The sequence below is a fragment of the Methylobacterium goesingense genome (assembly GCF_022179225.1).
GTDB classification, from domain to species: Bacteria; Pseudomonadota; Alphaproteobacteria; order Rhizobiales; family Beijerinckiaceae; genus Methylobacterium; species Methylobacterium goesingense.
The window spans coordinates 1-54,172 of sequence record NZ_BPQL01000025.1 but is presented as its reverse complement, the minus strand read 5'-3'; the positions used below and the strand labels follow the sequence as shown (position 1 = coordinate 54,172).

The window sequence follows — 54,172 nt, the reverse complement described above, 5'->3', positions numbered from 1 at the left end:
TGACGTCCTTCGACGCCGACCCGTTGGTCAGCCGGTCGAGCCCCGGCGACATCCTGCTGCATCACCTCATTGCCGACCAGACCGCCCGGGGCCGGCGCGCCTTCGACCTCGGCGTCGGCGAGGCCCGCTACAAGGCCAGCATCTGCGACGAGACCATCGAGCTGGGGGAGACCACCATTCCGGTGACTCTGCGCGGCCACCTGTTCGCCCTGCGGGCGGTTGGGACCGCCCGGCTCAAGCGCCGGATCAAGCGTGATCCACGCCTGATGGCGCTGGCGCGGCGCCTGCGTCGCCGGGCCGTCGCACCGGCGGCCGAATAGCCGGGGCGCGTCCGCCGGATCAGGCCGCCGAGAGGCGCAGGGGCATCGCCTCCGCGTCGTCGAAATCCGGCCGCGCCGGGGCCCGCACGGCCGCCGCGCGGTCCTGGGCGACCAGGATCTGGCCGGCGCCGGAGGCTTCGGCGCGGAGGTAGAGGTCCACGAGGTCGGCATCCTCCGGGTCGCGGTCCGAGGCGATCACGACGCTGCCCATCTGCTGGCCCGTCGCCGCCAGGATCTCGCGGGCGAGTCGGGTCTGCGGCGTACCGAGGCGGCACACGACCCAGTCATAGGCCTGGGTCAGGGCGTCGAGGGTGATGGCCACGGCCTGCGGCTCCTCCGCCAGGATCGCGGCATCGAGGAAGCCGCGCTGGATCGCGTGCAGGCGCGAGCCCGGGATCGACTGAATCACGTCGAGGAAGGCGGCCTCCCCCGCCACGAGGTCCGTGAGGCCGTACGCATCCTCCGCGCAGGCCGGGCCGTTGAGGTCCAGCACCACGGCGCTGTCGCGGGCCGCGAGGGTTCCGCCGAGGCTCACCGCGAGGCCGGCGCCCTCGCCGCGCGGCGCGAGCGTTTCGATGACCAGCACCGTGCGTCCCGCGCCCATGGCGGGGGCTCGCCCGGAGCGCAGGCGCCCGATGAGCTGGTCGAGGTCATAGGGTTCGGCCGGCTGGCCGCCGCGCGCCGAGCTTCGGCGGGCGTTGGCCACGGCTTCGACGGCGGGCTTCGGCGGGACCGAGGCGCCGAACGGCGCCGGGTTCGCGGCCGGGCGCGGAGTCTCGGCGGCCGGCGCCTCGGCATGGCGCGCCAGGGCCAGGGAGGCCTCCGGGAAGGCGAAGGGGCCGGACACCGTCGGCTGCCCCTCGGAGAGCGCATCCGTCTCTTCTTGCGTGCGGCGGCGCCGGCCCGAACCGTCGGGATCCCGGAGGAGGTGGTGGCCGATGACCCCGCCGATCGAGAACAGCAGGCCCAGCACCGCCGCCAGGAGGACGATGGGCAGCTTCTTCGGGAAGGAGGGCGTCTCCGGCGTGATGGCGCGCGAGACCACCCGGGCATCGGCCGGGGTCGCGCTCTCGGCGTCGCGGGCCGAGGCCTCGCGGTAGCGCGAGAGGTAGGATTCGAGCTGCTCGCGCTGGGCCTTGGCCTCGCGCTCCAGGGCGCGCAGCTGGACCTCGCTGACATTGCCCTTGGAGACCACGTCGCGCTGGGCGTCGACCGCCGCGCTCAGGCTCTCGACCCGGGCCTCGGCGATGCGGGCGTCGTTCTCCAGGGTGCGGACCACCCGCTCGGCGGTCGCCTTGATCTGGGCGTCGAGGTCCGAGATCTGCGCGGTCAGTTCCTTGATGCGCGGATGGGCCGGCAGCAGGGTGCGGGATTCCAGCGCGAGCTGGTTGCGCAGGGTGATGCGCTGCTCGACCGTGCGGCGGATGATCTCGTTGTTGGCGACATCCGGGATCTCGAAGGCGCGGCCGTCCTTGATCATCTCCTTGATCAGCTTGGCCCGGCCGGCGAGATCCGCCTTGGCGGTGCGGGCCTGCGAGAGCTGGGTCGACAATTCGCCGAGCTGCTGGGCGCCCAGCGGCTGCCCGGCGGCGCCCCCGGTGGCGATCAGCCCGTTCCGGGCCCGGTAGGCCTCGACCTTGGCCTCGGCCTCGCCCACGCGGGTGCGCAGGGTCTCGATGTTGCCGCCGAGCCAGGTGGAGGCGTAGCGCGCGGTGTCGGTGCGGGCCGCGTCGAGGGAGGCGATGTAGAGTTCGGCGATGGTGTTGGCCGCCTGCGCCGCGAGGTGCGGGTCCTTCGAGCGGAACTCCACGGTGAGGATGCGCGACTTGCCCGCCGGGAAAACCGTCAGGCGGTCGAAATAGGTCTCCAGCATCCGCTCCTCGGGCGGACGCTCCATCGGGTTCTTGGCAAGCCCGATCATCATCAGAGCGCGCTGGAACGGGCCGAGACCGGCGACGCTCGGGTCGAACTCGGCGTTGCCGGCGAGCGACAGGCGGCGGATCGCCTCTCGCGCGAGGTCGCGGGACATCACCACCTGAACCTGGCTCGCCACCGCCTGCTCATCGATGGGCTGAACCTGCTCGCCGCGCTCCTGGGCGCTGCGGGTGAACGAGGTGTCGCGGCTCTCCAGCAGGATCTTCGCCTCGCCCGTGTAGCGCGGCGACACGACCTGCACGAAGGCGATGGCGCCGATGGTGACGAGGGCGGTGGGAATCACGATCCAGCGCCAGGAGCGCCGCAGCACGCCGGCGAGCTGCGACAGCCCGAGTCCCTCGTCCGTGGCGGAAGGGGCGTCGGCGATGGGCTGGAACGGCGAAGAGCGGGGCATGGCTCGATCTTTACGCAAGGCAAGGGCGGCGACCGCGAGGCGGCCGGCTCGTCCACGAATAGAGCGCGTTAAGATTGACCGGACGTTAAGACGAGGCCGCGCGAAACCATGGCCAGCGGGCCGTTAGTGTTCGTTAACCATATCGTCTTAGGAGGCTGTGGATACAGTCCTCACGGCGGCAGTGGTGATGAACCGGCGATCACTCCTCTTAGCACTCTCGTCGAGCCTGGCGCTCGGCGGCTGCCTGCGGCCCGACTTCCGGACCGACCAGCTCGACGCCACCGGCACCGGCTCGATCGGCGCGCGCTACACCCTCTCGGCCGGCGACCGCCTCCGGGTGATCGTCTTCGGCCAGGACAATCTCTCGAACATCTACGCTGTGGACGGGGCCGGCAACATCGCCATGCCCCTCATCGGCCTCGTGAAGGTCGGCGGCCAGCCCACCAGCCAGGCCGCGCGAAACATCGAGGCCAAGCTCTCCGCCGGTTTCGTGCGCGAGCCCCACGTCACCGTCGAGGTCGATGCCTACCGGCCGTTCTACATCCTGGGCGAGGTCACGACGTCGGGCCAGTATCCCTACGTCAACGGCATGGCCGTCGAGACCGCGGTGGCGATCGCGGCCGGGTTCGGTCCCCGCGCGGCCCGCGACTACGCGGTGCTGACCCGCGAGGGCAAGGACGGCCTCGTCTCCGGCATCGTGCCGATGACCTATCCGGTACGCCCGGGCGACACCATCGTGATCAAGGAACGGTTCTTCTAGGCTGAGTCATCGCGCGCCGCGCCTTCACGGCCGCGCCGGCATGATGTGCGTGCCCGAAGGCGCGTGATGCGTCGCGCGACCGGCGCCGTCTTCGGTGATCGACTTGACCAAGGACTTGGCATCGCTGCCGCGTCGTCTGCGTCCGATCTGCGATCCGCCGGCGGTCATTAGGGATCGCCTAACCGAGACGCGAACTATCGCGGCGTTCGTGGCCTCCCGCCGGAGGCCGGCGTACCCCGCTTAACGGTCCACCCACCTCTCCGGGCCAGTGTCCGGCAACGGCCGAGCGTTCCGACCGCCCGTCCAGCGTTGCGTGGAGAAGCCCGTCGTGTCTGCGTCCGCCCTCGAAGCCGCCGTGTCCGGTTCCGTCCTCCAGGCTGCGGGCGCCGCCTCCGGCGGCCTGCCGCCCCAGCGCATCCTGCACGTGTTCCGCGCGCCCGTGGGGGGGCTCTTCCGCCACGTCGTCGATCTGGCCCGCCTTCAGGCGGCGGCGGGCCACGCGGTGGGTCTGGTCTGCGATGCCAGCACCGGGGGCGAGCGCGCCGCCCAGGCGCTGGCCGACCTGGCGCCCTGCCTCGCTCTCGGCGTCACCCGGATGCCGATGCGGCGCAACCCGCATCCCTCTGATCTCATGGCCCTGCGCGCCATCGCCCGCCGCGCCGCGGAGGTCGGGGCCGACGTGCTCCACGGTCACGGCGCCAAGGGCGGCGTCTACGCCCGCCTCGCCCCGGTGCGCGGGTGCGCGCCGATCCGGGCCTATACGCCCCATGGCGGCAGCTACAATTACAAGCCCGGCACCCTGCGCCACCGCGTCTACATGGGCATCGAGCGCGGCCTCGCCCTGCGGACGGACGTGTTCCTGTTCGAGAGCGAGTACGTCGCCGGTCGCCACCGCGCCTATGCGGGCGATCCCCGCCGGATCACCCGCATCGTCCATAACGGGATCGGCGAGGCGGAATTCGACCCCATCGTTCCCGCCGAGGACCGCTACGACCTGCTCTATATCGGAGAGCTGCGCGATGCGAAGGGCGTACCCTTCCTCCTCGACGCCCTCCTGCGCCTGCGGGCCGAGGGACGCGCCCTGCGGCTGCTCATGGTCGGGTCGGGCCCAGACGCCAACGTCCTCGCCGAGCGCGTGGTGGCGATGGGGCTCGGCGACGCGGTGGCCTTCGAGCCGCCCCAGTCGATCCGGGCGGTGCTCGCCCGCGGGCGGGTGATGGTGGTGCCCTCGCTGGCCGAATCCCTCCCCTACGTGGTGCTGGAGGCCGCCGCCGCCCGCCATCCCCTGGTGGCCACCAACGTGGGCGGCATCCCCGAGATCTTCGGGCCGGCCGCCGGGCAGCTTGTGCCGCCCCGCGACGGGCAGGCCCTGGCGGCGGCCATCGCACGGGTCCTCGACGAGGAGCCGGAAGCCTGCCGCCTGCGCTTCGAGGGGCTCGCCGCCTCGGTCAAGGCGCGCTTCTCGATGACCCGGATGGGGTCCGACGTGCTGTCCGGCTACGCCTCTGCCCTGCGGGCCAGGGCCGGGGCCGCCCGCCCGGCGATCGCCCCCACGGCCCCGTAATCCTTTTCGTAACCTCAACCTCGCGCGCCCAGAAGAATTCGGAAGCCTGCCATGAGCGCCTTCGATGTCCGTGATCTCCTGGAGGCGGCCGGCCGCTCCGGCGGCCACCGTCCCGGTTCCAGCCATCCCGGCGGCCAGGGTGCCGCCGCCCTGCCGGCGATGCCCCCCGCGGAGGCACTGGCGCCCCCGAGCCCGCCGGCCTTCCTGTCGCCGGTGGTGCTGGCGGGCTGCGTCCGCGTTGTCGAGTTCGTCCTGATCGCGGCGCTCGGCGTCGGCGTCCACGCGGTGCAACTCACCGGGATCGTGCCCCTGTCGCCCCGCTACCTCACGGCCACCCTCGGCATCGCGGCGCTGGCGGTGCTGTTGCTCCAGGCCGCCGGGGCCTACCGGATGACCGCCTTCCGCGCGCTCACCAGCGGGGCCCTCCGGCTGCTCGGCGCCTGGTGCCTGGCCTTCCTGCTGGTGGCCGCCGTGATGGTCTTCGCCAAGGTCGCGGATCACTACTCGCGCATCTGGCTGGCGACCTTCTTCGCCGGTGGCCTCGCCGCCCTCGTGGCCGAGCGCTTTGCGCTCGTCGCCCTGGTGGGCGCGCAGATGCAGCGCGGCCATTTCGACCGGCGGACGGCCATCGTCGGCGGCGGCGCGGTCGCGGAGGACCTCATCCGGGCCCTCGACGCGCAAGCGGAATCCGGCGTCCGCATCGTCGGCGTGTTCGACGATCGCGGCGACATGCGCTCCGACACGGTGGTGGCCGGCTACCCGAAGCTCGGCAGCGTGAACGACCTCGTGGCCTATGCGCGGACAACGCGGCTCGACCTCATCATCTTCACGATCCCGATCACCGCCGAGGACCGCATCCTGCAGATGCTGGCCAAGCTCTGGGTGTTGCCGATCGACATTCGCCTCTCGGCCCAGGCCTCGAAGCTGCGGCTGCGCCCCCGCGCCTATTCCTACCTGGGCAGCGTGCCCGTCCTCGACGTGTTCGACAAGCCGATGGCCGACTGGGACATCGTGGCCAAGAGCCTGTTCGACCGCGTGGTCGGCCTGGCGATGCTCGTGACGCTGGCCCCCGTCATGCTCGGGGTGGCGCTCGCCGTGCGCCTCACCTCCCCCGGCCCGGTCTTGTTCCGGCAGAAGCGCTACGGCTTCAACAACGAGCTGATCGAGGTCTACAAGTTCCGCTCGATGTACGTGAACCAGAGCGACGCGGGCGCCGCCAAGCTGGTGACGCGCGACGACCCCCGCGTGACGCCGGTGGGCCGCTTCATCCGCCGCACCTCCCTCGACGAGCTGCCGCAGCTCTTCAATGTCATCAAGGGCGAGCTCTCCCTCGTCGGCCCCCGGCCCCACGCCCTCCAGGCCAAGGCCGCCAACACCCTCTACGATCAGGTGGTCGACGGCTACTTCGCGCGGCACAAGGTCAAGCCCGGCATCACCGGCTGGGCCCAAGTGAACGGCTGGCGCGGGGAGACCGACACCAGCGACAAGATCCAGAAGCGCGTCGAGCACGACCTGCACTACATCGAGAACTGGTCGATCCTGCTCGACATCAAGATCATGCTCGCGACCCCGGTCTCCCTGTTCCGCACCAAGAACGCCTATTGAGAGCGCGCTGGCCGGGTGCAGGCCCCGCCGCCGTGGTCCGAAGGCGATCGGTCCCGACGAAGAGGGCCGCGCTCCGTGAGGAGCGCGGCCCTGATGGTTTTTGCGCGATTATGGCGTTACGCCGCCCGCGCCGGGCGGGTGCCCGGTCCGGCGCAAGCGCCCTACGGCAGGGCGCCGGCCTTCTTCTTGGCCTCGGTCATTGTGTCCTCGCAGCCCTTCATGTCGCCGGCCTTGTCCTGGGCGCGGGCCTTCTTGATCAGGTCGCGGGCTTCCGCGACGCCGCCGGCGCTCGCCGTGGTCGAGGGATCGGTCGGCTTGCCCTTCGGCGCGTGGTCGAGGGCCTTCTCGGAGTGCGAGGAGGTCGGCCCGCCGGGCGGCTCCTTGCCCGTCACCTGCTCGGCGCCGGCACTGTCGAGGCGGCGCTCGATGGTGGCGATCTGCTCGGAGCAGGATGAGGCGAGGGCCGGCCCGGCGGCGCCGAGAAGGACGAGGGCGGCCGGCAGGACGAGGGTGATCCGCATGGATGGAACGCTCCGTTCGGGGGGCCGCCCCCGATGGACGGCCTTACTTCAGCAGGGTCGCCAGGGAAGCGCCGGCCGGCGACGAGAGTTCCTTCGCGTCGATGGTCCCCTCGGCATCCGGGTCTGCGGCCTTAAAGCGCGCCGCCACCACGGCGAGGTATTCCTTCTTGTCGAGGGTGCCGTCGCTGTCCGGATCGGCGGCCTTGAGCTCTGCGGCGGTGAGGAGGCCGTTCAGCTCCCGGGCGTCGAGGGTGCCGTCCTTGTCCGGGTCCAGCATGTCGAACTTCTTCGCGGCGGCCGCCTGCGCCTCGGCCAGATCGATGGTGCCGTCCTTGTCAGGATCGAAGGCGGAGACGTCGGCCGCGAGGGCGGGGGCGGCGAAGCCCAGCAGGGCGGCGAAAATCGCGACGGCGGACAGGCGAGACGACATACTGAAGCACTCCGAAGATCAGCGAGAAGAACCCTGAGGTTCTTCGAGATAGAGCCGTGACATAGGCGAATCTGCCCGAGTCACGGCGAGTCGAGTCGACGACTCGACTTGCGACTCATTAGAAGAATCGGGAGAATCCGGCAACCCCCGTCGGGATTGTTCGGACTCTATGCCGGGTAATAGCCGCAAGATCACTGTTTCGTGAGGTCTGTGCGCTCCAGCCGGCTATATGCCCGGTCCACCAACGAAGAACGGCGCGGATCCGGGGATCCGCGCCGTTCAGGTCTGTTCGGGTGACTGCGTTCAGTACTTGCGGATGATCGGCTCGGCCATCGGCACCGGGTCCGCTCCGAAGGAGTAGCGCAGGCCGCCGTAGATCGAGAGCGGCTGGGCCAGCGTCGTGGTGCGCACGTCGCTCACGGGGTAGCGGTTGGCCACGAGGCCCGGCTCGAAGAACGTGCCGAAGGTCGTGTAGCGGTTGTTGGTCAGGTTGGTGACGAGGCCGAAGACCTGGAGCTTGGGCGTGATCTGGTAGCTCGTGTTGAGGCCGAGCACGTAATAGGCCGGCAGCTTGCGGTTCAGGTTCGACTCGTCGCCCCGGTAGTAGGACGAGGAGAAGGCCTGCAGGTTCATTCCGACCCGCCAGCCCGGCAGGACCATGTACTCGAAGCCGACCTTGAACTGGTGATCGGGGATCAGCGGGACCTTCTTGCCGGGCGTCACCAGGATCTCGCCGGGATTGCCGTCGGCGTCGGGCACCGAGAAGGGGTTGTTCGGGGAGGACAGGGTGCCGGTGAAGCGGAAGGTCGCGTCGATCAGGGCGTAGTTGGCGTAGACCGAGAGGTCGCCGCGGGTGAACTCGCCGCCGACCTCGATGCCCTGGCGCCGGGTCGCCGGCACATTGACGAAGTAGCCGCGGGCCGCGTTGCCGGGGGTCGCGAGCTGCAGGATGTCGTTGGCCAGATCGTTGCGGAAGGCCGCGACCTTATAGGTGAGGAGGCCGCCGTCATAGAAATTCGGGAGCGCGCCGCGGATGCCGACTTCGTAGTTCTGGGCGGTCACCTGCTTCAAGGGCGGGTCGGCGACCAGGGAGTTCGGCAGCAGGCAGGGGCGCTCGGGGTTGGCGCAGGCCAGTTCGAGCGGCGTCGGGGCGCGGTTCGACTCGGAGTAGCTGCCGTAGAGCGAGAGGCCCGGGGTGAACCGGTAGGTCAGGCCCGCCAGCGGGTTGATCTTGGTGAAGTAATGCGTCCCGGTCACGTCCGGCGAGAAGCCGGTCTGGTCCTGCGTCGAGACGCGGGCGAAGTTCAGCCGGGCCCCCGCCGTCAGCGAGAGCTGGTCGGTGAGGTCGATCGTGTCCGTGGTGTAGAGGCCCATGTAGAGGTTCGAGCCGAGCACCGCGCTCGGCGCGATGCCGAGCGCCCCGTCCGTGCGCAGCTGCGTGGTGCCGAGGCCTGGGATGAAGCCGTAATTCGGGTTGTTCGGATCGATGGTGACCGAGAGGTCCGGGTTGATCACCCCAAGGGTGCTCGACGACTTGTAGCTGTAATCCGCGACATCGATGCTGCCGCCGACGACGAAGCTGTTGTTGAACCCGAAGACGCGGTCGCGGTTGGCCGCCTGCAGCGAGCCGCCGTAGCCGGTCGCCTCGGTCTTCGTCGTGTCGAGGGTGCCGTAGGGCACGCCGGCGGTGCGGGGAATCAGCTGGCCGTTGGCGCCGCGGAGGCGCAGCTGGTCGAAGTTGACGTTGGGGAAGCCGTCGTCATCGAAGCGCAGCACGTCGGGCGTCGAGCATTGCCGGCCGCAGCGCTCGAACTCGGCGTCGTTGCCGTCGATGTACTGCTGGCTGAAGCGGCGGAAATAGGCGTTTCCGGCGAGATCCCAGGTCGGCGAGATGTCGACCCGCCCCGTCACCTGCAGGGTGCCGAGCTGGGTGGTGGTGGTCTGCGGGTAGGTGAAGATCGCCCGTGGGTCGAGGTGGGTGAAGTCGACCGGGGTTGCGGCGGCGGCGCCGAAGAAGGTCCGGGCGAAGTTGCCGATGATGTGGAATTCGGAATCGAGGGTGCGGTAGCCGAGGTCGGTGTAGACGCGCCCGATCGTGGTCGGCGACTGGTAGCGCCAGCCGCGGTCGTTGAGCCCGTCGCCGTTGAAGTAGAAGCTCCAGGGGCCGATGACCTTGCCGTATTCGAGGCCCCCCCCGATGCGTCCGTCCGACCCGCCGAGGAGCGTCACGTCGGTGCCCTGCCAGGTGAAGCCGTTCTTCATCTGGATGTTGATCGCGCCGCCGAGCGCGTTGAGGCCGAAGACCGGGTTGCTGGTGACCACGTCGATCCGCTGGATGGCGGAGGGCGGGATCAGGTCGAGGTTGACGGTGTCGCCGAAGGCCTCGTTGATGCGCACGCCGTTCTGGTAGACCGCCAGACCCTGCGGCACGCCGGTGACCGGCGAGGCCTGGAAACCGCGATAGTTGATGTCGACGCGGTTGTTGTTGCCCTGGGAATCCGAGAGGTTGAGTCCCGGCGTCTTGCGCGCCAGCGTGGCCACGGCGTTGAACGTGCCGCGGTCGACGTCGAGGTCGGCAGCCGTTACCGTCTCGACGGTGCTGGGGATCTTGTAGAGGGGCTGGGCGCCGCCGCGCAGGCGCGGCTCGGACACCACCGGCAACTGCCCGGCCGGCGCCTGCGCGGCGGAGATGCCGGAGAGGGAATCGCCGACCGCGCCCACGGGCGTCGTCGCCACGACGCTGAGTTCGTCGAGCCGCACCGACGCCTGTCCGCCCGCGCCCTGCGCCCAGGCCGTGCCGGGCACCAGCGCCACCGATAGGAGCAGGCTGCCCCGCAGCGTCCGCTTCGTCATCCCCAGCCCCTCGATCGAATTCGTGTCCATGCCCCTTGCCGAGGCTTCGAACACACTTCTGAGAGGATCGTGCGGGAAGGACAATCGGCGCCTGGAGCCGATTCAGCCTTTTTGCGGCCTCAAATCCCGCTTGGCCGCGCTGCGTGGCTCTCCGGACACATTTCTTCGTCTGTTTTCAAAGATTTAGGGAAGGTTCAGCAAGCCGCCCGGGATAAAGTGGCAATTCGTCGGGCGGCCTCCGGAATCAGAGGCGGGCCTGGATGCGCCGGGCGATCTCGCCGAGGCGCTGCTCCAGCAGGGTCGGGACCTCGCAGACATAGCTTAGGGACTGGCTGCGCTCCTGGAAGATGCGCCGGTCCCAGGTGAACTTGGTCTCCAGCTCCGAGGCGTCCTTGGGGATGTCGCGGGCATCCTGGACACTCGGCGAATCCTTGGTGGCGCTGATCTGGTCGGCCTCCTCGCGGATGCGCTCGGCCATGCGGCGCTGGCCCTGGGCGTAGCGGCCGATGCCGGCGACGACCTTGTTACGCTCGCCGTTGATGACCTCAAACACGCCGGCGAAGACCCGGGTGAGGCGCTTGTCCTTGTCCGCGCCCGCCTTGGCGGCGAACTCTTCCAGCAGGGGATCGACCTCCGTCAGGGGCGTCCGGCGCGAGGCGATCTTCTGGGCGAGCGCCGCGGCCTCGAAATCGTCGCCCCAGGGGCCGGCGGCCTCGAGGTCCGGCCCGGTCCAGACCGTGCCGGGGCTGAGCGTCGAGACCTTGCGCTGGACGCAGGGCCAGTCCGGATCGGATTTTGGCTGGGCCAGGACCGGGCCGGCGCCGAAAGTCAGAACAGCGAGGCCCGCGAGGGCCCGGAGCGTCAGCGTGCGAGAGGTCATCAGGAATTGTCTCCGGCCGGGCCGCCGCGCCGGGCCATGATGCCACGGCCGGGATCGTAGGCCACGACGGCGAGGGTGAAGAAGGCGAGTGTGGTGCCCACGACCACCGCGCAGGCGATCGGCTCGAACTGCCCGTAGAGGGCGAAGCGCACGAGCTGCACCGCGTGGGAGAAGGGGTTGGCCTGGCAGATCCAGTACAGGGTCTCGGAGGATTCGCGGATGCGCCAGAGCGGGTAGAGCGCCGAGGACGCGAAGAACATCGGGAAGATCACGAAGTTCATCACGCTGGCGAAATTCTCGAGCTGCTTGACCATGGAGGAGAGCAGCAGGCCGATGGCGCCGAGCATCAGCCCAGAGGCGATGAAGGCCGGCAGCGCCGCCACGTAGCCGATGGCCGGGATGTCGAGCTCCCAGAACCACGCGATGGCCAGGAACGCGTAGGCCTGCACCACCGAGACGGTGACGCCGGCGATGAGCTTGGCCAGCAGCAGCAGCCAGCGGGGATAGGGGCTCGTCAGCAGCACCTTCATGGAGCCGACCTCGCGGTCGTAGACCATCGAGAGCGAGGACTGCATGCCGTTGAAGAGCTGGATCATCACCGCGAGGCCCGGCACCACGTAGACCTCGTAGAGCACGTAGGTCTGGTAGGGCGGCTCGATCGAGACGCCGAGCGTGTTGCGGAAGCCCGCCGCGAAGATGAACAGCCAGACGAGAGGCCGGACCAGGGCCGAGAAGAAGCGCTCCTTCTGGTTGAAGAAGCGCAGCAACTCGCGCCGCACGATGCCGCCGAGGCAGATCAGGTAGCCGACCGCGTCGAGGCGCCCGAGATGGGGCACCGGCGCCTCCGCCGGGACGGCGACCGTGTGCGGGGTCGTGCTCGGGCTCAGGGGCATGGCGACGGGCTCCGTGGGCGTGCTCATGCGGCCTGCCGTGCGGGTTCGGCCACGAGGCGGCGGAAGGCCGCCTCCAGCGTCTCGTCGCCCTGCGCGATGGAGCCGGCGGTGCCGCGGGCGACGATGCGGCCCCGGTGCAGCACGACCGCGTCGTCGGAGGCGTCGATCTCCTCGAAGATGTGGGTGGCCCAGAGCACCGACAATCCCTCCTCCCGCACCAGGGCGCGGACGATGGCGACGATGTCGGCGCGCGATTCGAGATCGAGGCCGACGGTGGGCTCGTCGAGGAGCAGGAGCCGGGGCTCGTGCACCAGGGAGCGGGCGATCTCGATGCGCCGGGACTGCCCGCCCGAGAGGGTGCGGACCTTGTCGTCACGCCGGTCGGCGAGGCCGACGCGGTCGAGGAGCGCGGCGATCCGCGCCTTGGCGGCCTTGCGGGGAATGCCGTGCAGGCTGGCGTGGTAGAGGAGGTTCTGCGCGACGGTGAGATCGGTATCGAGGGTGCGGGCCTGGAACACCACGCCGAGGCGGGCGAGCGCCCGGCTCGGCTCCCGGTCGAGGGCATGGCCGAGGATCGAGACCCGGCCGTCCTGGTTCGAATAGAGGCGGGTGATCACCGAGAACAGGGTCGTCTTGCCGGCTCCGTTCGGCCCGAGGAGCGCGGTGAAGCGCCCGCGCGCCACGCTCAAAGAAACGTCGGACAGAGCCGCGCGCGAGCCGAAGCGGTGGCTGACCTGGGCGACCTCGAGGGCTGGACTCGTCGTTGCGGGAGTCATGGCTTCAACGCCCGCTTGGCGTCGCCGACGGCGTCCAGGCACTCGTCGAACTCGCCCTCCCCCATCTCGCGCTCGGCCACCCGCAGAGCCTTCTTCAGCTTGGGCTGGATCGCTTCCGGGGCGGGCTTGGCGAGTTCGGCCCGGATCATCGCGATGCCTTCCACGCAGGCGGCCTTGTCGTCCGCGCGGGCGGCGGCGCTCCCGAGGGCGAGGAGGACGCAAAGGGCGAGAATCGTGGGAGCGCGCATCGACGGAATTCCTACTTCACGATGAACTTACTTCACGATGAACTTGCCGGTCATGCCCTTGGCTTCCAGGCCGCGGGCCGACCAGGGATACTCGCCGGGCTTGATCGCCACGAACTCGATGGCGATCTCGCCCGGGTCGTCGAATTCCAGATGGTCCGGCGGTCCGCTACCGTGAATCTCCAGGTGCTGGATCACGATCTGGTTGAACCAGATGTTGCGGAAGAACTCGGTGGCGTAGAACTTGTACTCCTGCCGGCCCTTGGCGACGATGCGCAGGCGGTAGGCCTTGCCGGATTCGAGCTCGATCTCCCGGTTCTCGACGACGAAGTCGTTGCCCTCCTCGTTGCCGAGCACGAGGTCCGGCAGATTCTGGCGCTTCTTCGTCAGGTCGAGGGCCTGGGCCGGAATCGCAGATCCGGTGGCCAGGATCGCCGCCAGGGCGAGGGCGGTGCGCCGCATCGTCCGCTTCATTCGTCGTTCTCCCGTTTGCCGCCTCGGGCGGTGCCGCCTCGGGGCGGCCGTCATTGTCAATCACGGGCCCTCCTCCCCCTTGCGGGGAGGAGTTGGAGGTGGGGGTGGCTCCGCCGGGCTCCGAAGCCACGAGGGTCACCCAACCACCCCCACCCCTGGCCCCTCCCCGCAAGGGGGAGGGGAAGCTCTCTAGTTCGGTGACACCGCAACCCCCCAGGGCAGCAGCCCGACGGGGATGCTCTTGACCACCTTCTCGGCCGCCACGTCCACGACCGAGATGTCGTTCGAGGAGCCGTTGGTGGAGAACAGCAGCTTCTGGTCCGGGGTGAAGGCGAGCTGCCAGACACGCTGGCCCACGGGGAGGTACTTCTCCACCGCGTGGGTCTTGGCGTCGATCACCGCGATGCGGTTGGCCGGTCCGAGGGCCACGAAGGCCTTGCTGCCGTCCTTGGTGATGCGGATGCCCACGGGCTGGATCGCCTCGTCGTTCACGCCCGGGATCTTGAAGGTGATCTTCTTGACGACCCGGCGGGCGGCGACGTCGATGACGCTGATGGTGCCGCCGACCTCGGCCGAGATCCAGAGGAACTTCCCGTCCGCCGTGAACTCGGCAAAGCGCGGGCGGGCATCGACCAGCACGTTGTCGATGACCTGGAAGGTCGTGGTGTCGATGAAGTGGGCCATGTTGGTGGTCTCGGACGTGTTCACCAGGATCTTGCCGTCCGGCGACAGGCCCATGCCTTCGGGCTCGACGCCCACCGGCACTTCGGCCATGACCTTGTTCTTCTCGACGTCGATGACGGTGACCTGGCTGTCGTCCTCGTTGGCGACGTAGAGCAGGTTGCCCTGGGGGCCGAGGATGAACTGCTCCGGATCGGGGCCGGAGCGGAGCGAGCGCACGACCTTGCCGGTGGCGGTATCGAGCACATCGATGCGGTCGTCGTCGCTGGCGCAGACGAACAATTCCTTGCCGTCCTTGCTGGTGGTGACGCCGCGTGGGCGCCGGCCGACCTTCCAGGTGCCGGTCACGGCCATCGTCTCGGTGTCGATGACGCTGACCGAGTTGCCCTTCTCGTTGGTGACGTAGACCGTGTAGGCCTGGGCCGGGCCGGCCAGTGACATGCCGGCCAATGACGTGCCTGCCAGCAGCGCCAGGCCCAGGATCGTTCCGGACGCGTTTGCCCTGAAGCCGCGGCTCATGGGGTTCCTCCTCGGGGCCATCGCTGTGTCGTGCGCGATTGATTGGGCGTTACTATAGTGCAGCCCCCTCCCACGGGGAGCACGAGACTGCAAGCGGGTGGGGACCGTGTTGCCGCAGGCGGCCCGGGCGATCCGGGCCTCGCGCGAACGTGACGGGATCGACGAACGGTCTCGGTCCGGGACGGTCTCAGTCCGGGAATTTGCAGGTGGTCTCCGGCAGGTCGATGCCGAGGGTGTCCAGCGGCGTGCGCTGGTGCGTGAAGCCCTGCTCGGGGGCCACCGAGACCATGGCTTTGGGCTGCACCACGATGATGGGCTGGCGCAGTTGGTGGTCCCAGGGCCGGTAGCTCAGGGAGACGCCCTTGTAGGCCGGCAGGCTGAAGGCCGGGTCCGCGAAGTAGGGGGCGAGTACCGCCGGGTCGGCGGTTTTCTTCTGGGTCGCCGCCTCGCCCACCGAGCGCACGGCCGCCCAGGCCTGGTAGTCGAGGGGCCGCATCAGCCGGCCCGACTGCCGCCGGAAACGGTTCTGCGCCTGGGCCGCGCCCCAGGTCTCCAGCATCGGGTGCCAGGTGGTGGCGATCAGCCCCTGCGTGCCGGCCACGGGACGCGGGTCGACGGTGCGGAACGGAACGTAGTCGCCCCAGTCGCCGGCCTCGTCGGCCACCACCGCGATGTCGTAATCGAGCCCTCGGGTGAAGACCATCGCCTCAGAGCGGGTGGGCGTGTCGCCCCGCGCCTTGGCGAGCGGCCCGAAGGTCCAGGGTTTCTCGGCGTTGATCTTCAGGTTGAACTTCTTGGCCGAGGTCTTGAAGGCGTCGGCGTAGAGCCGGTCGTTCTCCCGGGGGCCGACGATGAGGAACATCTTGCGCCAGCGCATCAGGGTGAAGAACTGCGCCAGGGCGTCGGTCTGCATCGCCCGGCTCGGCAGGACGTGGAAGACGTTCGCCCGGCAATCGGCGCCGCGCAGGCGGTCGTCGGGGGCGGCGATGTTGAAGATCGTGACGCCCTGCCCCTTCAGCGCGTCCGCGATGGCAAGCAGTTCGGCCGCCGGCAGCGCCACCACGAGGTAGCGGATACCCCGCCCCGCGAGGTCCCGCGCCGCCGCGACGCCATCCTTGTCCCCGTCGAGGGCGACCTCGTCGAGCACGTAGGTCTGCTTGGTGAAGCGGCCGGTGTTGTTGTTGTCCTTGACCGCCATCCGGGCGCCGGCGACGCCCTCGTCCTCCGGCACCGCCTCTGCGTCGTAGGACGAGGGCGCGGGCTCGGGCCGGTAGATCAGGCCGATATGCGTCTCGCTCGGAGGGATCGACGGCGCGACCGCGGGGGATGCCGGCTCCTGCGCCGAGGCCGGGGCGAGGCCGCACAGCCCGAGGCTGAGGGCGAGCGGGGCGAGGAGGAGGCGTGCGGGGCTGGGCATGTGGGGGTGAGGCTAACAACATTGCGCCGCCGCGCTCAATCGCGGATTGCTAAGCGATTCCTAAGGGCGCCGCGCGCAGACCTTGCGTTCAACACTCGGACGACGCGGCGGCATTTGCGCACCGGCCCGTTTCCGGGCAGATCTCGCGGAACTGATGAAGCCGTCGGGATCGTGCGGGCATCCGGCGCGTTCCCGTGGTCCCTCTTGGTCCCGCCCCCAGCGGAGAACTTCGCCCATGGCCCCGTCTCCGGTCCGCTCAGCGCTCGGGCTCGTCGCCCTCCTCGTCGCCGGCACCCTCGCGGGCCCCGCCCGGGCCGCGCCGGAGAAGGCCGCGATCTTCGGGGTCGAGCTCTTCGATCCCGGCGTGGTCGGCGGCCGCAAGGCCCGGCCGGACGAGGTCCGGCGCCTCGGCCTCGTCACGGACGAGCTGCGCAAGGCGCTGGCCGACAGCGTCGAGCCCGTGGACGTCGCCCCCCAGGCGGCCGAGATCGCCAAGCAGGCGCCCCTCTACAAGTGCGACGGCTGCGCCGCCGCCATCGCCAAGACCCTGGGGGCCGACCTCGCGGTGAGCGGCTACGTCGAGAAGGGCTCGAACCAGATCTTCAACCTCACCGTCACCATCGCGGAGGCTGCCACTGGTAAGGTCATCCGGGGCGGGCGCGTGGTGATCCGGGCCGACACCGACGACACCTGGGCGCACGCCATGCGCTGGGTGGTAAAGAACCGCCTCCTCACCGAGCCGTTGCCGAACCGGTCCTGACCGGCCGGCGTTTCTCCGGGCGGGGGTTTCCCTTATCCCCGCCCATGCGCTAGGCCCGCGTTCAGGCCGACCGCCTCCGCCTCAGGCCGAATTTGCCCCGGCCGCGCCATCACGGGCGCGGCGCTTCCCGACCCGGGCGTCGTCGATGGTCTCCCCCGAGGCCCCGAGCAACCGAAACCCGCGCTGATGTCCCTGCCCCGCGTGTCCCCACCCGTCGATCTCCGGTCCTTCGCCGTCGATTCCACGGTCCCCCGGCTTCTCGTGAGCGTGCGGGACGCGGACGAGGCGGCCCTCGCCGCCCGCGCGGGCGCCGACCTCGTCGATGCCAAGGATCCCGATCGCGGCGCGCTGGGCGCCCTCCCCGCCGGGACTGTCCGCGCCATCGTGGCGCTCGTGGATGCGCGGACCCTAACGAGCGCCGTGGCGGGCGAGCCGGACCGGGCGGCCCTGGTTCCCGCCATCACCGCCATGGCGGCGACCGGCGTCGACCTTGTGAAGGTGGCGGTGCGCGGCGATTGGTCCGAGGATGACCTCGCCCGGGCCGCGGCCGCCGCCTCCGGCCGCTTGATCGCGGTGCTGTTCGCGGAGGACGGCGCGGCAGCCGGCCACGTGCCGCGCCTGCGCCGGGCCGGCTTCCTCGGCGCCATGATCGACACCGCCGGCAAGGACGGGCGCCGCCTCGGCGACCACCTGTCCCGGCCGGTGCTGGCTGCCTTCACCCGCGCCTGCCGCGACCACGGCCTGGTCTCGGGCCTCGCCGGCTCCCTGGCGCTCGCCGACATCGCCGAACTCGCGCCCCTCGGCCCACACTTTCTCGGCTTCCGTGGTGGCCTCTGCGCGGCCGGCGACCGTCGCCAGGGCCTCGATTCCGCCCGGGTCGCCGAGGCCGTGCGCCTGATCCGGGCCTCGGCCCGGCGGGACGCCGCATGATGCACCATCCGGTCGCCGCAACCGTGGTGAAGCTCGGCGGCAGCCTCGTCGCCGATGCGCCCCGGCTGCGGGCCTGCCTCGCGCGCCTCGCCGGGGGCGCCGAGGGCCCCTGCGTCCTCGTTCCCGGCGGCGGACCCCTCGCCGAGGCGGTGCGGACGGCCCAGGCCGCCCTCGGCTTCTCCGACGCCCTCGCCCACCGCCTCGCCCTCGACGCCATGGGCCGGATGGCCGCGATTCTGTCGGACCTCGAGCCCCGGCTCGTCCCGGCCCGTGATCCGGGGGCCATCGCGGCGCTGCTCGCAGCCGGGCAGGTCCCGGTCTGGGACCCCGTCGCCCTGAGGGACGGCCACCCCGACATCCCCGAGACCTGGGACGTCACCTCGGACAGCCTCGCCCTCTGGCTCGCCGCCGCGATCGGCGCGCCGCGTTGCTGCCTGGTGAAGTCCGCCGACCGGCCGGCGGGGACGGACTGGGCGGATCTCGCCCGGAGCGGCCTCGTCGACGCGGCCTTCCCGGCCTTCGCGGCGCGCTATGCCGGCCACATCGAGATCCTCGGTCCCGGCGCCGCTTATCCGCCCGGCCTCGATTCCGCGCGGGCCGCCGCATGAGCGCGCCCGAGCATCTGGTCTTCATCACGGGCCGCATGGCCAAGGCGCGCCTGGAGAAGGTCGCCGCCACCCTGCCGCCGGAGCGCTACGTTTGGAGCATCGCGGATGCCGGCGTGAAGGTCGCCGCCCTGATGACGGAGGAGATCATCCGGCGCCGGGTGACGATTCCGCAAGGCGCCACCCGCATCGTCCTGCCCGGGCGGTGTCGCGCCAACCCGGAGGCCCTGGCTGCGCATTTCGGCCTGCCGGTGGAGCGCGGTCCCGACGAGATCGTCGACCTGCCGTCCTATCTCGGCCTCGCCGGCCGCACGGTCGATCTCTCGCGCCACGACCTGCGCATCTTCTCCGAGATCGTCGACGCCTCGAAGATGACGCCCGACCAGATCCTGGCCAAGGGCCTCGACCTCGCCCGGCGCGGCGCGGACGTGATCGACCTCGGCGGCCTGCCGGACACCGATTTCCCACATCTCGAGGACTGCGTGCGCCTCCTGAAGGCCGCCGGGCTCAAGGTCAGCGTCGATTCCTTCTCCCTCGACGAACTGACCCGCGGCGCCCGGGCGGGGGCCGATTTTTTGCTGAGCCTCAACGAGCAGACCCTCGATCTGGCCTTCGAGACCGATGCCGTGCCGGTGCTGGTGCCGGTGCGCCCCGACGACCTGCCCTCCCTCGACCGCGCCATCGAGCGGATGGAAAAGGCGGGTCGGCCCTACATGGCCGATCCGATCCTCGAGCCGATCCATTTCGGCTTCGTGGAATCGATCACCCGCTACCACGAGACGCGCAAGCGCTGGCCCGGCATCGAGATGATGATGGGCACCGGCAACCTCACCGAGCTCACCGAGGCCGACAGCCTCGGCGTCACCGCCCTGCTGGTGGGCATGTGCTCGGAACTCGCCATCCGCAACGTGCTGATCGTCCAGGTCTCGAACCACACCCGCCGGACGGTGGAGGAGCACGACGCCGCCCGCCGGGTGATGTTCGCGGCCCGCGCCGATTCCGCCCTGCCCAAGGGCTATGGCCGCGCCCTGCTGGCCCTCCACGACAAGCGGCCCTATGTGCAGACCCCGGACGAGATCGCGGCCCAGGCGGCCGAGGTGAAGGACCCGAACTACCGCATCGCGGTGGCCGAGGACGGTATCCACCTCTTCAACCGCGACCTCCACGCGATCGGCACAGACGCGATGGCCTTCTTTTCCGACCTCCAGAGGACCGGCAACGTGGCGAGCGATGGTGCCCATGCCTTCTATCTCGGCGGCGAGTTGACCAAGGCCGAGACCGCCTGGCGCCTCGGCAAGCGCTACGTGCAGGACGAGGCTCTGGTCTGGGGCGCGGCCGCCGATGACGAGGCGGAGGACACCACCGCCTTCAAGAAGGCAGGGCACACGAAGCATTCCGGCCCCGCCGCCGCCGAGATCGCGGCCCGCGACGCGATACCGCCCGAGGCCGGCGCGGCCCCGCCCAAGACGACGGGACCGGGCGAGACCCGTGCGGCCGATGCGATTTCGGAGATCCCCGCCGAGGGGGGCGGCCGCATCGTCTGCGGCAAGTTCGTCCCCGACGAACCCGCCCCGGCGGACCGGTCCGCCTCCGCAGGGAAGGCCTGATCCCGTGCCGCTGATCCTCGAGACCGTCGTTACCACCACCGCCCGCGACGGGGCGCTGCACCTCGTGCCGTTCGGACTGATCCAGGACGGTGCGGACTGGATCCTGGCGCCGTTCCGGCCCTCCCCCACCATCCTCAACCTCGCCGACAACCCGGTCTTCGCCGCCTCCAGCCCCAGCGACGTGCGGGTGATCGCCGGCGCCGTCACCGGGCGGCGCGACTGGGCGACCCTGCCCTGCGAGCGGATCGCCGGGCGACGCCTCGCCGAGAGCTTCGGCCATGCCGAGTTCGAGGTCGCGGCGATCGAGGACGATCCCGTCCGGCCCCGCTACCGGGGACGGATGGTCCACGCGGCGGCGCACATCCCTTTCATCGGCTACAACCGGGCGCAGGCGGCGGTGCTAGAGGCGGCGATCCTCTCCACCCGCCTGCACATGCTGGAGCCCGACAAGATCCTGACCGAGATGCGCTATCACGCCATCGCGATCGCCAAGACCGCCGGGCCCGCCGAGCGCGAGGCCTGGGACTGGATCGAGGACAAGGTCGCCGCGGCCCTCGGCCGCGACGACCGCATCCTCGAAGCTTCCCCCCCAGCACCGTAGAATGTGCATTCCCGAGGAGACGAAGACCCGATGAAGTTTCTTACCCTGACGACCGTGGCGGCCTTCGCCTTGGTCTCGTTCGGCGCTCAGGCGCATGGCCCGACCCGCAAGAAGGTCGAGGAGACCGTCGAGATCAACGCGGCCCCGGACAAGGTCTGGGCCGTGATCGGCAACTTCCAGGACATGAGCTGGCTGCCCCCGGTGGAGAAGACCGACGGCAAGGGCGGCAACGAGGTCAAGGCCACCCGCACGCTGACGCTCAAGGGCGGCGCCACGGTGGACGAGGAGCTGTACAAGTACTCCGCCGAGAAGATGAGCTACTCGTACCGGATCACCAAGGTCGACGTGAAGACCCTGCCGGTGAACGACTACTCTTCCACGATCAAGGTCGAGGATGCCGGCGGCGGCAAGTCCAAGGTCGCCTGGGACGGCGCCTTCTACCGCGGCTACATGAACAACGATCCGCCGCCCGAGCTGAACGACGAGGCCTCGCAGAAGGCCGTGCGCGGCCTCTACCGCACGGGCCTCGACGCCCTGAAGGCCAAGATCGAGAAGAGCGGTTCTTGATCGCTCGCCACCTGAGAACGGGGACGGGCCGGCGTTTCGCCGGCCCTCTCCTCCTGGGGCTGACGCTGCTCTGCGTCCCGGTGTCGGCCCAAGCCGACGAAGCCCTCGTCACCGCGCAGGGCGCCAACACCCTGGCGATCGTCGACCTCGAGGCCGGCACGGTGGCCGCGCAGGTGCCGATCGATGGCGCGCCCGCCGGCATCGCCCTTTCGCCTGACCGCCTGACCGCCTTCGTCACCCGCCCCGAGGGGCCGGGCCTCGCCGTGGTCGACCTCGCCACCCGTACGGTCACCGGTACCCTGGCGCTGCCCGGTGGGCCGCTGGGCATCGCGGTCAACCCGAAATCCGGCGCGGTCTACGTGGCCGACTGGTACGGCAGCCGCATCTTCGTGGTCTCGCCCGATGGCGCGCGCCTCGACACCGAGATCCAGGTCGGCGCCTCGCCCTCCGGCATCGCCGTGACCCCCGACGGCGCCACCCTGCTGGTGGCCAACCGGGAAGGCGACTCGGTCTCGGTGGTGGACGTGGCGAGCGCGACCGAGACGCAGAAGATACCGGTCGGCCGGCATCCGTTCGGCATCACCCTGGATGCCGAGGGCACCCGCGCCTACACCGCTAACGTGACCTCGAACGACGTTTCGGTGATCGACGTGCCCGGCCGGCACGAGATCGGCCGGGTGACCACGGGGGAGCGCCCCTACGTGGTGGCTCTGGCCGGCCCGCGCGGCTTCGTCACAGACCAGTACTCGGGCACCGTGACGGTGTTCAACCTGAAGACCCTCACCAACGTCGCGGCGATCGAGGTCGGCGACCACCCGGAGGGCATCGCCGCCTCCCGCGACGGCCGCACCCTCACGGTGGCGAACTGGGGCTCGAACACCTTGAGCGTGATCGACGCGACCACGCTCAAGGTGACGAACGAGATCAAGGTTCCGGACGGCCCCCGGGCCTTCGGGGATTTCCTGCGGTAGGACGCAGGCCTCAAGCCGCCGCGGGCGGCTCCGGAGCGTCGGGCTCCTCCGGCGAGTTCAGGATATCCTCCAACTCGTCCACCAGCATGTCGATCTGGTCCTGCGTTGCCAGCACCCGTAGGGTCTGGCCGGACTCGGTGGCGATTGCCAGCTCGATGCCGCCGCCGGAGCGGGTGGCGAGGATGCGGGCGAGTTTCTGCGGCGAGCTCATGCGCGGGGCCTCTCTGTAAGATTTCAGGATGGATCTGCGGCCAAGAGCGCCACCGCGACGGCGGGGCCGCAGGTGGAGGCCCAGTCGGCCCCGTCCTCGGCGATGTGGCCCGCGAGGAGGTCCGTGAGGGCGAGGGCTGGCCGGCCGAGGCGGGCGGCCAGGCGCTCGGCCAGGAAGCGGCCGGCGCCGCACACCACCACGGGCGCGTCCTCCGGCAGGGGCCGGCGCGAGAGCACCAGGGCCGCCGCATCGTGCAGCAGCCGGAGCTGGCGCTCGGCGAAATGCGCCGCCAGGGCGTGCCACTCGGCGGCGCTGCCCTCGTCGCGGTCGCGGCCGATGATGCGGGCGAGGCGGGTCTCGCTCTCGGGGATCGACTTGCCCTTGAGGTCGACGCTGTGCTGCTGGTCCGCGCCCTCCGGCAGATCGCCGAGGATGCGGTGGATGTCGGCCGCCGTGGCGAAGGTCTCGGCCATCAGCCCCGTGCGCCGGCCCCGGAACGGGGCGTGGTCGGCGAGCGCCACGAGGTGCGAGCGCACCACGCCCGTATAGACGAGCTCCCCGGTCTCCAGGCGCTCGGCGTCGCTGTAGCCGGCCGCCACCGGTGCGCCGGTCGCGATGGGGATGAGGTCGGCCGTGGTGGAGCCGATATCGACGAGGAGCCCGTCGGCGACGTGGCGGCCGATCAGGGCGGCGGTGGCGTGCCAGTTCGCCGAGGCGATGTCGGCGGCGTGCGCCGCAGCCGCTTCGGGCGCGAGGAGGCCGGAACGGCCGCCATAGATCCGCACCCGGCCGGCGAGATTCGCCGTGGCCCAGGCGGAGATCTGCCGCACGCCGTCGGTGCGGCCGGCAAAGCAGTCGGTGAGTTCCCCCGTCATGGTGACGACGTGGTCGGCCGTCCCGCGTGCCCAGTCGGGCAGCTGCGCCAGGGTCTCGTCCAGCGCGGGAAGCCCACGCCAGAGGCGGCACGGCGCCTGGACCACGGCGGCCACGCGGCCGTCGCGGACCAGGGCCGCCTTGACATGGACCCCGCCGAGATCCCAGCCGATCACCGGCGTGTCAGGGGATGCGGCAGGGTATCCAGAGTCAGGAGATCCAGATGGCGCTGTCACGGGCGGGCCTGAACGTGGGAGGAAGCTGAATGGCGGACGAATTCGAGATCATCCCGGTGATCGACCTGCGCCACGGAGCCGTGGTGCGGGCCCGGGCCGGGGACCGCGCCTCCTATGCCCCGATCGTCACGCCCTTGGCAAAGGGATCGGCACCGGCGGACGTGGCCCGTGGGCTCCTCAGCGCCGTACCGGCCCGGATTCTCTACGTGGCCGACCTCGACGCGATCATCGACGGCGCCGCGCCCGACCGGGCGAGCCTTGACGCCATCGCGGAGGCCTGCCCCGGCACCACCCTCTGGGTCGATGCGGGATTCGCCGACGCGGCCGGGGTCGAGGCCTTCCTCGAGGCCGGGCTCGGGCGGCCTGTGATCGGCAGCGAGAGTCAGGTGGATGCCGGCCTGGTGCGCGCCCTAGGGGACCGGGCGGTGTTCTCCCTCGACACGCGGGACGGCGAGCGGCTCGGACCCGCCGCGTTGCACGAGACGCCGGCCCACTGGCCGCGCGACGTCATCGTGATGACGCTGGGGCGGATCGGCGTCGGGGCCGGGCCGGACCTCGATCGCCTGGCGGCAGTGGCGTCCTCAAGCCCGGCGACGCGCCTCTATGCGGCGGGCGGAGTGCGGGGACCGGCGGACATCGCAGACCTGCGGCGCCTGGGCGTGGCTGGCGCCCTCGTGGCCTCGGCCATCCATGACGGGGCCCTGGACGGCTGAGGGGATGCGCAAAAAAGAGGGGCGGCCCGAAGGCCGCCCCGTATCGAGTTCATCGTCCGAGGAAGATGGAAGCCAGTCGCTGGAGCAGGCCCCGCGGTGCGGGCGGAGGCGCGCTCTGCCCAGGACTGTCCCCGATCTAAGCGTTCGACGCGAAGGGGTGCGAGGCGGAGTTGCGCTGCTCGGTGACGACGGCGGCGGTGGGCTCGCCCTTGACGGCGCGCTCGATGGAGAGCTTCACGGCGTCGTAGTTGTACTTCTGGATCTTGGCGTCGTCGGCCGCTTCCCAGTGGATGAACACGCCGACCAGGATGAACAGGTCGTCGGCCTCGTCGGCGGGGATCGTGCCCTCAGCCACGCAATCCTGCACGGCCTTGGCGACACCGTGCTGGGCAGGGCCGAACATCTGGACGGCCTGACGGGCGTCGTTGATGGTGACCTTGTTGAACATCAGGGTGTTCGGCTTGCAGGGCAGGTTCGGCGCGATGACCGCGAGCAGGCTGGTGAAGCCGTGCTTGTTGTTCACGAGGCCGTTGCAGAAAGCGGCTTCGGCCGGCGAACCGCGCGGTCCGATGATGAGATCGATGTGGGCGACCTCGTTGCCATCGCCGACGAGGGCTTCGCCGACCAGAACCTTGTTGATCTTCGCCATGTGGGGTTTCTCCCAGAGTCTTGAAAAGACGTGACCGCCCCGAGCTTCAGGCGCGGCCGGCAGCTATCCTTGTTCACGGCGTCCAGTCCATCGAGGGACCGGACCGGTTAGCCCGGATCGCGGCGCGGACCCTACTCTGGGGCCTTGCCGGGAACAACCCTGCGCGGAGCGTACGGCCTGGCAATTTATTCATTGCCGGCCGGAACCTTCGTTTGAGTCCGCGGAACCAGGGCCGAAGGGGCGTTTCAGGCCCCGGCCTCGAGCAGGCGCGCGAGGAACAGGGTGGCCACCGTGAAGTCCGCGCTGGTGCCGGGGTTGAGTCGGGCCGCCTTCCAGGCCCGGTCTCGGTCTAGCAGGACGTCCACGGGCGCGGCGGCGAGGTCGAGGGCGAGCAGCGCCTCCGCCTCGGTGCGCAGGGCCTCCGCCCGCTCGGCGCCGTGCTTGCGGGCCACGTGGCTGTCCGGCACCCGGGCGAGATAGGCGAGGTAGAGGGCGGTGGTGCACCAGGGCGGCGCCAGGCCCCGTGCCCGGGCTGCCGCCAGGGCCGGCAGGCCGATAGCGAACAGGTCGGCGAATCCGGTGACGTAGGCCCGCGCGATGGCATCGCGCGGGGCGGCCTCCGCCATGGCGGCCCGGAGCGACACGGGGGCCGCCGGATCGGTGACGTCGTGGCGCTCGGCCCGGCCGAGGCCGCCCGGATTGGCCCGGCGGATCGCCGCGAAGACGTCCCGCGCATCGGCGGCATCGAAGCCGTCGAGCACCGCCGCGAGGGCGGGGCGCAGGGGCGGGCCCGCCTCGGCCGCCCGGGCGAGGGGGGCGCAGAGGAGCAGGATGCCCAGATTCGTGTTCTGGCCGACCCGCTCCATCGTCGCCTCGACCGCCCGGAGCACCCGCCGGCCGACCGGCGCCCCGGACTCTGCGAGGGGGGGGGCGGAGATCTCCGCGCTCGCCACGAAATCCGCCACCGCCATGCGGTGGCCGTCGGCGAAGGCGTGGACGTTGCCGGGCTTCAGGGCGTCGAGCTCATCGAGGCAGCTCGCCCGGTAGGCGGCGGCGATGGCCTCGGACGCGCTCATCCGAGCGCAGCGACGAGACGGGGCGGACGGGCCGACCGCACCGCGTTGAGGAAGCCGCGGGCGACGGCGAGCGCGATGTCGACCTCGGTGACCTGCTGCAGCCCGGACCAGGCCGGCATCGAGTTCACCTCGAGTACGAGGTAGCCCCCCTGCCCGTCCTCGACGAGGTCGATGCCGGAATAATCGACGCCGACCGCGGCGGCTGCCCGCTCGGCGAGTTCCGCGGCGGCGGGCGGCATCGCCCAGGCCAGGGGGCGGCCCCCGCGATGGACGTTGGTGATCCAGCCGTCACCCTCGCGGATCATGCCCGCGATGGCGCGGCCCTCGCAGACGAAGACCCGGTAGTCGCGCCAGAGGCCGTCGCTGCGGGCGATGTAGCGCTGGAGATAATAGACCCGGGACACCGCCTCCTCGTCGGGCAGGTCTTCAGGGCGCTCGATCAGCTGGAGGCCCTCGCCTTGCGAGCCGAAGAGCGGCTTCAGTACCAGGGGACGCCCGGGCCGGGCCTCCCGCGCCACGATCTCGGCGGCGGCCTCGCGCTTCGAGAGCACGTAGGTCTCCGGGGTCGGCAGGCCGGCGCGGTCGATGAGCAGGCTCGTCATCGCCTTGTCGACGGAGCGCTCGATGGCGCCGGGGGAATTCCACACCGTGGTGCCGGCGGAGACCAGGGCGTGCAGCACGCCGAGGCGCATGGTGGTCGCCTCGAAGGTGCCGCCCGCGATGGTGCGCAGGAGCACCCCGTCCGGCAGGGTCGCGAAGCCGGGCACCCGCAGGGGCTCGGGGCCCCCCGTCACCACCGCGACGTCGGCCATCGAGAACAGCAGCGGCTCGGCGCCGAGCTGTTCGAGGGCGGCCTTCAGGCGTGCCTTGTGCCAGTTGCCGTTGTCGGCCGCGAGCCCGATCCGCATGGTCTTCAGCAAACCTCGACGTGAAGTCCTTCTCCCCTCCGTGGGAGAAGGTGGCCCGCGAGCCAAGTCGGATGAGGGGAGCACCGTATCCGGAGAGGTCGTTCCCTCTCCCGCCTGCTCCGCAGGCACCCTCCCCCACCTCGAGTCGGGCCTACCCGACTTGAGCACTCGAAGGCAGACCACGGGCAAGCCTGAGGTCTGTTGGGGGAGGGGTCGAGCGCTATTCTTACCGGAACGACGCTTCCACCAGCTCCGGCATCAGTTTGCCACCGCGAAAACTCTTGCCGGTGGTGACGGAGGTGACGATGACCTCGGCCGGGCTGAAGAGGGCGCCGTCGATCTTGTAGAAGTCGCCGTTCACCCGGGAGAAGATGTCGGCGAAGGGTGCGCCGTGGTCGGCAGAGTTCGATGAGGGCACCTGCTCGGCGAGCTGCTGCGCGTCGGCGTCGTCGGCCTCGACGAAGAGCTGCACACGCCCGCCGTAGATGATGGCGTCGTTGGTGCGGCCCATGGCCTGGATGAAGTCCGGGTGCTGCGGCGAGAGCGGGGCGGAGCCGATGCCGTCGACGATTCTGTGGAGGTCGAAGCCGACGGTATGGGCCTTGTGCAAGGCGACCTCGAGGACGCGGGCGACGACCTGGGTGGAGCCGGCGAGGCTCTGGGTCGGGGCGTAGATGAAGGTCAGCTGCTCGGGCGCCAGGCCCGTGGCCTCGGCCACCTTGGCGATGACGGAGGCCGGCGGGCCGCCGGCCGCCTCCAGCACCAGGGCGGTCTGGGTCGCGGAATCCCTGTAGCCGAGCTCGCCGTAGAGGTCCTCCACCACCGCGACGGCGCGGCCGGGGCCGGAGCCGAGGGCGAAGAAGCCGGAATCCCCGGTCTCGTCGGCCAGCGACCAGCCGGCATACTGGCTGCCGAGGCAGGCGATGACCGGATCGGCGGCATGCACGATCACCGAGTAGGGCCAGGACGCGATCGGGCCGGAGGGCGCGATCGAGACGGTGCCGAGACCGCCGAGGCAGATCTCGGCGATGCGGCGTCCGGCCTCGATGGAGCCGCGCACGTTGGCGCCGGCATCAACCATGCGGGCGCCGTTCTCGGTGGTCACGGACAGGCGCAGGGCCGCGGCATCGGCGACCAGCCGCTCCACCAGGGGCGCGGTCAGGGCGTTGACGCTCGGGAACGGGAATTTCGCGCCGCTCGGGCTGGTGGTCATGGGTGTCCCTCCGTCAGGGCGAGCAGGGTCCGCAGTTCGGCGGCCCGGCTTCGCAACATCGCTCTCGTGGCGGCCGAGTCCGGCCCTGTGGCGAACAGGGTGCACAGCGGCGCGTGGCGCGCCACCGTGGTGCCGGGTCTTGGGCGGTCGCGCACGAAATCCGGCCAGGAGATCGGCGGCATCGGCGCGTAGCCGCTGGCCGCGTAGCAGATTTCAGCGGCCGCCGCATCCACCGGTGCGGGTTCCGGATCGGGCAGGCGGCCCAGGCTCGCGGCGATATGCTGGGTGATGAGGGGCGTCGGGCGCCGGTCGAGGACGTCGAGGGTGGCGCCCGGGCGCGGGTTGATCTCGGTGAGCCACCAATCCGGCCCGTTCACGAGGCAGTCCGCGCTGGCGAGCCCGGTCAGGCCCGTGGCCGCCGCGATGCGCCCGACCCCGGTCGCGATCGCCTCCGACAGCCCTGGTGCGAGGACCGGCGGCTCGTGGCGGGCCCGTTCCAGGGCGCCGGCATAGCGGAAGGGCCGCATGGGGGACGGGGCGCTCCATTGCTCGGTGACGCCCACGACCCGGATCGCGGCGCCGTCGGATAGAAACGACAGCGACACGGCCCGGCCCGGCACCCGGGCCTGGAAATAGGCTCCCTTCGGCGCAGGGCCGCCGGGCGCGGCGCGGATATGCGCGCCGCCCGACCCCCCGGCCTGCTTCAGGAGCCAGGCGGCCCGATCGGATACGGGCTCGCGGGTGACGGCGGGGTGCGGCACGCCATGCTGCCGGCAGAGGGACGCGAAGGCGAAGGGGTCCTTGAGCCGCGCCACGCAATCCGGGCCGGCACCGAGGACGCGGTAGCGCTCCGCGATGGCCCGCATCAGGTCGGGGGCGGCCTCGAAGCCGCTGCCGAGGACGAGGCCGATCGGCGGCGCGGCGCACAGGCCCGCGAGGGCGTCGAGATGGCGCAGGATCGCCTCGCCCCCGAGCAGTCCGGCGCCGAACCGGCCCTCCGCCTGGCGATAACCTTCCGCCAGGGTGCGGGTGTCGGCATCCCCGAAGAGGTCGAGCACGAGGGGCACCAAGCCCGCCCGGCGCGCGCCTTGCGCCAGGGCGCGCCCGGACTGGGCGGCGATGAGGAGGGTTGCGGCTGTTCCGGTCGATGTGCGCGCCGCGATCGCTCGTCGAGCGTCCGGGGAGGAGCCCGGCGTCAGCCCGCCACCTCGACCGCCAGCGTGTAGGCATCGCGAAAATCGAGGCAGAGCGGCTCGTCGGCGTCCAGCATGCGACGGAACAGGCGGGATTCCGTCTGGTACTTCACGTTGCCCACCGCCAGCGCGCCGATGCCGATGCCCCGGCCGGTGGGCAGGGGCACGTCGACGGCGTTGACGTCGATGCCCGCGATGCCGGCGGGCGGCACGGCGTTGACGTCGGAGGCCACGAGGAGCTTCGGGGCGCTCTCCAGATCCTCCGCCGTGAGGATCGGGATCCCGGCGGGGCCGGCCGACAGGATGACGTCGGCCTCGGCAATTGCGGCGCGGCGGGCGGCGGGGGTAGTGCCGTCCACCGCCTCGACCTCCACGCCGAAGCGCCAGCGCATGGTGTTGGCGATCTTGCTCACCCGCTCCTCGCCGTCATGGCCCACGATCACCGCCTTGGCGCCGTTCAGCGCGCCGATCACGGCGGCCACGTAGGCAACCACGCCGGCGCCCCCGAAGATGACGATGCGCTTGCCCGCGAGGCCGGTGTCGAACTTGGTGCGCAGCGCGCGCGTCACCTCGGCGACCATGGCCGCCCCCGTGGTGAAGGAGCCGGCCGGATCGGCGAAGATGTGGTTGGCGAAGGGCGGCACCAGGGCCTTCTTGGCCCGGTCCATCATGTCGAGGGCGTCCTCGGCGTTCTTGCCGCCGATGAAGATCCCGGTGCGCACGCCGTCCTGTGGGCTGCGCGAGAAGATCGAATCCTGGACGAGCGTCGTCACGTCGGCGAGCGTCGCGTTCGCGTAGGTGGCGATGGTCTCGAAGCCCGCATCCACGGCCATGTTCACGTCGAACGGGCTCATGTGCTTCAGGGGCGTGATCATGTGCAGGATCGAGCGGGCCATCGTCGGTCTCCCTTCATGCTGTGACGCGGCCCGATCGTGCGCCGAGGCGTCGAATTGTCAAAACCGATCCGAAGGCGGCGGTTCGAGGATCGTTCCCTACAGGTCCGCGTCTTAAAGCGCCGTGACCGAGGCGCCGGTGTTGCGGCCCCGCGCGATGAGGAACCTGAGCGGGCCGGGCCGTTCCAGGCTCGCGACGAGGGCGCGGGCTTGCGCCTCCGAGGGCACCAGGGCGAAGCCGGTCGGCCCCCAGGAACTCTGGCCGTAGCCGGCAATGCCCTGCGCGGCGACGGCGGCGAGGGCCTCGGCCACGGCGGGGCTGGCGAAGCGTCCGCCCTGGTGGGGGGCGAAGTGGTCGCCGATCAGTTGCTGGATGCGGGTGATGCCGGCGCCGAACCCCTCCGGCTCGGCGGTGACCACGGCGGGCAGCACCTGCATCAGCACGATACGGCAGATCTCGGCCGCTTGCGGCTCCGGAAAGCGCGGCAGATCGCGGAAGGCCGCGACCTCGCGGGTGCCGTGGACGCCGGTCATGCCGGTGTCGAGGATCAGCACCACACGCCAATCCTCCGGGTAGGCCAGACGGGCGATCACCGGCGGCGGGTTGCCCTCGGGATCGCGTCCGCCATCGACGATCAGGCCACCCTGCGTGAAGGCCGCCAGCCCGACGCCCGAGCGATTGCCCCGGTCGAGGGCGTTGGCGAAGTCCTCCGGCGCGAAGGGCCGCCCGGCGAGACCCGCCAGGGCCGCCGCCACGCTCAGCGCCAGCTGCGTGCCTGAGCCGAAGCCCGCATGGGCCGGAATCTCCGATTCGATGGTGAGGGCGGCGTGGCCCGCGATGCCGAGATGCCCGGCGGCGGCGAGCGCATAGGCGGCGGCGCGGCGCGCCTCGGGCCCGGTCACGTCGAGGCGCTCGGCCGGCCGGGCGGTCAGGGTCACGGCGGGCGCGTCGAGGGCGAGGCCGATGCTGCCGAAGCGTCGGCCGAGGCCGCCATGCAGGTCGAGGAAGCCGAAATGCAGGCGGGCGGGCGCGTGGACGCGGAGGCCGGCGGGGGCGGCGGTCTCGCCCGGACCCCCCGGGATCCGCAGCACGTCGATCCCTTCCATCGTGACAGGTCCTCGTTCGACGCGCTCGTTCCACGCGGCCTCGCGCCGCCGGCTTGTCCCACGGAGCGCGGACCACCCGCAAGCGCGGCCTTCAAATCTCGCGTCCCGGCATCGCGCCCTGATTCGTCCGGTGCGACTCAAGGGGGTTGCCTGCCACGCGGCGGCGATGCAAACGTGCCGCCCCAACGATATGGACTGGCTCAGTCCCGCCGCGCGCGACGCCGAACACGGTGCGCGCCGGGCCCTCGATTTTCCAAGGTGCAACGTATGGCGGCCTGGGTGAAGGGTGGTGCGACGGATGCGGATGCGGCGGTGGAGGCCGCCGCCACGCTCCTCGCCTCAGCGCGCAATGCCGTTCTGGCGGGCCTTTGCGCCGAGTTAAGCGCGGTGCGCGCGGCCTACCACCTCGCCGACGCCCTCGGCGCCTCCGTCGATCCCGTGGCCGGCCCGAGCCTCTATGCCGAGCTCGGCCCCTTGAGCCGCACCGGCGCGATGACGACGACGCCGGCCGAGGCGATCGGCCGGGCCGACGCGGTCCTCATCGTCGGCAACGTCCCCTGGGACCGTCCCATCGTCGGCGACATCGCCGGCTCGCAGGCGACCCGTGGCCGCGCCGCCGGTTCGGAGCGGGTGATCCTGTCGCTGGGCGGCCCCCGCAACGGCGCCACCCGGCACGTGGCCTACCCGGTGGAGGCCGGCGGCCTCGCCGTGTCGATCGCGCACCTGCGCGCCTTCCTGAAGGGCAACCTGGCCGGGGAAGCTGCCTATGCCGACCTCGCCAAGCGACTGAGTTCCGCGCAGTACGGTGTCGTCCTCTACGACCCGGCCGAGATCGGCGAACTCGGTGTCGAGATGTTGACGGGACTTATCAAGGACCTCAACGAGGCCACGCGCTTCTTCGGCCTGAGCCTCGCGGACCCGTTCCAGGGCCGCGCGCTCCTCCAGCTCGCCGCCTGGACCACCGGTCAGGCGCCTCGCGTCGGCTTCGGCCGCCACGTGCCCGAGCACGATCCCTGGCGCTTCGACAGCGCTCGCCAGATCGCCGCCGGCGAGGCCGACGCCGCCCTCTGGCTCGCCTCCCTCCCCGCCCCCCGGCCCGACTGGCTCGGAACCCTGCCGAGCGTCGCCATCGTGGGCGTCGGCAGCCCGGATGCCAGTGGCGATGTCGCCGACGTGGTCTTCGCGGTCGGCGTACCCGGCGAGAGTGCCGGCGGGAGCCTGTGGGACGAGCGCCGCGCCGCCATCGCCTATGCGCCGGCCTCCGGCCAGACGGCCGAGCTGAGTGCGGCCGGCATCCTCACCGCCATCCAAGAACGCCTCACGCTGAAGAAGGCCGCCGCATGCTGATCCGGATTCACGGAGGCCGGGTCGTCGACCCGACGGCCGGCCGCGACGCGGTCGGCGAGGTCTGGATCGAGGACGGCCGGGTGGTCGGTGCCTCCGACCGGGCGCCCGACCGCACAATCGACGCCACCGGCTGCGTGGTCATGGCCGGCGGCGTCGAGGTGCATTCGCACATCGCCGGCGGCAACGTGGTGATGAGCCGCCTGCTCCTGCCCGACCTCTACGTCAGCGAGGCCGCACCCGAGGGCCATCCCTTCGCCCATGCGGGCGGCTCGGCCGCCTGGATCGGCGCGAACTACGCGCGGATGGGCTACACGCTCGCCGTCGAACCCGCGATGCCGCCCGCCAACGCGCTCGCGACCCAGCTCGAACTCGCCGACATCCCGCTCCTCGACCGCGGGGCGCTCACGGTGATGGGCAACGACGATCATCTGCTTCAGCTCCTGCGGGCGCGCGAGGGCAAGGCGGCGGTGCGCGACCTCGTCGCCCTCTCGGTGGCGACCTCGCGGGGGCTCGGCGTCAAGTGCATCAACGCGGGCGGCGCCTCGGCCTTCAAGGACGGGATGCTGAAGCTCAGCCTCGACGACGAGATCCCGGTCTACGGCCTTTCCACCCGCAAGATCATGGGCGCGCTCCTCGACGCGGTGGAGGAGATCGGCGTGCCGCATCCGCTGCATGTCCACTGCAACAACCTCGGCATTCCGGGTGCCGACGAGTCCTTCGTGGCGACCCTCGAGGCGGCGGAGGGGCGGCGCATCCACTTCGCCCATGCCCAGTTCTATGGCTACGGCGTCGCCGACCCGGAGAACCCGCTCACCGGCGGCTTCCGCTCGGCGGCGGAGCGGATCACGGAAGCCATGGAGGCGCACCCCAACGCCACCTACGATGTCGGCCAGGTCGCCTTCGGCCAGACCGTGACGATTTCGCTCGACATCCTGCGCCAGTTCGCCGGCCGCAAGGGCGCCAACCCGAAGAAGTGGATCGTCAACGCGGGCGACGCGGAGGGCGGCGGCGTGGTGCCGTTCCTCTACAAGCCGCGCGGTCCGGTCAGCTCCCTGCAATGGGCCATCGGCCTCGAGCTCATGCTGCTCTCGAAGGAGCCGGAGCGCACGATCCTGACGACGGACCACCCGAACGGCGGCCCGTTCACGGATTACCCGCACATCATCCACCTGCTGATGGACAAGGAGAAGCGCGACCGCGAGATCGCCGGCCTCCACAAGGTCATCGCCGAGCGCTCCGGCCTCTGCGCCATCGAGCGCGAATACAGCTTCTCGGAAATCGCCCAGCTCACCCGTTCGGGCCCGGCCAAGCTCCTCGGCCTCGCCGATCGCGGCCACCTGCGCGAGGGGGCCCGGGCCGACGTCGCGATCTATCGCGACGACCCGAACCGCACCGCCATGTTCGCCCGCGCCAAGCTGGTGCTCAAGGACGGCGAGACCATCGTGGAGGACGGCGAGGTCGTGGCCTGGCGCTCCGGCCGAACTCTGGAGCTCGCCGTCGAATCCGACAAGGCGATGGTGGCCCGCTCCGAGACCTACCTGCAGGACCGCTTCGGCGCCGGCCTCAAGAGCTTCGCGGTACCCGACGAGGCCTTCCCGAAGCCGGACGTGTTCGCGGAGGTCGCATGTCGTTCGTGAGGATGCCGGGCGTGAGAAAGATGCGTCGCGTGGGGACGGGTGACTGAGATGACGGACCTCACCCTCAACGGCATCCCGGTGATCGACACGTTCGCGGAGGCGTTCGACGTCGCCGGGACCGCGATCGTCATCACCAACGACACGGCGAAATGGGCGATGATCGCCGCCGTCACCATGACGGGCTTCGCCACGTCGGTGATCGGCTGCGGCGCCGAGGCCGGGATCGATTGCGAACTCTCCCCCGACGAGACGCCCGATGGGCGCCCCGGCGTGCGCGTGCTGCTGTTCGGCTTCGAGCCGAACGGCCTCAAGGACCAGCTCCTCAAGCGCGTCGGCCAGTGCATCCTCACCTGCCCGGGCACGGCGTGTTACGCCGGCGTGGACGGGCCCACGAAAATCAAGCTCGGCGGGGCCATCCGCTACTTCGGCGATGGCTTTGCCGTGGCAAAGCGCCTGACCGACCCGGTGACCGGCAAGGCCCGACGCTACTGGCGCATCCCCGTCATGGACGGCGAGTTCCTGTGCGAGGACTTCGTCCGCGCGGTCGACGGGGCGGTCGGCGGCGGCAACCTGCTCTTCCTCGGGCGCAAGCACGCCGACACCCTCAAGGTCGCCGAGATCGCGGTCGAGGCCGCCCGCGCGGTACCGGGCGCGATCCTGCCCTTCCCCGGCGGCATCGTCCGCTCCGGCTCGAAGGTGGGCGCCCGCACCAAGGGCATGATGGCCTCCACCAACGACGCCTATTGCCCGACCCTGAAGGGCCGGGCCGGCACCGAACTCTCGGCCGAGGTCGGCGTCGTGCTGGAAATCGTCATCGACGCGCTCACCTCCGACGCGGTGGCTCAATCCATGCGTGCGGCTCTGCACGCGGCCACCGAAGCCGGCGCGGCGCACGGCCTCGTCGCGGTCACGGCCGGCAATTACGGCGGCAATCTCGGCCGCCACCATTATCACCTGAAGAACCTGCTCTCGAAGGAGCCGGGCAGCAGCGAGGCCGGAGCCGCATGAGCACCCTGACCCTGCGCCAGGAGCCGCCGGAGCGGCTCGACCTCCTGCACGTCAATCCGCTCTCGCTCCGCGGTCTCAGCGAGGCCGAGGCGGCCCGGCTCCCCGTCGGCACCAGCCGGCACGGTCTCACCCTGGGCGACTGCTTCACCCTCGCCCTCGACGGCTCGGAGGACCTCGTGATCGAGGGCGGCTCGTCGCGCCTCGACCGGGTCGGCGCCTCGCTCAGCGGCGGCCGCATTCGCGTCGTCGGCGATGTCGGCCAGCGCCTCGGGGCGGGCATGCAGTCGGGCTCCGTCGTCGTGACGGGCTCCGCCGGTCCCTTCGCGGGCTCGGGCGCCACCGGCGGCACGATCACGGTCGAGGGCGATGCCGGGGATCATGCCGGCGGCGCGGTCTATGCGGCCAAGGCCGGGCTCGACGGTGCCACCCTGGTGATCCACGGATCGGCCGGCGACTATCTCGGCGACCGCATGCGTCGCGGCCTCATCCTGGTGGGTCGGGCCGGCGCCCATGCGGGCGCGCGGATGATCGCCGGCACCATCGCGGCGACGTCCCTCGGCGACCATCCGGGCTACGGCATGCGCCGCGGCACCATCCTGACCGGTGCGGTCGGGGCTCTGGCTCCGAGCTTCGTCGAGACCGGCACGCATGATCTCGTGTTCCTGCGCTTGCTCGCCCGCTCGCTGCGGCCCCTGAGCCCGACGCACGCCGACCTCGCGGCCGGAGCGCTCAAGCGCTACTCGGGCGACCTCGCGACCCTGGGCAAGGGCGAATTGTGGGTTGCGGCGGCCTGAAAGCTGCACGGAATCGGGAATATCCCGATTCCCCGATGACCGCGCCCGCGACGACGTCGACCCGTCGTGCGGGCAGGCCGCTAGCCGGCCGCACTTGCACAATCCTCCCGATCGGACGACCATCTCCGCCTGCGGGGCGGCAATATCGTGCCGGATGTCCCGTATATCCCCGCGCGAACCCGGCGTCCCCGAATGCTCATCCTGCTCTCGATCTGTCTCCTGTCGCAGCCTTCGCAATGCCGCGAGGACAAGATCGACCTGTCGTTCGAGGCCCGCAGCCCCGCCATCTGCCTGCGCAACTCCCAGAGCGCGATCGCCAAGTGGCAGGAAGAGCACCCGGAATGGCACGTCACCAAGTGGCGCTGTGCTGTTCGGGGCAGCCAGCCGCGCGACCTGTGAGACCGATGGGCTCGTCGCACCGGCACTGCTTCTCGCGACGTCTCTTTTCTTCGACCTCTCTTGCAAGGCAGGTTGCGTCCCGCCTACTGATCCTGCCCGCGCTACGGTGACGGCAGGATCACCGTAGCGCGGGCAGAGTCGGGAAGAGATTCAGGCAGGCCCGGTCCGTGATGCAGTCCCGGCGAAGGCCTGCGCGTCACCTCGGGATCAACCGGCACAACCATGCGCTCGCTGAAGGTCCGGTTCGCGCTGCTCCTCGGTGGCACCGCTCTGCTCGTCATCCTGGCGGCGTTGGGGGTGCTCGCCTCGATCGGCGCCGCCGAGCGCACCATCGACCGGACGCTGGCCGCGCAGGGGCGCCTCGAACTCCTGGTCGAACTGTCCGGGCGTATGACGCAGTACGGCCTCGCCGCCCTGGAGGCGGTGAGCAACCCGGACGCGCAGCCTGAGGGGCTCGCTGTGGCGCGCGCCAACGTCGACCGCGCCCTGGGGGCGGTGGACGAGGCTCTGGGGCGTTCCATCGCGGTCAGCAACGATCCCCTCGACCGGACGCAGTACGCCGCCCGCACCCGGCCCCTCGCGCAGCTGCGCTCCGCCCGCGCGGTGCTCGACCGGCAGGTCTCGCAGGTGCTGCGCCAGTCCGACGACGAATCGCGCAAGGCGGCGATCCGTGGGGCCCTCAACGGCTTTGGTGCGATGACGGGCCAGCCCCTCTCCTTCCTGATCGAGGTCGAGCGCCGCTCGATGATCGCGGGCTCCGACGCGGCGCGAGACCTGTCCGGCACCTTGCGCATCGCCTCCCTGGCGGCCGTGGCCTTCGCGCTCGCCGTCGTACTGCTGCTCTACCGGATGGTGACCCGTCCGGTGCTGGCGCGCATAGAGACCGTGCGCCGCGCCGCCGGAGCCGTCGGCCGGGGCGAGCTCGACACCCGCCTCTCGGTCGCGACGCGGGACGAGCTCGGCCTGCTGGTGGCGAACTTCAACCGCATGGCCGCCCGCCTCGCCCGCCGCGAGGGCCGGCTCGCGGCGGACCGCGCCGCCCTGGAGGACACCGTGGCGGCCCGGACCCTGGACCTGCGGGCCGCCAACACCCGGCTCGAGGCGGTGGACCGCTCGCGCCGACGCTTCTTCGCCGATGTCAGCCACGAGCTGCGCACGCCGCTCACCGTGATCCTGGGCGAGTGCGACATTGCCGCCCGCTCGGCCGGCCGGCGAGCCGATTCCGGACCCGGCGTCGATTTCGGGCCCGTCTTCGCCACCATCCGCAAGCGCGCCCTGCGCCTGCAGCGCCGGGTGGAGGATCTGCTGCGCGTTGCCCGCTCCGAATCCGGCCAGATCGAACTCGACCGGCGTCCCGTCAACGCGTTGCCGATCCTGGCCGACGCCGTGGACGGCATGGCCTCGGAGGCCGCGCGCCGGCGCGTGGCGCTCGGTCTGGCGCCCGCCACCGACGACCCGATGCTCCTCGCCGACCGGGAATGGCTGCGGCAGATGATCGAGAGCCTGATCGACAACGCCCTGCGGCACGCAACCGGCCTCACCGGCGTAAGCGTGGTCCTGGCGCGGCCGGACGCGGACCGGGTGGAGATCACCGTCACCGATGACGGGCCGGGCTTCCCCGGTTCGGGCGAGGACCTGTTCGAGCGCTTCCGCCGCGAGAGCCCCTCCGGCGAGGCCGGGTTCGGCATCGGCCTCGCCCTGGCGCGCTGGGTGGTGGAGCGCCATGATGGGGTGATCCGCCTGCGGAGCGGACCCGGCGGCCGGGGCGCCCAGGTCGCCCTCGAATTGCCGGTGCTGGGCTCACCCGAGGCCGCGCCGAAACCCGTGATACGGCAGGACGATCCGGACGGGGTCGCCAAGGAGAGTGTGGCATGACGCGTGTACTGATCGTCGAGGATGACAGCGACATCCGCGCCATGCTCGCCCGCGGCCTGGAGGCGGAAGGCTTCTCGGTCGGCGTCGCCGGATGCGTCGACGACGCCCTGGCTGCCGCCCAGGCCGATGCGCCGGAAGCCGTCGTGCTCGACATCACCCTGCCGGACGGCTCGGGCCACGACGTCTGCCGTTCCTTACGCGAGGGCGGCTACCCGGGGCCGATTCTCTTCCTCTCGGCTCGCGACGAGGTCCGCGACCGCGCCGAGGGATTGGCGCTGGGGGCCGATGACTACATCGTGAAGCCCTTCGTCTTCGACGAATTGCTGGCCCGCCTGCAGACACACCTCCTGCGCCGGAAGGCGGCGGACGCGCCCCGCACCATCGTCACGGCGGGCAAGCTCGTGCTGGACCTGAACATCCGTCAGGTCGGCTTCCTGGATGCGACGGCGCGCCTCACCCCCCGCGAAGCGGAGCTCCTCGCCCTCCTGATGGACAACGCCAACCAGCCGGTGACGCGGGGCGACATCTTCGACAAGCTCTGGGCGGGCCAGGGCGGACTCTCGCTGAATGTCGTCGATGTCTACGTGGGTTACCTGCGGACCAAGCTCTCGGATTTCGTCCGCCTCGGCGGTCCGGTGATCGTCACGGTGCGCGGACGGGGCTTCATGCTCGACCTCAAGGGCCAGGATTTCCGGCACTGAGGCAGGGTCAGAGCGGGCGGATTCGGCACCCTGCGTTAACGCCGACCCGCGTTTCGCGGGGTCATACGGGAGGAACCGGCAATTTAGCGCTTGAACTGCCGAGCCAAATTGTCGATATCACTCCGGCGACAGAAACCACTGCGCCGTCAGTGTCTTACGATCTTCTTATGTGGGATCGGGATGCTGCTGACGTTGAGAAGAAACTTTCAGGAGAAACACCATGACCTGGGCTGCCCCCGTCGTTTCCGAGATCTGTGTCGGCATGGAAGTCACCAGCTACGAGTCCGCTGAGATCGACACCTTCAACTGAGTTTTCGTCGAGCCCGGGGTCCTAAGGCAGCGTCGGTTCCACCATGCATGTCCTGATCCTTGGTTCGGCCGCGGGCGGCGGCCTTCCCCAGTGGAATTGCCGCTGCCCCATCTGTTCCCTCGCCCGCACGGACGAGACCCGCGTCAGGCCGCGGACCCAGTCGAGCATCGCCGTCTCTCCTGATGGGGAACGTTGGCTCCTGGTGAACGCCTCTCCCGATATTCGTCAGCAGCTGTTCGACAATCCGGCGATGCACCCGCGCGCGGGCTTGCGCCACTCGCCGATCCACGCCGTTCTGCTCACCAACGGTGACGTCGATCACGTCGCCGGGCTGCTGACGCTGCGCGAGGGCCAGCCCTTCACCCTCTACGGGACCAGCGGCATCCTCGACTCGGTCAACGCCAATCGGGTGTTCGACGTGATGGCCGCAGGCGTGGTTGCCCGCGAGCCGATCGCCCTCGACCGTGCGTTCGAGCCGGTGCCCGGTTTGCGCGTGACCCTGTTCTCCGTCCCCGGCAAAGTGCCGCTCTGGCTCGAGGACGAAACCCTGGAACTCGGCGCCGAAACCGAGACGACGGTGGGCGCCATGATCGAGGCGAATGGCCGGCGCGTCGCCTACATTCCCGGGTGTGCACGCGTCACCGACGGCCTCAAGGACCGGATCGCCGGGGTCGACGCCCTGCTGTTCGACGGGACCGTACTCCTCGACGATGACATGATCCGCGCCGGCGTCGGCACCAAGACCGGCTGGCGCATGGGGCACGTGCCGATGACCGGCGAGGGCGGCTCGGTCGCGGCGCTCGCCGACGTGGCGATCGGCCGGCGCGTCTTCGTCCACATCAACAACACCAACCCGGTGCTGGTGGAGGGATCGGACGAGCGCCTGCAGATCGAGGCCGCGGGCTGGACCGTGGCCCATGACGGATTGACGCTGTCCCTTTCGTGACGCGTCGATCTGGCAGTTTAGTGCCGGCGACATACATTGTGTCCGATGAAATTGCGTGCGCCCACTCGCAGCCTTCACGGCGTGCGGCGCGATTGATAAGAAAAGTTCCGAAAACCGCTCCCCGCTGACCCGCGAGCCACGCCATGACCGCGCCCTTCCCGACCCCGAAGACCGACGAGGCCCAGCGCCTGCTCTCGCCCGAAGAGTTGGAGGCCGCCCTTCGTGACATCGGCGCGCGCCGCTACCACAACCTGCATCCGTTCCACCGCCTGCTGCACGACGGCAAGCTGAACAAGGATCAGGTTCGGGCCTGGGCGCTCAACCGCTATTATTACCAGGCGATGATCCCCGTGAAGGACGCCGCCGTCCTCGCCCGGATGACCGACGCCTCCCTGCGCCGGGTCTGGCGCCAGCGCATCGTCGACCATGACGGCGACGCGCCCGGCGACGGCGGCATCGAGCGCTGGCTCAAGCTCGCCGAGGGCGTGGGCTTCGCCCGGACTTACGTGGAATCGACGCAGGGTATCCTTTCGGCGACCCGCTTCTCGGTGGATGCCTACGTGCACTTCGTGAAGGAGCGCTCGCTCCTGGAGGCCATCGCCTCCTCGCTGACCGAGATGTTCTCGCCGACCATCATCTCCGAGCGGGTCGCCGGGATGCTGACGAACTACGACTTCATCACCAAGGACACCCTGGCCTATTTCGACAAGCGCCTGACCCAGGCTCCGCGCGACGCGGATTTCGCCATCGCCTACGTCAAGGAGCACGCCACCACGCCGGCGCTGCAGCGCCAGGCCATGGATGCGCTGACCTTCAAGTGCAACGTGCTCTGGACGCAGCTCGACGCCCTGTACTTCGCCTACGTGGCGCCCGGGATGATCCCGCCGGATGCCTGGACGCCCGGCACCGGGCTGGTGCCCGAACCGGCCGTGGCCCAGGCGACGGGCACCGGCACCCTCACGGCGCACGACGTCCCGCGCCTGCCCCGCGGCGTGCGCCTGCGCCACGACGCCGTGCGCGACCAGCACGTCCTGCTGGCACCCGAGCGCACCTTCGATCTCGACGCCAACGCGGTCATGGTCCTGGAGCTGGTCGACGGCCAGCGCTCCGTGCGCGACATCGCCGGGGTGCTGGCCGAGAAGTTCACGGCGGACGCCTCCGTGATCGAAGCCGACATCCTCGCGATGCTGAACGATCTGGCCACCAAACGGGTTCTGGAGCGATGAACGCGATCACGCCGAACGCCACCGTCATCCCGGCGCCCGTCGGGCTGCTGGCCGAACTCACCCATCGCTGCCCCTTGCGTTGTCCCTACTGCTCGAACCCGCTCGAACTCGACCGGCGTTCGGGAGAACTCGACACCGCGACCTGGCAGCGGGTGCTGACGGAGGCGGCGGCCCTCGGCGTGCTCCACGTCCATCTCTCGGGCGGCGAGCCGACGGCGCGCAACGACATCGTCGAGATCACGAAGACCTGCGCGACGCTGGGCCTGTATTCCAACCTCATCACGTCGGGCGTCGGGGGTGCCTTGCAAAAACTCGACGCGCTCTACGACGCGGGCCTCGACCACGTGCAGCTCTCGGTGCAGGGCGTGGACGCGGCCAATGCCGAGAAAATCGGCGGCCTGAAGAACGCGCAGCCTCAGAAATTCGCCTTCGCCGAGCGGGTGACCCAGCTCGGCTTGCCGCTGACGCTGAATTCGGTGATCCACCGGGGCAATATCCACGAGGTCGAGGGCTTCATCGACCTGGCGGTCAAGCTCGGCGCCAAGCGCCTGGAGGTCGCCCACACCCAGTACTACGGCTGGGCCTACGTGAACCGCGCCGCCCTCATGCCCAACAAGGCCGAGGTCGACCGATCGATCCGCATCGTCGAGGCGGCCCGCGAGCGCCTGAAGGGCCAGCTGGTCATCGATCTCGTGGTGCCCGACTACTATGCGAAGTACCCGAAGGCCTGCGCGGGCGGCTGGGGTCGCAAGCTCATGAACGTCACCCCGCAGGGCAAGGTTCTGCCCTGTCACGCCGCCGAGACGATACCGAACCTCGAATTCTGGTACGTGTCCGACCATTCGCTCGCCGACATCTGGGCAAACTCCCCGGCCTTCACGGCCTATCGTGGCACGGACTGGATGAAGGAGCCCTGCCGCTCCTGCGACCGGCGGGAGAAGGACTGGGGCGGCTGCCGCTGCCAGGCCCTGGCGCTCGCCGGAGACGCGGCGGCCACCGATCCGGCCTGCTCGCTCTCGCCGCTCCACGCCAAGGTGCGCGATCTCGCCGTCGAGGAGGCGGCCGAGACGCCACCGGACTACATCTATCGGACCATCGGCAGTAACGTGCAGCCGAATGTGCGTACGCCGCTGAATGAGGAAGCGCCGCTTTGAAGCCCGTCACACTTGCCGCGTTCGTGTTGCTCGCGAGCGCCCCCGCGCTCGCCCAGACAGCGCCTCAGGCCTCGGAAGCGCCCGCCGTCGTCAAGACCAACACCGCGACGGCCCCGAACGCCTCGGACCTGCTCTTCGAGCAGCCGCAGATGAAGAACGTCCCGCCTGGCTCCAAGCTCACCTACGATTACCTGCGTCGCAGCGGCATCTCGAAGGGCCCGTTCGGGCCGCCCCTGAACGACACCATCAAGCTCGGGGTCGAGCCCGGCAACGCCGCGGACAACCGCAACATCCGGGTGGAGATGTTCTCCGGCGCCAACCGCTTCCCGGCCGGCCCGTTCGAGGACATGCCCGGCAACCCGGTGATGACGCTCTTCCTCGAGCATCACCTCATCGACCTCGCCCGCGTGCTGATGGCCAATCCACGCTACATCAAGAATGCCATCCGTAAGGGCCTGCGCGACAACGCCACCGTGACGCCGACGCAGGTCGACTACAAAGGCCGCAAGGTCGATGCCTGGCGCATCGAGACCAAGCCCTTCATCGACGACAAGATGAAGGAGCGCATGCGCGGCTTCGAGAACCTGACCTACACCTTCGTCACGTCCGAGGCCGTGCCCGGCGAACTCGTCTCGATCGAGGCGAGCTCCAAGAACGCCGAGGGCGGCGAACTCCTGCAAGAGAACCTGACCTATGATCCGAACGCTGGTTAAGCGGCTCCCGCGCCTCGCGGCCGGCGCCTGCGCGGCGGCCCTCCTGGCGGGTGCGGCGGCCGCGGCCGCGGCCGAGCCCGAGAACGACTATCCCACCGAGGCGCGGGCCGACTACATCTTCGGCTGCATGGCGGCCAACGGCCAGTCACGCGAGTCGCTGTCGCGCTGCTCCTGCTCCCTCGACGCCCTCGCTTCGCTTCTGCCCTATGACAAGTACGTCCAGGCCAGCACCGTGCTTTCCCTGCGGCAGGGCATCGGCCAGCGCACCACCGCGTTCAAGTCGACCAAGGTCTTCGACGACCAGGTCGCCGAACTGCGCAGGGCCCAGGCCGAGGCGGAGATCCGCTGCTATCGCGGCGGGACCTGAGCGGACTCTTCGGACCCCGCAGCGCCGCCGTCGGGAGCGGCGGCGCAGGACGCGGTTTCGTACAGCCCCGGCATGGGCGTTGCTCCGACCCGGCATTGCGTTCAAAGACAGCGGCATCCCGGCCGGGGACGCGCCCTGAACGCGCCCGCCTTCGAACCCGAGCATCCCGTGCCACCAGCAGACCTGCCGGCCCCGCTGACGACGCTCCTGCCCGATCTCGGGCGACGCGTGCTCGTGATGGGCATCCTCAATGTCACGCCCGATTCCTTCTCGGATGGCGGTCGCTTCACGAATCGTGACGCCGCCCGCGACCAGGCCGAGGCCCTGGTGGCTGAGGGGGCGGCGTTGGTGGATATCGGCGGCGAGTCCACCCGGCCCGGCCACGTGCCGGTCTCGGCCGAGGAGGAGCAGGCCCGCATCCTGCCGGTGATCCGCGACCTCGCGCCCCGCCTGTCCGTTCCGATCTCGGTGGACACCTACAAGGCCGCGACCGCGCGGGTGGCGCTGGAGGCCGGCGCCCGCATCGTCAACGACGTCTGGGGCCTACAGCGCGAGCCCGACATCGCCCGCGTCGCCGCCGACCATGGCGCGCCGGTGATGATCATGCACAACCGTGAGACCATCGATCCGGCCATCGACATCATCGCCGACATGCTACGCTTCTTCGAGCGCTCCCTCGCCATCGCGCGGGCTGCCGGTCTCCGCGACGGCGACATCGTGCTCGATCCGGGCATCGGCTTCGGCAAGAGCTGGGAACAGCACCTCGAAGCCCTGCGGCGTCTGCCCGAGATCGTGGCTCTCGGCTTTCCGGTCCTCGTCGGCGTCTCGCGCAAATCGCTGCTCGGGCGCCTGCACGATGCCGAGACCCGGCCGGTGGATCGCCTCTTCGGCTCCATCGGCAGCCACGTGCTCGCCGCGACACTCGGGGCCCGGATCGTGCGCGTCCACGACGTACGGCCGCATGTCGACGCCCTGCGGGTGGTCGATGCCGTGATGGGACGACCCGCATGAGCGACCGCATCGTCGTCGACCGCATCGCCGTGTTCGCCTTCCACGGCCTCCTGCCCGAGGAAGCCCGGCTGGGCCAGCGCTTCTACGTTTCCCTCGACGTTCGACTCGATCTCCGGGCGGCCGGCCGCTCCGACGACGTTGCCCGGACCGTGAGCTACGCCGATCTCACCGAGATCGTGACCCGGATCGCCACGCAGCGGCGCTTCGCCCTGATCGAGGCCCTGGCGGAGGCCATCGCGGGCGAGATCCTCGAGCGGCACCCGCCCATCCGCGAGATCCGGGTCCGGGTGGACAAGCCGAGCGCGCCGGTGCCGGCGGTGATCGACGGTGTCGCCATCGAGATTGTACGCGCCCGCGAGGCGGCCCGATGAGCGCGGAGGCGGGACTGCATGCGGCCTATCTCGGTCTCGGCAGCAACATCGGCGACAAGGCTGCGACCCTGGCGGACGCGGTGGCGCGGTTGGCCGCCACGCCGGGCATCCGCATCACCGCGCGCTCGTCCGATTACCGGACCCCGCCCTGGGGCGACACCGACCAGGACTGGTTCCTCAACGCCGCCGTCGGGATCGAGACCAGCCTGACCCCTCATGAACTTCTGGAGGCCGGCCTCGCCATCGAGGCCGCCATGGGCCGGGTGCGCGAGCGCCGCTGGGGGCCGCGGGTGATCGACATCGACGTGTTGTCCTACGAGGGCGCTGCGATCTCGGATGCGCGCCTGGTGCTTCCGCACCGCTTCGTGCGCGAGCGCGTCTTCGTGCTGGTGCCCTTGGCCGAGATCGCCCCCGACCTGCGCATCGGCCCCGAGACGGTCACCGAAGCCCTGGCCAAGCTCGACGCCGCCGGCATCGAGCGAGCCTGATCAGGGCCGGATTTCGATCGGGGTGCCGGTGTCCACACGGGCGTAGATCGCCTCCATCTCGGCGTTGGTGACGCCGACGCAGCCATTCGTCCAGTCGACGAGGCGGTGCAGGGACCCGAGCCAGGACAGGCCGTTGAACAGGCCGTGGATCATGATGTCGCCGCCGGGGGCACGGCCCTGGGTCGCAGCGCGGAGCGCCTGGTCCGGCGTCGGATACGATACCTTCAGCGAGAGATGCGCGACGCTGCGCGGGTTGCGATATGCGATCGCGTAGGTGCCCTCCGGCGTGCGTCCGTCGCCCGCGCGGAATTTTTGGCCTTGGGGGCTAAACCCGAGGGAGACCGGATAGGTGGCGAGGACCCGGCCGTCGCGCAGCAGCGTCAGGCGGCGGGCGGCCTTCTCCACGAGAATGCGGTCGGCCCGATCCGGCTCGGGCACCAGGGGTGGTGCGACCCGCAGCCATTGGCGCTGATCCACGACGACGAGGGCGACCAGGACGAGAACGACGATGGCGGCGGCGGATGCGATCCGCCGCCGCCATCGCGGACTGTTTACCCTGTCGGCTGCCGTCATCTCACGGGGCTGGAGCGTCGAGGAGCTTGTTGCCCTCTTCCTCCAGCAAAGGCACGTCGTAGTCGCGCAGCACCCGCTCGATGTCGGCGCGGCGCTTGCGCAGGATCGTGTTCAGGGTGCGCTTCCAGTCGTTCTCCTCCAGGCGCACCCCGAGGGCGATCCGGAAGGTGAGCGGCGGGCGGTCGGGCTCCTGTAGCAGCGGGATAACCGTCATCGGCACGCCGCTCTGCTTAGCGAGCCAGCCGGCGGCCGGACCCCAGAGGATCGCCGCGTCGATGCGCTTCTCGGCGAGATCGGCGATGACCTCGGCCGAGACTGTCTGATGCTTGCGGGCCGGATCGAGCTGGTAGGGCGCGTAGGCCTTCATCGCGCTGACGAGGCCCACCTCCCCCATCCGGTTGACCGGGGGCGTGCCGCCGATGACGCCGATCGACTTGCCCTTGAGCTTGGGATCGTCGAGGCGGGTGACGCCGTCGAACTCGCCCGTGCGGGTGACCAGCGTATAGGCGGAGCGGTAATACGGGTTCGAGTGCTGGACGAGTTCGCCGCCGGCGGCCGAGCCGATGATGATGTCGCACAAACCAGTGCCAAGGGTGTTGCGAACGAAGCCCGGCCCCTGCGTCAGCCAGTAATACCGGATCTTGACCTTGAGCTCGTCGGCGATGATCTTCGCGATTTTATTCTCGAAGCCTTCCTCCTTGCGCTGGGAGAACGGCATGTTGCCCGGGTCGCCGCAGACGCGCAGCGTGTCCGTGGTGACGAGGTCGGGCAGCGATTGTGCGGATACGGCTCGCGCCCCTGCTGAAATCAGCAGGAGCGCGAAGGCGAAGCGTGTCGTCGTGCGTGAGCGGGTCATTAGCCGCCCAGGCACTCCTTCTCGGCCGTCTTGGCGGCCTCGGGCTTTTCTTCCTTGTCCGTCGGACGCACGCGCGGCATGGCGCCGGAGGCACGAGCCTTCAGGTAGACGTAGAGGTCGTCCGCGTAGCACATGACGTTCTTGTTATCGCCGAAGGCGGGCATGACCCGCTCCTGACCGGCCTGCGAGTCGCGCTTGCCGCCGGCGAGGATGCCGATGAACTCCTCGTAGCCGATGGTCTTGAGCGAGTCCTTCAGGGCCGGCGCGTAGGTCGAGCCCATGGCATCGGGGCCGTGGCAGACGTGGCACTCGGCGTGATAACGGCGGTAGCCCGAATAGGCGTACCAATCGAACTTCTTGCCGTCATTGGTGATGTGAAAGGTCGGATGGCCATCGCCGTCCTGATACTTGCCGTCCTCGACCTTCACAGCCGCGAACTTGTCGATCAGCTTCGGGTCTTTCTCGGGGGCGTTGGGATCCAGCTGGTTGGCCAGCGCCGGATCAGCCTTCTTCGCGTCCTGGGCCTGCACGGCGAGGGTCGAGACGGAGGCGAGGGCGAACACGGCCACGAGCGGACGGATGGCGGCTTTGCTGATGATGTGCAACGACGTTTCTCCCAGGAACACCACGTCGGCCTCACGGCCGCGTGTTTCGCGTGTTGTTCTTCCGATTCTAATCATAAAGGTGCCGGCGCGGAAACCCGCGCCGGCACCCTATTGCCTACCGTAGCGTGCGACCGATTAGTTCGGAAGCGAGAAGACGGTCAGCTGACCACCGAGGTTGGTGTAGTTCGAGAGGGCGGCGTAACCACCCACCGCGCCGAGACCGGCGTTCGGGTCGGTCAGGCCGGCCGCGAGGCCGATGCCGGCCCAGCCACCGACACCCGACAGGATGCCGACGAACTGCTTGCCCTTGTGGCTGTAGGTCATCACGTTGCCGATGATGCCCGACGGGGTCTTGAACTTGTAGAGCTCCTTGCCGGTCTTGGAGTCGACGGCCTTCAGGTAACCCTCGAGGGTACCGTAGAACACGACGTCACCAGCGGTGGCGAGGGCGCCCGACCACACCGAGAACTGCTCCTGGTTCGACCACTTGATCTTACCGTTCACACCGTCCCAGGCGATGAAGTTACCCATGCCGCCGTGGCTGTTGGGGGCCGGGTACATGGCCAGCGTCGCGCCGACGTAGGGCTGACCCGGGGTGTAGGAGACCCGGAACGGCTCGTAGTCCATGCAGACGTGGTTGGTGGGCACGTAGAACAGGTTGGTCTTCGGGGAGTAAGCAGCGGGCTGCTGATCCTTCGAACCCAGCGCCGCAGGGCAGATGCCCTTGGAGTTGGTATCCTCACCGTTCTGCTCGGTGGAGTACTTGGCCTGGACCAGGGGGCGACCGTAGGTCTTGGAGCCCTTGTCCATGTCGACCTTGGAGGCCCAGTTCACGACCGGATCGTACTTCTCGGCGACGAGGAGCTCGCCGGTGGCGCGATCGAGGGTGTAGCCGAAGCCGTTACGGTCGAAGTGGGTCAGGAGCGGACGCTCCTTGCCGTCAACCTTCTGATCCGTGAGGATCATCTCGTTGATGCCGTCGTAGTCCCACTCGTCGTGCGGGGTCATCTGGTAGACCCACTTGGCCGCGCCCGTGTCGGGGTTACGCGCCCAGATGGTCATGGACCACTTGTTGTCGCCCGGACGCTGCTTGGGGTTCCAAGTCGAGGGGTTGCCCGAGCCGTAGTACATCAGGTCGAGCTTGGGGTCGTAGGAGAACCAGCCCCAGGTGCAGCCGCCGCCGGTCTTCCACTGATCGCCTTCCCAGGTCTTCAGCGAGGAGTCCTTGCCGACCGGCTTGCCGAGAGACGTGGTCTTCTCGGGGTCCATGATCATGTCGGCGTCGGGGCCCTGGGAGTGGCCGCGCCACACCTTCTTGCCCGTCTTGGCGTCGTAGGCAGTGACGTGGCAGTTCACGCCGAACTCGCCGCCGGAGATGCCGACGATGATCTTGTCCTTCACCGGAAGAACGGTGGCGGTGTTGGTCTCACCCTTCTTAGGGTCGCCGTTGACGACCGACCAGTTCACCTTGCCGGACTTGGCGTCGAGCGAGACGACCGTGGTGTCGGCCTGGTGCAGGATGATGGCGCCGTCGGCGTAGGCGAGGCCACGGTTGACCGTGTCACAGCACATCACAGGGATGACCGACGGGTCCTGCTTCGGCTCGTACTTCCAGGCGATCACGCCGTCCTTGTCGAGGTCAAGGGCGTAGACGATGTTCGGGAAGGGGGTGTGGACGTACATCATGTTGCCGACGACGAGCGGGGAGCCCTCGTGGCCGCGCAGCACGCCGGTCGAGAAGGTCCAGGCGACCTGGAGCTGCTTGACGTTGCTGGCGTTGATCTGGTCGAGCTTCGAATAGCGCGTGTTGGCGTAGTCGACGGTCTGAAGGACCTGCTCGGCCGGGTTGGCCGTGCGCTTCAGGACGTCTTCGTTGGCGAACGCCGTGGTCGATACGACCATACCGGCGCCGAGTGCGAGAAGATGTACCGCTCTCATGGATTCCTCCGACAGATCTTGCAGCCGTCATCCTGCGGAAAACCCGCACGACCACGCCGTGATCTGACTGTTTGCGACAGGGATAGGTTCGCCTCGGTAGCGGACGCCAGCTCCCGATTTCCGCGCCATGGGCGGGAGGTCCGGATCTGACGGTCAGGGGCCGCTATCCCTTTGCGGCGCCCCTCGAAACCGAAGCTTGAATGAACTCTAAGAAAAATTCCGGCGGCGTCAACTCGCTTGCGCACCGTCTTGCCGGGCTTCGCACAAGTCCTCGTGAGGGTCCACAGGACAGGAGGCTGGGCTCCTGCCGTGCAGCATAAGATGGTGCGACGCAATATAGGCTGGCGCTAAGTCAAAGTCTTTTCATCACCTTTCGGCTTCCTTCATGTCGGTCGTGCATGCGGAGAGACCTTGGCGGGACGATCCATGACGAGCCAGGGGGCGAAAGCCTTTGTGGCATTCACGATACCAAATACGCGTCGCAATATTGTATAATAATTCAGGTTCCGGGTTCGGGCTTGTGATTCGCTGCGATCGACGGGTCGCATCGAGACGCACCGGATTGCGCTGGGATGATGCGCGGTCTCGCCGCATCCGGGAGACACCCTCACGGCTGCCGGATCAGCCCGCGTGGCTCATGGGGAATGCGACTGCGCATGGTCGCGAGAGAATCAGCCCGCGATCACGGTGGGGAACTGGGCCGCAAGAGCCGCCCGGCGGCCTTCGACCCAGGCTCGGTCGCGTGCGCCGCGGGGGCGCTCCAACGGAATAGTCCCGAGAAGGCCCGCGGGGCGGCCGGACACGAGCAGGAGGCGGTCGGCGATCTCGATGGCCTCGGCGACGTTGTGCGTGACCATCAAGACGCCCATGCCCGAGCGCTCGACGGCTGCGACCACGAGGCCCCGCAAACCCGCCGCCGAGGTGTCGTCGAGGGAGACGAAAGGCTCGTCCAGAACAAGGATGCGCGGCTTCTGGGCCAGGGCCCGGGCCAGCGAGACTCGCCGTGCCATTCCGAGGGAGAGAGCCCCCGGATAGCGGCTCCGCCAGGGGCCGAGCCCGAGGGAGTCGAACAGCCCGTCGAGATCCTGGCCCCGCGTGCCGCGCGGCAGGGCGAGGCGGACGTTCTGCTCCACCGTGCGCCAGGGCAGCAGGCGCGGCTCCTGGAACGCCATGGCGATGCCGGCTGCGTCCGGGTGCGGGGTCACGCGGCCCTCGTAGTCGGGGTCGAGGCCGAGGAGGATGCGCAGGGTCGTGGTCTTGCCCGCGCCCGAGGGGCCGATCAGGCAGGTAATCTCCCCGGCGATCACCGAGAAGGCGAGACCGCGCACGGCCTCCACCGGCTCCCGGCCGCCGGCACCGTAGACCTTGCGGTCGATGTCCACCCGCAGGGCGACGGCCCCGGGGCCGGGTGCGGCGGAGCCCGCCATCGCTCCGTCAGCGCCAGCGTCGGACATAAGCTTCGAGCCGCTGCAGGATGAGGATGTCGATGGCGATCATCACGCTCATGAACACGATGCTGTAGCCGACGATGGCCGCCACGTTCAGGCTCTGGACGAAGTAGTAGTTGATCGCGAAGCCGACCCCGTTGGGGCGGCCGAGAAGCTCGATCACCAGCACGATCTTCCAGGCGAGCGAGAGGCCGGAGCGCGCCGCAGCCACCGCGAAGGGCTGGAGCTGCGGCACCAACACGTGGGCGATCCAAGTCCGACGGTCGAAACGGTAGGTGCGCGCCATTTCCTCCAGCTGCGGGTCGAGGCCGCGCGCGCCCTCGCGGAGGATCACCGCGACGTTCGGCAGCTTGTTCAGCACCACCGCGACGATTGCCGCGGCCTCGTTGAGGCCGACCCAGATGTAGGCCAGCACGGTGATCACAAGGGCGGGCGTGTTCAGGAGAATGAGCAGCGGCGTGTCGAGGACGAGGTTGAGGCGGCGCGAGCGCCCGAGGGCGATGCCGAGGAGCACCCCGAGGGTCATCGCCAGGAAGAACGAGATGCCCACCCGCGACAGGGTGATGCCGACGTTCCACCAGAGGTCACCGGAGGCGGATTCGCGCCGGATGAAATCGAGGATCGCCAGCGGCGCCGGTAGCAGGCGCGAACCGGCGGCGGACGCGGCGGCCTGCCATCCGGCGAGCAGCACCAGCACAGAGACGAGACGGGTGGCAAAACCCATGGGGGTCAGGGCGTCGCGCGCGGGACACGCGCGCTGGCGGTCGCCTCAGCCATTTCCGCTGCCGTCGTAGTAGAGGCCCGGCGGCAGGGTGGAGCCCGCCCCGACCAGGCGCTCGCCTCCGAGCCGCGCCATGACGGCGAACAGCTTCTCGCCGTCGCCGCGCTCGGTGGCCAGGGGCCGGCGCGGGATGCCGGCGAGGAAGTCGCGCTTCAGGGCCTGGAAGGTCGCCTCGTCGTCGGCCGCCATCAGCGGGCGCACCACATCCCAGGCGGCGGGATCATTGGCCAATGCCTCCTTGGCGGCCTTCGAGGCGCGGGTGAAGCCCGCGACCGCCTCGGGCTTCTCCCTCACGGTGTCGGCCTCGAGCAGATAGCCGATCAGCGCCATCGATCCGGTGGCGCCGAAGGCCCGCATGATGTCGTCCGAGCCGATCAGGCGGCGGAAGCCCTTGGGTTCCAGGCGGGCGCAGTAGGTCCAGTACAGGAGCCCCGCATCGAGCTCACCCTGTTCGAGCTTGAGCGCCAGCAGGGGCGGCGCCCCGAAGGCGACGGTGGCTTGCGTCTCGAGGTCGAGGCCGGCGGTGTCCCGCGCCTGTGCCTTCAGCAGCAGCCAGTTCTTGTCGAGGGGACCGCCGGCGACGCCCAGGCGCTTGCCCTTGAGGTCGGCCAGCGTGCGGATCGGGCTGTCGCCCGGCACCATCAGGGAGCCCTCGGTGGTCGAGTAGGGGAAGAACCGGATCGCGCGGCCCTCGTTGCCGAGGCGCGCCGCCCAGAGCAGGTCGCCCACAATCGTGTCGACCTGACCGCCCATGAAGGCGATCCGTGCCGCGTCGTTGCCGGCGAGCTTGACGACGTCGAGGGTGAAGCCGTTGGCGGTGTCGAGGCCGCGCGCCTTGATCACCGCCGCCTCCCAGGAGACGGTGCCGAAGGGCAGGCTGCCGACCCGGATCGACGCCGGTGCGGCGCGCGCCGGCCGCGGCGCCAGGCTCCAGCCCAGGGGCGACAGTGCCGCCGTCGCGAGCAATCCGCGCCGTGACAGCATGGTGGGCACTCCCTGGATTCGATGTCGAACGCTCGGGTGGTCCCCTAGAGGCCGGCGCTGGTTGGTCATCTTCATAGGAGGTCGGGCACAGGGCGTCCACAGGACGAATTGGCAAGTCTGCCGGGCGGATGGTCGCTCCCGCAACCGGAACAGATGCCCGGCCGGGTTCGGGACCTTGCGCGCGACCGGGGCCCGGCGCAGGCTCGGCGCACATCCGGCAGAGATGCCTGTTCGAGGGAGGTTCTGGACCATGGCCGGCACGCGGGACGACGTGATCGACGACGCCACCATCGTGGAGCGCCTCGCGCGGGAGCTTCCGGCCTGGCGCCTGGAGGAGGGCTGGATCAAGCGCACCTACAAGACCGCAGGCTGGAAGAGCACCCTGATGGTCATCAACACGGTGGGCCACCTCGCCGAGGCGGCCTGGCACCATCCCGACATCACGGCCTCTTATGCCTGGGTCGAAGTGCGGTTGACCAACCATGCGGCCAAGGGGGTCACCGACAAGGACTTCGCGCTGGCGGCCAAGATCGAGGACGTGATCGGCTGGCAGCCCGGCACCGAGGGCGGCGCGCTGGAAGGAACCCCCACGGATCCGCGCTTCGCCTACATCAAGTACGATCGGTGAGTATAATCGGTAACTTGGGGCGGCCGGCTCAGTCGGCCTGCTTCACCCGGCGGCACTCGGTCTTGAGGTAGCTCGTCTTGCCGACCTCGTCGCGCAGGTCGGTGCGGGCGATGATCTCCTGCCAGCCGTTGGTGCAGCCGAGCTCGTTGGCGACCCGGACCTTGCGGACCTCGCTCGCCTTGTCGTCGGTGCAGGCCTCGATCGGGATGCCGTTGGCGCAGACGAGGACCACGGCGATGAAGGCGTTCATGGGTTGATCCTCGTGGACTGACTGCGAACCGGCTCGCGGCATCGGTGCTCGACAGGTACGCAGGCGGGGCCGGCCCGGTCTCACCCGATCGTGAGAATGTGATCGGGGGCGTAATCCCGACCCTCGACCGGGTTCGCCACCCAGCGGGTCCGGCCGATGCGCATGTCGTGGCCCGCATGGAAATGGCCCGAGACCCAGAGGTCGGGCCGGGCCGCGTCGGGGAGGTCCTCCAGAACGGTGCTTGCGTAGAAGGCCGGCACCCACCAGGGGACGCCGGGCGCGTGCCGGAACGCATCGGCTGCGCGTGGGCTCGCCGGATGATGGGTGACGCAGACGGTGGGGCCGTCATGCGGGCGTGACAGGGCGGCGATCAGGCCCTCGC

At 70.1% G+C, this 54,172-nt stretch carries 58 protein-coding genes and 1 pseudogene (1 of these 59 cut by a window edge); 29 read left to right on the top strand and 30 right to left on the bottom strand.

What is annotated here, in order from left to right:
- Positions 1-320: the 3' end of a GNAT family N-acetyltransferase gene (locus MFF30_RS06130; RefSeq protein WP_238277826.1), read on the top strand. Its footprint begins 886 nt before the window's first position; 320 of the gene's 1,206 nt are visible here — the last part of the coding sequence; the start codon falls outside the window, past its left edge; its stop codon occupies positions 318-320.
- 19 nt (positions 321-339) lie between these two features.
- On the opposite strand, the gene MFF30_RS06125 is transcribed toward MFF30_RS06130, so the two are convergent.
- A complete protein-coding gene (locus tag MFF30_RS06125; RefSeq protein WP_238277824.1) occupies positions 340-2,649 on the bottom strand; it encodes a GumC family protein in 2,310 nt (769 codons plus the stop codon).
- A 187-nt stretch (positions 2,650-2,836) separates the two neighbouring features.
- Between MFF30_RS06125 and MFF30_RS06120 the strand changes: the two genes are divergently transcribed.
- On the top strand, positions 2,837-3,409 hold the full coding sequence (locus MFF30_RS06120) for a polysaccharide biosynthesis/export family protein (RefSeq protein ID WP_238277911.1): 573 nt from the start codon (positions 2,837-2,839) through the stop codon (positions 3,407-3,409).
- 24 nt (positions 3,410-3,433) lie between these two features.
- On the opposite strand, the gene MFF30_RS06115 is transcribed toward MFF30_RS06120, so the two are convergent.
- Positions 3,434-3,577: a hypothetical protein gene (locus MFF30_RS06115; protein WP_238277822.1), complete on the bottom strand. Its 144-nt coding sequence runs from the start codon at positions 3,575-3,577 to the stop codon at positions 3,434-3,436.
- A 187-nt stretch (positions 3,578-3,764) separates the two neighbouring features.
- Here MFF30_RS06115 and MFF30_RS06110 point away from each other — a divergent pair, with 187 nt between their 5' ends.
- A complete protein-coding gene (locus MFF30_RS06110) occupies positions 3,765-4,973 on the top strand; it encodes a glycosyltransferase family 4 protein (RefSeq protein ID WP_238277909.1) in 1,209 nt (402 codons plus the stop codon).
- Positions 4,974-5,024: 51 nt separating this feature from the next.
- Entirely contained in the window at positions 5,025-6,578 is a 1,554-nt protein-coding gene (locus MFF30_RS06105) for an undecaprenyl-phosphate glucose phosphotransferase (RefSeq protein ID WP_238277819.1), read from the top strand.
- A 161-nt stretch (positions 6,579-6,739) separates the two neighbouring features.
- Here MFF30_RS06105 and MFF30_RS06100 read toward each other — a convergent pair whose 3' ends face one another.
- From MFF30_RS06100 to pedA1, 10 genes are all read right to left on the bottom strand, one after another.
- The gene (locus MFF30_RS06100) at positions 6,740-7,099 is read right to left on the bottom strand and encodes a hypothetical protein (RefSeq protein WP_238277817.1); all 360 of its coding nucleotides are present in this window, start codon (positions 7,097-7,099) and stop codon (positions 6,740-6,742) included.
- Between the two features lie 43 nt (positions 7,100-7,142).
- Positions 7,143-7,529: a lanmodulin LanM gene (lanM, locus tag MFF30_RS06095; RefSeq protein WP_238277815.1), complete on the bottom strand. Its 387-nt coding sequence runs from the start codon at positions 7,527-7,529 to the stop codon at positions 7,143-7,145.
- 303 nt (positions 7,530-7,832) lie between these two features.
- Positions 7,833-10,382 carry a TonB-dependent receptor gene (locus tag MFF30_RS06090; protein WP_238277907.1) on the bottom strand — a complete coding sequence of 850 codons (2,550 nt, stop codon included), beginning with the start codon at positions 10,380-10,382 and terminating at the stop codon, positions 7,833-7,835.
- 244 nt (positions 10,383-10,626) lie between these two features.
- Positions 10,627-11,262 (bottom strand): hypothetical protein, encoded by a 636-nt coding sequence (locus tag MFF30_RS06085; protein WP_238277813.1) that lies wholly within the window; start codon positions 11,260-11,262, stop codon positions 10,627-10,629.
- Positions 11,262-12,155, bottom strand: coding sequence for a lanthanide ABC transporter permease protein PedC (gene pedC / locus MFF30_RS06080; protein WP_238277905.1), 894 nt, complete (start codon positions 12,153-12,155; stop codon positions 11,262-11,264). Before pedC ends, MFF30_RS06085 begins: the two co-directional genes overlap by 1 nt.
- Positions 12,156-12,178: 23 nt before the next feature.
- Positions 12,179-12,931, bottom strand: a complete 753-nt coding sequence (gene pedB / locus MFF30_RS06075) for a lanthanide ABC transporter ATP-binding protein PedB/LutE (protein WP_238277811.1) — start codon at positions 12,929-12,931, stop codon at positions 12,179-12,181.
- Positions 12,928-13,179: a hypothetical protein gene (locus MFF30_RS06070; RefSeq protein ID WP_238277809.1), complete on the bottom strand. Its 252-nt coding sequence runs from the start codon at positions 13,177-13,179 to the stop codon at positions 12,928-12,930. Before MFF30_RS06070 ends, pedB begins: the two co-directional genes overlap by 4 nt.
- A 27-nt stretch (positions 13,180-13,206) precedes the next feature.
- A complete protein-coding gene (locus tag MFF30_RS06065) occupies positions 13,207-13,650 on the bottom strand; it encodes a cupredoxin domain-containing protein (RefSeq protein WP_238277807.1) in 444 nt (147 codons plus the stop codon).
- A 189-nt stretch (positions 13,651-13,839) separates the two neighbouring features.
- A complete protein-coding gene (locus MFF30_RS06060) occupies positions 13,840-14,850 on the bottom strand; it encodes a YVTN family beta-propeller repeat protein (RefSeq protein WP_373320852.1) in 1,011 nt (336 codons plus the stop codon).
- A 187-nt stretch (positions 14,851-15,037) separates the two neighbouring features.
- Positions 15,038-16,267: a lanthanide ABC transporter ABC transporter substrate-binding protein PedA1 gene (gene pedA1 / locus MFF30_RS06055; protein WP_238277805.1), complete on the bottom strand. Its 1,230-nt coding sequence runs from the start codon at positions 16,265-16,267 to the stop codon at positions 15,038-15,040.
- Between the two features lie 235 nt (positions 16,268-16,502).
- On the opposite strand from pedA1, the gene MFF30_RS06050 reads away from it, so the two are divergent.
- From MFF30_RS06050 to MFF30_RS06020, 7 genes are all read left to right on the top strand, one after another.
- Positions 16,503-17,027, top strand: a complete 525-nt coding sequence (locus MFF30_RS06050; RefSeq protein WP_238277804.1) for a DUF3280 domain-containing protein — start codon at positions 16,503-16,505, stop codon at positions 17,025-17,027.
- A gap of 186 nt (positions 17,028-17,213) precedes the next feature.
- A complete protein-coding gene (locus tag MFF30_RS06045; protein ID WP_238277802.1) occupies positions 17,214-17,957 on the top strand; it encodes a (5-formylfuran-3-yl)methyl phosphate synthase in 744 nt (247 codons plus the stop codon).
- Entirely contained in the window at positions 17,954-18,565 is a 612-nt protein-coding gene (locus MFF30_RS06040; protein WP_373320851.1) for an amino acid kinase family protein, read from the top strand. Before MFF30_RS06045 ends, MFF30_RS06040 begins: the two co-directional genes overlap by 4 nt.
- Positions 18,562-20,169: a DUF6513 domain-containing protein gene (locus tag MFF30_RS06035; RefSeq protein WP_238277800.1), complete on the top strand. Its 1,608-nt coding sequence runs from the start codon at positions 18,562-18,564 to the stop codon at positions 20,167-20,169. Before MFF30_RS06040 ends, MFF30_RS06035 begins: the two co-directional genes overlap by 4 nt.
- A 4-nt stretch (positions 20,170-20,173) precedes the next feature.
- Positions 20,174-20,770, top strand: a complete 597-nt coding sequence (locus tag MFF30_RS06030; RefSeq protein WP_238277797.1) for a DUF447 domain-containing protein — start codon at positions 20,174-20,176, stop codon at positions 20,768-20,770.
- 30 nt (positions 20,771-20,800) lie between these two features.
- Positions 20,801-21,337 (top strand): SRPBCC family protein, encoded by a 537-nt coding sequence (locus tag MFF30_RS06025; RefSeq protein WP_238277795.1) that lies wholly within the window; start codon positions 20,801-20,803, stop codon positions 21,335-21,337.
- Positions 21,334-22,308, top strand: coding sequence for a beta-propeller fold lactonase family protein (locus tag MFF30_RS06020; RefSeq protein ID WP_373320850.1), 975 nt, complete (start codon positions 21,334-21,336; stop codon positions 22,306-22,308). The genes MFF30_RS06025 and MFF30_RS06020 overlap by 4 nt, the downstream gene beginning before the upstream one ends.
- Before the next feature lie 10 nt (positions 22,309-22,318).
- Here MFF30_RS06020 and MFF30_RS06015 read toward each other — a convergent pair whose 3' ends face one another.
- Entirely contained in the window at positions 22,319-22,519 is a 201-nt protein-coding gene (locus MFF30_RS06015; protein ID WP_238277793.1) for a hypothetical protein, read from the bottom strand.
- 23 nt (positions 22,520-22,542) lie between these two features.
- Entirely contained in the window at positions 22,543-23,568 is a 1,026-nt protein-coding gene (locus tag MFF30_RS06010; protein ID WP_238277791.1) for a hydantoinase/oxoprolinase family protein, read from the bottom strand.
- An 89-nt stretch (positions 23,569-23,657) separates the two neighbouring features.
- On the opposite strand from MFF30_RS06010, the gene MFF30_RS06005 reads away from it, so the two are divergent.
- Entirely contained in the window at positions 23,658-24,341 is a 684-nt protein-coding gene (locus MFF30_RS06005; protein ID WP_238277789.1) for a HisA/HisF-related TIM barrel protein, read from the top strand.
- Between the two features lie 136 nt (positions 24,342-24,477).
- Here MFF30_RS06005 and fae read toward each other — a convergent pair whose 3' ends face one another.
- From fae to MFF30_RS05970, 7 genes are all read right to left on the bottom strand, one after another.
- The gene (gene fae / locus MFF30_RS06000; RefSeq protein WP_056220318.1) at positions 24,478-24,990 is read right to left on the bottom strand and encodes a formaldehyde-activating enzyme; all 513 of its coding nucleotides are present in this window, start codon (positions 24,988-24,990) and stop codon (positions 24,478-24,480) included.
- 245 nt (positions 24,991-25,235) lie between these two features.
- A complete protein-coding gene (locus MFF30_RS05995) occupies positions 25,236-26,066 on the bottom strand; it encodes a triphosphoribosyl-dephospho-CoA synthase (RefSeq protein ID WP_238277787.1) in 831 nt (276 codons plus the stop codon).
- A complete protein-coding gene (locus tag MFF30_RS05990) occupies positions 26,063-26,974 on the bottom strand; it encodes an ATP-grasp domain-containing protein (protein WP_238277896.1) in 912 nt (303 codons plus the stop codon). The genes MFF30_RS05995 and MFF30_RS05990 overlap by 4 nt, the downstream gene beginning before the upstream one ends.
- A 226-nt stretch (positions 26,975-27,200) precedes the next feature.
- A complete protein-coding gene (mch, locus tag MFF30_RS05985; protein ID WP_238277785.1) occupies positions 27,201-28,187 on the bottom strand; it encodes a methenyltetrahydromethanopterin cyclohydrolase in 987 nt (328 codons plus the stop codon).
- A complete protein-coding gene (locus MFF30_RS05980; RefSeq protein WP_306424561.1) occupies positions 28,184-29,245 on the bottom strand; it encodes an ATP-grasp domain-containing protein in 1,062 nt (353 codons plus the stop codon). Before MFF30_RS05980 ends, mch begins: the two co-directional genes overlap by 4 nt.
- Before the next feature lie 137 nt (positions 29,246-29,382).
- Positions 29,383-30,276, bottom strand: a complete 894-nt coding sequence (locus tag MFF30_RS05975) for an NAD(P)-dependent methylenetetrahydromethanopterin dehydrogenase (protein WP_238277781.1) — start codon at positions 30,274-30,276, stop codon at positions 29,383-29,385.
- A gap of 111 nt (positions 30,277-30,387) precedes the next feature.
- On the bottom strand, positions 30,388-31,380 hold the full coding sequence (locus MFF30_RS05970) for a beta-ribofuranosylaminobenzene 5'-phosphate synthase family protein (RefSeq protein ID WP_238277780.1): 993 nt from the start codon (positions 31,378-31,380) through the stop codon (positions 30,388-30,390).
- Between the two features lie 267 nt (positions 31,381-31,647).
- Here MFF30_RS05970 and MFF30_RS05965 point away from each other — a divergent pair, with 267 nt between their 5' ends.
- The 16 genes from MFF30_RS05965 to folK all read left to right on the top strand — a co-directional run bounded on the left by MFF30_RS05965 (position 31,648) and on the right by folK (position 45,727).
- The gene (locus tag MFF30_RS05965; RefSeq protein ID WP_238277778.1) at positions 31,648-32,727 is read left to right on the top strand and encodes a molybdopterin-binding domain-containing protein; all 1,080 of its coding nucleotides are present in this window, start codon (positions 31,648-31,650) and stop codon (positions 32,725-32,727) included.
- On the top strand, positions 32,721-34,364 hold the full coding sequence (locus MFF30_RS05960; protein WP_238277776.1) for a formylmethanofuran dehydrogenase subunit A: 1,644 nt from the start codon (positions 32,721-32,723) through the stop codon (positions 34,362-34,364). Before MFF30_RS05965 ends, MFF30_RS05960 begins: the two co-directional genes overlap by 7 nt.
- 48 nt (positions 34,365-34,412) lie before the next feature.
- Positions 34,413-35,372, top strand: coding sequence for a formylmethanofuran--tetrahydromethanopterin N-formyltransferase (gene fhcD, locus MFF30_RS05955; RefSeq protein ID WP_238277774.1), 960 nt, complete (start codon positions 34,413-34,415; stop codon positions 35,370-35,372).
- A complete protein-coding gene (locus MFF30_RS05950; RefSeq protein WP_238277772.1) occupies positions 35,369-36,166 on the top strand; it encodes a formylmethanofuran dehydrogenase subunit C in 798 nt (265 codons plus the stop codon). Before fhcD ends, MFF30_RS05950 begins: the two co-directional genes overlap by 4 nt.
- 192 nt (positions 36,167-36,358) lie before the next feature.
- On the top strand, positions 36,359-36,565 hold the full coding sequence (locus MFF30_RS05945) for a hypothetical protein (RefSeq protein WP_238277770.1): 207 nt from the start codon (positions 36,359-36,361) through the stop codon (positions 36,563-36,565).
- Positions 36,566-36,787: 222 nt separating this feature from the next.
- The gene (locus tag MFF30_RS05940; RefSeq protein WP_238277769.1) at positions 36,788-38,440 is read left to right on the top strand and encodes a sensor histidine kinase; all 1,653 of its coding nucleotides are present in this window, start codon (positions 36,788-36,790) and stop codon (positions 38,438-38,440) included.
- A complete protein-coding gene (locus MFF30_RS05935; RefSeq protein ID WP_238277767.1) occupies positions 38,437-39,141 on the top strand; it encodes a response regulator transcription factor in 705 nt (234 codons plus the stop codon). Before MFF30_RS05940 ends, MFF30_RS05935 begins: the two co-directional genes overlap by 4 nt.
- Positions 39,142-39,361: 220 nt before the next feature.
- On the top strand, positions 39,362-39,451 hold the full coding sequence (gene pqqA / locus MFF30_RS05930) for a pyrroloquinoline quinone precursor peptide PqqA (protein ID WP_018043604.1): 90 nt from the start codon (positions 39,362-39,364) through the stop codon (positions 39,449-39,451).
- A gap of 43 nt (positions 39,452-39,494) precedes the next feature.
- On the top strand, positions 39,495-40,397 hold the full coding sequence (gene pqqB, locus MFF30_RS05925) for a pyrroloquinoline quinone biosynthesis protein PqqB (protein ID WP_238277766.1): 903 nt from the start codon (positions 39,495-39,497) through the stop codon (positions 40,395-40,397).
- Positions 40,398-40,540: 143 nt separating this feature from the next.
- Entirely contained in the window at positions 40,541-41,623 is a 1,083-nt protein-coding gene (gene pqqC / locus MFF30_RS05920) for a pyrroloquinoline-quinone synthase PqqC (RefSeq protein WP_238277764.1), read from the top strand.
- The gene (pqqE, locus tag MFF30_RS05915; RefSeq protein ID WP_238277762.1) at positions 41,620-42,777 is read left to right on the top strand and encodes a pyrroloquinoline quinone biosynthesis protein PqqE; all 1,158 of its coding nucleotides are present in this window, start codon (positions 41,620-41,622) and stop codon (positions 42,775-42,777) included. Before pqqC ends, pqqE begins: the two co-directional genes overlap by 4 nt.
- Positions 42,774-43,490 carry a hypothetical protein gene (locus MFF30_RS05910; protein WP_238277760.1) on the top strand — a complete coding sequence of 239 codons (717 nt, stop codon included), beginning with the start codon at positions 42,774-42,776 and terminating at the stop codon, positions 43,488-43,490. Before pqqE ends, MFF30_RS05910 begins: the two co-directional genes overlap by 4 nt.
- The gene (locus tag MFF30_RS05905) at positions 43,471-43,857 is read left to right on the top strand and encodes a hypothetical protein (protein WP_238277758.1); all 387 of its coding nucleotides are present in this window, start codon (positions 43,471-43,473) and stop codon (positions 43,855-43,857) included. Before MFF30_RS05910 ends, MFF30_RS05905 begins: the two co-directional genes overlap by 20 nt.
- A 237-nt stretch (positions 43,858-44,094) precedes the next feature.
- Complete coding sequence (gene folP / locus MFF30_RS05900) at positions 44,095-44,868, top strand: dihydropteroate synthase (RefSeq protein WP_238277894.1); 774 nt, start codon at positions 44,095-44,097, stop codon at positions 44,866-44,868.
- Positions 44,865-45,239 (top strand): dihydroneopterin aldolase, encoded by a 375-nt coding sequence (gene folB, locus MFF30_RS05895; RefSeq protein WP_238277756.1) that lies wholly within the window; start codon positions 44,865-44,867, stop codon positions 45,237-45,239. The genes folP and folB overlap by 4 nt, the downstream gene beginning before the upstream one ends.
- Before the next feature lie 14 nt (positions 45,240-45,253).
- Positions 45,254-45,727 (top strand): 2-amino-4-hydroxy-6-hydroxymethyldihydropteridine diphosphokinase, encoded by a 474-nt coding sequence (folK, locus tag MFF30_RS05890; RefSeq protein WP_238277892.1) that lies wholly within the window; start codon positions 45,254-45,256, stop codon positions 45,725-45,727.
- On the opposite strand, the gene MFF30_RS05885 is transcribed toward folK, so the two are convergent.
- From MFF30_RS05885 to MFF30_RS05855, 7 genes are all read right to left on the bottom strand, one after another.
- Positions 45,728-46,300: a L,D-transpeptidase family protein gene (locus MFF30_RS05885; protein ID WP_238277754.1), complete on the bottom strand. Its 573-nt coding sequence runs from the start codon at positions 46,298-46,300 to the stop codon at positions 45,728-45,730.
- 1 nt (position 46,301) lies between these two features.
- On the bottom strand, positions 46,302-47,156 hold the full coding sequence (gene xoxJ, locus MFF30_RS05880; RefSeq protein ID WP_238277752.1) for a rare earth element methanol dehydrogenase accessory protein XoxJ: 855 nt from the start codon (positions 47,154-47,156) through the stop codon (positions 46,302-46,304).
- On the bottom strand, positions 47,156-47,761 hold the full coding sequence (locus MFF30_RS05875) for a c-type cytochrome, methanol metabolism-related (RefSeq protein WP_238277750.1): 606 nt from the start codon (positions 47,759-47,761) through the stop codon (positions 47,156-47,158). Before MFF30_RS05875 ends, xoxJ begins: the two co-directional genes overlap by 1 nt.
- Positions 47,762-47,896: 135 nt before the next feature.
- Positions 47,897-49,699 (bottom strand): lanthanide-dependent methanol dehydrogenase XoxF5, encoded by a 1,803-nt coding sequence (gene xoxF5, locus MFF30_RS05870; RefSeq protein WP_238277749.1) that lies wholly within the window; start codon positions 49,697-49,699, stop codon positions 47,897-47,899.
- Between the two features lie 671 nt (positions 49,700-50,370).
- Positions 50,371-51,126: an ABC transporter ATP-binding protein gene (locus MFF30_RS05865; protein WP_238277747.1), complete on the bottom strand. Its 756-nt coding sequence runs from the start codon at positions 51,124-51,126 to the stop codon at positions 50,371-50,373.
- 7 nt (positions 51,127-51,133) lie between these two features.
- Positions 51,134-51,871, bottom strand: a complete 738-nt coding sequence (locus tag MFF30_RS05860) for an ABC transporter permease (RefSeq protein WP_238277745.1) — start codon at positions 51,869-51,871, stop codon at positions 51,134-51,136.
- 45 nt (positions 51,872-51,916) lie between these two features.
- Positions 51,917-52,912 (bottom strand): ABC transporter substrate-binding protein, encoded by a 996-nt coding sequence (locus MFF30_RS05855; RefSeq protein ID WP_238277744.1) that lies wholly within the window; start codon positions 52,910-52,912, stop codon positions 51,917-51,919.
- A gap of 250 nt (positions 52,913-53,162) precedes the next feature.
- Here MFF30_RS05855 and MFF30_RS05850 point away from each other — a divergent pair, with 250 nt between their 5' ends.
- The gene (locus MFF30_RS05850; protein ID WP_238277742.1) at positions 53,163-53,540 is read left to right on the top strand and encodes a 4a-hydroxytetrahydrobiopterin dehydratase; all 378 of its coding nucleotides are present in this window, start codon (positions 53,163-53,165) and stop codon (positions 53,538-53,540) included.
- 28 nt (positions 53,541-53,568) lie between these two features.
- Here MFF30_RS05850 and MFF30_RS05845 read toward each other — a convergent pair whose 3' ends face one another.
- Entirely contained in the window at positions 53,569-53,790 is a 222-nt protein-coding gene (locus MFF30_RS05845) for a hypothetical protein (protein WP_055949561.1), read from the bottom strand.
- 80 nt (positions 53,791-53,870) lie between these two features.
- A pseudogene (locus MFF30_RS05840) lies at positions 53,871-54,172 on the bottom strand (metallophosphoesterase); the annotation flags it as partial.

Coding starts and splice junctions, on each gene's coding strand:
- pqqB (WP_238277766.1), top strand. CDS start 39,495: ATGCATGTCCTGATCCTTGGTTCGGCCGCGGGCGGCGGCCTTCCCCAG.
- fhcD (WP_238277774.1), top strand. CDS start 34,413: ATGACGGACCTCACCCTCAACGGCATCCCGGTGATCGACACGTTCGCG.
- folP (WP_238277894.1), top strand. CDS start 44,095: ATGGGCATCCTCAATGTCACGCCCGATTCCTTCTCGGATGGCGGTCGC.
- MFF30_RS05850 (WP_238277742.1), top strand. CDS start 53,163: ATGGCCGGCACGCGGGACGACGTGATCGACGACGCCACCATCGTGGAG.
- MFF30_RS06100 (WP_238277817.1), bottom strand. CDS start 7,099: ATGCGGATCACCCTCGTCCTGCCGGCCGCCCTCGTCCTTCTCGGCGCC.
- MFF30_RS06045 (WP_238277802.1), top strand. CDS start 17,214: ATGTCCCTGCCCCGCGTGTCCCCACCCGTCGATCTCCGGTCCTTCGCC.
- MFF30_RS06050 (WP_238277804.1), top strand. CDS start 16,503: ATGGCCCCGTCTCCGGTCCGCTCAGCGCTCGGGCTCGTCGCCCTCCTC.
- MFF30_RS05845 (WP_055949561.1), bottom strand. CDS start 53,790: ATGAACGCCTTCATCGCCGTGGTCCTCGTCTGCGCCAACGGCATCCCG.
- MFF30_RS06040 (WP_373320851.1), top strand. CDS start 17,954: ATGATGCACCATCCGGTCGCCGCAACCGTGGTGAAGCTCGGCGGCAGC.
- MFF30_RS05975 (WP_238277781.1), bottom strand. CDS start 30,276: ATGGCCCGCTCGATCCTGCACATGATCACGCCCCTGAAGCACATGAGC.
- pqqE (WP_238277762.1), top strand. CDS start 41,620: ATGAACGCGATCACGCCGAACGCCACCGTCATCCCGGCGCCCGTCGGG.
- MFF30_RS05970 (WP_238277780.1), bottom strand. CDS start 31,380: ATGGAAGGGATCGACGTGCTGCGGATCCCGGGGGGTCCGGGCGAGACC.
- MFF30_RS05965 (WP_238277778.1), top strand. CDS start 31,648: ATGGCGGCCTGGGTGAAGGGTGGTGCGACGGATGCGGATGCGGCGGTG.
- MFF30_RS05945 (WP_238277770.1), top strand. CDS start 36,359: ATGCTCATCCTGCTCTCGATCTGTCTCCTGTCGCAGCCTTCGCAATGC.
- pedA1 (WP_238277805.1), bottom strand. CDS start 16,267: ATGCCCAGCCCCGCACGCCTCCTCCTCGCCCCGCTCGCCCTCAGCCTC.
- xoxF5 (WP_238277749.1), bottom strand. CDS start 49,699: ATGAGAGCGGTACATCTTCTCGCACTCGGCGCCGGTATGGTCGTATCG.
- MFF30_RS05865 (WP_238277747.1), bottom strand. CDS start 51,126: ATGGCGGGCTCCGCCGCACCCGGCCCCGGGGCCGTCGCCCTGCGGGTG.
- pedB (WP_238277811.1), bottom strand. CDS start 12,931: ATGACTCCCGCAACGACGAGTCCAGCCCTCGAGGTCGCCCAGGTCAGC.
- MFF30_RS06115 (WP_238277822.1), bottom strand. CDS start 3,577: ATGACCGCCGGCGGATCGCAGATCGGACGCAGACGACGCGGCAGCGAT.
- pqqA (WP_018043604.1), top strand. CDS start 39,362: ATGACCTGGGCTGCCCCCGTCGTTTCCGAGATCTGTGTCGGCATGGAA.
- fae (WP_056220318.1), bottom strand. CDS start 24,990: ATGGCGAAGATCAACAAGGTTCTGGTCGGCGAAGCCCTCGTCGGCGAT.
- MFF30_RS06025 (WP_238277795.1), top strand. CDS start 20,801: ATGAAGTTTCTTACCCTGACGACCGTGGCGGCCTTCGCCTTGGTCTCG.
- MFF30_RS05950 (WP_238277772.1), top strand. CDS start 35,369: ATGAGCACCCTGACCCTGCGCCAGGAGCCGCCGGAGCGGCTCGACCTC.
- MFF30_RS05905 (WP_238277758.1), top strand. CDS start 43,471: ATGATCCGAACGCTGGTTAAGCGGCTCCCGCGCCTCGCGGCCGGCGCC.
- MFF30_RS05860 (WP_238277745.1), bottom strand. CDS start 51,871: ATGGGTTTTGCCACCCGTCTCGTCTCTGTGCTGGTGCTGCTCGCCGGA.
- MFF30_RS06070 (WP_238277809.1), bottom strand. CDS start 13,179: ATGCGCGCTCCCACGATTCTCGCCCTTTGCGTCCTCCTCGCCCTCGGG.
- MFF30_RS06005 (WP_238277789.1), top strand. CDS start 23,658: ATGGCGGACGAATTCGAGATCATCCCGGTGATCGACCTGCGCCACGGA.
- MFF30_RS06015 (WP_238277793.1), bottom strand. CDS start 22,519: ATGAGCTCGCCGCAGAAACTCGCCCGCATCCTCGCCACCCGCTCCGGC.
- MFF30_RS06035 (WP_238277800.1), top strand. CDS start 18,562: ATGAGCGCGCCCGAGCATCTGGTCTTCATCACGGGCCGCATGGCCAAG.
- pedC (WP_238277905.1), bottom strand. CDS start 12,155: ATGCCCCTGAGCCCGAGCACGACCCCGCACACGGTCGCCGTCCCGGCG.
- MFF30_RS05960 (WP_238277776.1), top strand. CDS start 32,721: ATGCTGATCCGGATTCACGGAGGCCGGGTCGTCGACCCGACGGCCGGC.
- pqqC (WP_238277764.1), top strand. CDS start 40,541: ATGACCGCGCCCTTCCCGACCCCGAAGACCGACGAGGCCCAGCGCCTG.
- MFF30_RS06065 (WP_238277807.1), bottom strand. CDS start 13,650: ATGAAGCGGACGATGCGGCGCACCGCCCTCGCCCTGGCGGCGATCCTG.
- lanM (WP_238277815.1), bottom strand. CDS start 7,529: ATGTCGTCTCGCCTGTCCGCCGTCGCGATTTTCGCCGCCCTGCTGGGC.
- MFF30_RS06120 (WP_238277911.1), top strand. CDS start 2,837: ATGAACCGGCGATCACTCCTCTTAGCACTCTCGTCGAGCCTGGCGCTC.
- MFF30_RS05995 (WP_238277787.1), bottom strand. CDS start 26,066: ATGAGCGCGTCCGAGGCCATCGCCGCCGCCTACCGGGCGAGCTGCCTC.
- MFF30_RS05855 (WP_238277744.1), bottom strand. CDS start 52,912: ATGCTGTCACGGCGCGGATTGCTCGCGACGGCGGCACTGTCGCCCCTG.
- MFF30_RS05990 (WP_238277896.1), bottom strand. CDS start 26,974: ATGCGGATCGGGCTCGCGGCCGACAACGGCAACTGGCACAAGGCACGC.
- MFF30_RS06090 (WP_238277907.1), bottom strand. CDS start 10,382: ATGACGAAGCGGACGCTGCGGGGCAGCCTGCTCCTATCGGTGGCGCTG.
- MFF30_RS06125 (WP_238277824.1), bottom strand. CDS start 2,649: ATGCCCCGCTCTTCGCCGTTCCAGCCCATCGCCGACGCCCCTTCCGCC.
- xoxJ (WP_238277752.1), bottom strand. CDS start 47,156: ATGACCCGCTCACGCACGACGACACGCTTCGCCTTCGCGCTCCTGCTG.
- MFF30_RS06085 (WP_238277813.1), bottom strand. CDS start 11,262: ATGACCTCTCGCACGCTGACGCTCCGGGCCCTCGCGGGCCTCGCTGTT.
- MFF30_RS05940 (WP_238277769.1), top strand. CDS start 36,788: ATGCGCTCGCTGAAGGTCCGGTTCGCGCTGCTCCTCGGTGGCACCGCT.
- folB (WP_238277756.1), top strand. CDS start 44,865: ATGAGCGACCGCATCGTCGTCGACCGCATCGCCGTGTTCGCCTTCCAC.
- MFF30_RS05935 (WP_238277767.1), top strand. CDS start 38,437: ATGACGCGTGTACTGATCGTCGAGGATGACAGCGACATCCGCGCCATG.
- MFF30_RS06060 (WP_373320852.1), bottom strand. CDS start 14,850: ATGAGCCGCGGCTTCAGGGCAAACGCGTCCGGAACGATCCTGGGCCTG.
- MFF30_RS06105 (WP_238277819.1), top strand. CDS start 5,025: ATGAGCGCCTTCGATGTCCGTGATCTCCTGGAGGCGGCCGGCCGCTCC.
- MFF30_RS05885 (WP_238277754.1), bottom strand. CDS start 46,300: ATGACGGCAGCCGACAGGGTAAACAGTCCGCGATGGCGGCGGCGGATC.
- mch (WP_238277785.1), bottom strand. CDS start 28,187: ATGACCACCAGCCCGAGCGGCGCGAAATTCCCGTTCCCGAGCGTCAAC.